Origin of the sequence: Streptomyces sp. NPDC002886 (assembly GCF_042888445.1) — a bacterium.
Lineage (GTDB): Bacteria > Actinomycetota > Actinomycetes > Streptomycetales > Streptomycetaceae > Streptomyces.
Genome location: NZ_JBIAPV010000006.1, coordinates 115,344 through 169,361, shown reverse-complemented (window position 1 = coordinate 169,361; position 54,018 = coordinate 115,344). Strand labels below are relative to the sequence as shown.

Annotated in this window: 60 protein-coding genes and 3 pseudogenes (1 of these 63 cut by a window edge); 30 read left to right on the top strand and 33 right to left on the bottom strand. The window is 68.8% G+C overall.

The genetic code is table 11. From position 1 onward, the window contains the following. Positions 1-292: 292 nt before the first annotated feature. Positions 293-766, bottom strand: a complete 474-nt coding sequence (locus ACFYYB_RS26795; protein WP_389438124.1) for a hemerythrin domain-containing protein — start codon at positions 764-766, stop codon at positions 293-295. A gap of 206 nt (positions 767-972) precedes the next feature. Continuing rightward, a complete protein-coding gene (locus tag ACFYYB_RS26790) occupies positions 973-1,323 on the bottom strand; it encodes a hypothetical protein (RefSeq protein WP_389438123.1) in 351 nt (116 codons plus the stop codon). A gap of 270 nt (positions 1,324-1,593) precedes the next feature. Between ACFYYB_RS26790 and ACFYYB_RS26785 the strand changes: the two genes are divergently transcribed. Both ACFYYB_RS26785 and ACFYYB_RS26780 read left to right on the top strand, forming a co-directional pair. Beyond that, positions 1,594-2,211, top strand: coding sequence for a hypothetical protein (locus tag ACFYYB_RS26785; RefSeq protein WP_389438122.1), 618 nt, complete (start codon positions 1,594-1,596; stop codon positions 2,209-2,211). Positions 2,212-2,970: 759 nt separating this feature from the next. Further along, complete coding sequence (locus ACFYYB_RS26780; RefSeq protein ID WP_389438121.1) at positions 2,971-3,792, top strand: DUF2382 domain-containing protein; 822 nt, start codon at positions 2,971-2,973, stop codon at positions 3,790-3,792. A 108-nt stretch (positions 3,793-3,900) separates the two neighbouring features. Here the strand turns inward: ACFYYB_RS26780 and ACFYYB_RS26775 are convergent, their stop codons facing one another. Together ACFYYB_RS26775 and ACFYYB_RS26770 are read right to left on the bottom strand one after the other, a co-directional pair. Beyond that, on the bottom strand, positions 3,901-4,356 hold the full coding sequence (locus tag ACFYYB_RS26775) for a ubiquitin-conjugating enzyme E2 (RefSeq protein ID WP_389438120.1): 456 nt from the start codon (positions 4,354-4,356) through the stop codon (positions 3,901-3,903). Between the two features lie 140 nt (positions 4,357-4,496). Next, positions 4,497-4,922 carry a DUF4190 domain-containing protein gene (locus ACFYYB_RS26770; RefSeq protein ID WP_389438119.1) on the bottom strand — a complete coding sequence of 142 codons (426 nt, stop codon included), beginning with the start codon at positions 4,920-4,922 and terminating at the stop codon, positions 4,497-4,499. Between the two features lie 448 nt (positions 4,923-5,370). On the opposite strand from ACFYYB_RS26770, the gene ACFYYB_RS26765 reads away from it, so the two are divergent. The 7 genes from ACFYYB_RS26765 to ACFYYB_RS26735 all read left to right on the top strand — a co-directional run bounded on the left by ACFYYB_RS26765 (position 5,371) and on the right by ACFYYB_RS26735 (position 9,971). After that, positions 5,371-5,913: an SDR family NAD(P)-dependent oxidoreductase gene (locus tag ACFYYB_RS26765; protein WP_389438118.1), complete on the top strand. Its 543-nt coding sequence runs from the start codon at positions 5,371-5,373 to the stop codon at positions 5,911-5,913. Positions 5,914-6,103: 190 nt separating this feature from the next. Then, positions 6,104-6,337: a DUF6479 family protein gene (locus ACFYYB_RS26760; RefSeq protein ID WP_389438117.1), complete on the top strand. Its 234-nt coding sequence runs from the start codon at positions 6,104-6,106 to the stop codon at positions 6,335-6,337. Positions 6,338-6,484: 147 nt separating this feature from the next. Continuing rightward, positions 6,485-6,646 carry a hydrophobic protein gene (locus tag ACFYYB_RS26755; RefSeq protein ID WP_266902550.1) on the top strand — a complete coding sequence of 54 codons (162 nt, stop codon included), beginning with the start codon at positions 6,485-6,487 and terminating at the stop codon, positions 6,644-6,646. Positions 6,647-7,004: 358 nt separating this feature from the next. Further along, positions 7,005-7,358 carry a PRC-barrel domain-containing protein gene (locus ACFYYB_RS26750; RefSeq protein ID WP_389438116.1) on the top strand — a complete coding sequence of 118 codons (354 nt, stop codon included), beginning with the start codon at positions 7,005-7,007 and terminating at the stop codon, positions 7,356-7,358. A gap of 185 nt (positions 7,359-7,543) precedes the next feature. Then, complete coding sequence (locus ACFYYB_RS26745; RefSeq protein WP_389438115.1) at positions 7,544-8,353, top strand: alpha/beta fold hydrolase; 810 nt, start codon at positions 7,544-7,546, stop codon at positions 8,351-8,353. Further along, the gene (locus tag ACFYYB_RS26740) at positions 8,353-9,615 is read left to right on the top strand and encodes a PP2C family protein-serine/threonine phosphatase (RefSeq protein ID WP_389438114.1); all 1,263 of its coding nucleotides are present in this window, start codon (positions 8,353-8,355) and stop codon (positions 9,613-9,615) included. The genes ACFYYB_RS26745 and ACFYYB_RS26740 overlap by 1 nt, the downstream gene beginning before the upstream one ends. Continuing rightward, positions 9,612-9,971, top strand: coding sequence for an STAS domain-containing protein (locus ACFYYB_RS26735; RefSeq protein WP_389438113.1), 360 nt, complete (start codon positions 9,612-9,614; stop codon positions 9,969-9,971). The genes ACFYYB_RS26740 and ACFYYB_RS26735 overlap by 4 nt, the downstream gene beginning before the upstream one ends. Before the next feature lie 127 nt (positions 9,972-10,098). Here ACFYYB_RS26735 and ACFYYB_RS26730 read toward each other — a convergent pair whose 3' ends face one another. Further along, positions 10,099-10,689, bottom strand: coding sequence for a TetR/AcrR family transcriptional regulator (locus tag ACFYYB_RS26730; RefSeq protein ID WP_389438111.1), 591 nt, complete (start codon positions 10,687-10,689; stop codon positions 10,099-10,101). Between the two features lie 61 nt (positions 10,690-10,750). Between ACFYYB_RS26730 and ACFYYB_RS26725 the strand changes: the two genes are divergently transcribed. The 3 genes from ACFYYB_RS26725 to istB all read left to right on the top strand — a co-directional run bounded on the left by ACFYYB_RS26725 (position 10,751) and on the right by istB (position 13,452). Beyond that, positions 10,751-10,882: an alpha/beta fold hydrolase gene (locus ACFYYB_RS26725; RefSeq protein ID WP_389438109.1), complete on the top strand. Its 132-nt coding sequence runs from the start codon at positions 10,751-10,753 to the stop codon at positions 10,880-10,882. 135 nt (positions 10,883-11,017) lie between these two features. Beyond that, positions 11,018-12,664 carry an IS21 family transposase gene (gene istA / locus ACFYYB_RS26720; RefSeq protein WP_389438456.1) on the top strand — a complete coding sequence of 549 codons (1,647 nt, stop codon included), beginning with the start codon at positions 11,018-11,020 and terminating at the stop codon, positions 12,662-12,664. Further along, on the top strand, positions 12,661-13,452 hold the full coding sequence (gene istB / locus ACFYYB_RS26715) for an IS21-like element helper ATPase IstB (protein ID WP_389438108.1): 792 nt from the start codon (positions 12,661-12,663) through the stop codon (positions 13,450-13,452). The genes istA and istB overlap by 4 nt, the downstream gene beginning before the upstream one ends. Before the next feature lie 16 nt (positions 13,453-13,468). Here the strand turns inward: istB and ACFYYB_RS26710 are convergent, their stop codons facing one another. Beyond that, complete coding sequence (locus tag ACFYYB_RS26710; RefSeq protein ID WP_389438106.1) at positions 13,469-14,035, bottom strand: hypothetical protein; 567 nt, start codon at positions 14,033-14,035, stop codon at positions 13,469-13,471. Between the two features lie 368 nt (positions 14,036-14,403). Here ACFYYB_RS26710 and ACFYYB_RS26705 point away from each other — a divergent pair. Further along, positions 14,404-15,147, top strand: a pseudogene (locus ACFYYB_RS26705) (alpha/beta fold hydrolase); the annotation flags it as partial. A 410-nt stretch (positions 15,148-15,557) separates the two neighbouring features. After that, complete coding sequence (locus ACFYYB_RS26700; protein WP_389438105.1) at positions 15,558-15,836, top strand: hypothetical protein; 279 nt, start codon at positions 15,558-15,560, stop codon at positions 15,834-15,836. A gap of 59 nt (positions 15,837-15,895) precedes the next feature. On the opposite strand, the gene ACFYYB_RS26695 is transcribed toward ACFYYB_RS26700, so the two are convergent. Beyond that, entirely contained in the window at positions 15,896-16,081 is a 186-nt protein-coding gene (locus tag ACFYYB_RS26695) for a hypothetical protein (protein ID WP_389438104.1), read from the bottom strand. 216 nt (positions 16,082-16,297) lie between these two features. On the opposite strand from ACFYYB_RS26695, the gene ACFYYB_RS26690 reads away from it, so the two are divergent. After that, a complete protein-coding gene (locus tag ACFYYB_RS26690) occupies positions 16,298-16,528 on the top strand; it encodes a DUF5133 domain-containing protein (protein WP_389438455.1) in 231 nt (76 codons plus the stop codon). Positions 16,529-16,890: 362 nt separating this feature from the next. On the opposite strand, the gene ACFYYB_RS26685 is transcribed toward ACFYYB_RS26690, so the two are convergent. The 6 genes from ACFYYB_RS26685 to ACFYYB_RS26660 form a co-directional block, all read right to left on the bottom strand. Continuing rightward, positions 16,891-17,112, bottom strand: a complete 222-nt coding sequence (locus ACFYYB_RS26685; RefSeq protein ID WP_389438102.1) for a hypothetical protein — start codon at positions 17,110-17,112, stop codon at positions 16,891-16,893. Positions 17,113-17,210: 98 nt separating this feature from the next. After that, the gene (locus tag ACFYYB_RS26680) at positions 17,211-18,167 is read right to left on the bottom strand and encodes a TIGR03557 family F420-dependent LLM class oxidoreductase (RefSeq protein ID WP_389438101.1); all 957 of its coding nucleotides are present in this window, start codon (positions 18,165-18,167) and stop codon (positions 17,211-17,213) included. Between the two features lie 60 nt (positions 18,168-18,227). After that, positions 18,228-18,851 (bottom strand): flavodoxin family protein, encoded by a 624-nt coding sequence (locus tag ACFYYB_RS26675; RefSeq protein WP_389438100.1) that lies wholly within the window; start codon positions 18,849-18,851, stop codon positions 18,228-18,230. Positions 18,852-19,043: 192 nt separating this feature from the next. After that, complete coding sequence (tkt, locus tag ACFYYB_RS26670) at positions 19,044-21,251, bottom strand: transketolase (protein WP_389438099.1); 2,208 nt, start codon at positions 21,249-21,251, stop codon at positions 19,044-19,046. A 109-nt stretch (positions 21,252-21,360) separates the two neighbouring features. After that, positions 21,361-23,004, bottom strand: coding sequence for a transaldolase (gene tal / locus ACFYYB_RS26665; RefSeq protein ID WP_389438098.1), 1,644 nt, complete (start codon positions 23,002-23,004; stop codon positions 21,361-21,363). Positions 23,005-23,368: 364 nt separating this feature from the next. Beyond that, positions 23,369-23,776 carry an STAS domain-containing protein gene (locus tag ACFYYB_RS26660; RefSeq protein ID WP_389438096.1) on the bottom strand — a complete coding sequence of 136 codons (408 nt, stop codon included), beginning with the start codon at positions 23,774-23,776 and terminating at the stop codon, positions 23,369-23,371. A gap of 351 nt (positions 23,777-24,127) precedes the next feature. Here ACFYYB_RS26660 and ACFYYB_RS26655 point away from each other — a divergent pair. The 3 genes and pseudogenes from ACFYYB_RS26655 (at position 24,128) to ACFYYB_RS26645 (ending at position 26,458) form a co-directional block, all read left to right on the top strand. Then, a pseudogene (locus ACFYYB_RS26655) lies at positions 24,128-25,320 on the top strand (PP2C family protein-serine/threonine phosphatase). A gap of 101 nt (positions 25,321-25,421) precedes the next feature. Next, complete coding sequence (locus ACFYYB_RS26650; protein ID WP_389438094.1) at positions 25,422-25,823, top strand: ATP-binding protein; 402 nt, start codon at positions 25,422-25,424, stop codon at positions 25,821-25,823. A gap of 287 nt (positions 25,824-26,110) precedes the next feature. Continuing rightward, the gene (locus tag ACFYYB_RS26645) at positions 26,111-26,458 is read left to right on the top strand and encodes an STAS domain-containing protein (RefSeq protein ID WP_389438093.1); all 348 of its coding nucleotides are present in this window, start codon (positions 26,111-26,113) and stop codon (positions 26,456-26,458) included. Positions 26,459-26,522: 64 nt separating this feature from the next. On the opposite strand, the gene ACFYYB_RS26640 is transcribed toward ACFYYB_RS26645, so the two are convergent. The 6 genes from ACFYYB_RS26640 to ACFYYB_RS26615 form a co-directional block, all read right to left on the bottom strand. After that, a complete protein-coding gene (locus ACFYYB_RS26640) occupies positions 26,523-27,089 on the bottom strand; it encodes a hypothetical protein (RefSeq protein WP_389438454.1) in 567 nt (188 codons plus the stop codon). Positions 27,090-27,242: 153 nt separating this feature from the next. Next, a complete protein-coding gene (locus ACFYYB_RS26635) occupies positions 27,243-27,440 on the bottom strand; it encodes a CDGSH iron-sulfur domain-containing protein (protein ID WP_389438453.1) in 198 nt (65 codons plus the stop codon). Between the two features lie 52 nt (positions 27,441-27,492). After that, the gene (locus tag ACFYYB_RS26630; RefSeq protein WP_389438452.1) at positions 27,493-28,137 is read right to left on the bottom strand and encodes a HemK2/MTQ2 family protein methyltransferase; all 645 of its coding nucleotides are present in this window, start codon (positions 28,135-28,137) and stop codon (positions 27,493-27,495) included. 329 nt (positions 28,138-28,466) lie between these two features. Continuing rightward, positions 28,467-29,528 (bottom strand): NAD-dependent epimerase/dehydratase family protein, encoded by a 1,062-nt coding sequence (locus ACFYYB_RS26625; RefSeq protein WP_389438091.1) that lies wholly within the window; start codon positions 29,526-29,528, stop codon positions 28,467-28,469. Positions 29,529-29,598: 70 nt separating this feature from the next. Next, positions 29,599-29,955 carry a DUF6296 family protein gene (locus tag ACFYYB_RS26620; protein WP_389438090.1) on the bottom strand — a complete coding sequence of 119 codons (357 nt, stop codon included), beginning with the start codon at positions 29,953-29,955 and terminating at the stop codon, positions 29,599-29,601. Positions 29,956-30,158: 203 nt separating this feature from the next. After that, positions 30,159-31,445, bottom strand: a complete 1,287-nt coding sequence (locus ACFYYB_RS26615; RefSeq protein WP_389438088.1) for a glutathione-independent formaldehyde dehydrogenase — start codon at positions 31,443-31,445, stop codon at positions 30,159-30,161. 806 nt (positions 31,446-32,251) lie between these two features. Between ACFYYB_RS26615 and ACFYYB_RS26610 the strand changes: the two genes are divergently transcribed. The 4 genes from ACFYYB_RS26610 to ACFYYB_RS26595 are packed head-to-tail and all read left to right on the top strand — an operon-like array spanning position 32,252 to position 36,847. Then, entirely contained in the window at positions 32,252-33,361 is a 1,110-nt protein-coding gene (locus ACFYYB_RS26610; RefSeq protein ID WP_389438087.1) for a polyprenyl synthetase family protein, read from the top strand. Continuing rightward, the gene (gene crtI, locus ACFYYB_RS26605) at positions 33,358-34,896 is read left to right on the top strand and encodes a phytoene desaturase family protein (RefSeq protein WP_389438085.1); all 1,539 of its coding nucleotides are present in this window, start codon (positions 33,358-33,360) and stop codon (positions 34,894-34,896) included. Before ACFYYB_RS26610 ends, crtI begins: the two co-directional genes overlap by 4 nt. Next, the gene (locus ACFYYB_RS26600) at positions 34,893-35,855 is read left to right on the top strand and encodes a phytoene/squalene synthase family protein (protein WP_389438083.1); all 963 of its coding nucleotides are present in this window, start codon (positions 34,893-34,895) and stop codon (positions 35,853-35,855) included. The genes crtI and ACFYYB_RS26600 overlap by 4 nt, the downstream gene beginning before the upstream one ends. Then, positions 35,852-36,847 carry a DUF5914 domain-containing protein gene (locus ACFYYB_RS26595; protein WP_389438081.1) on the top strand — a complete coding sequence of 332 codons (996 nt, stop codon included), beginning with the start codon at positions 35,852-35,854 and terminating at the stop codon, positions 36,845-36,847. The genes ACFYYB_RS26600 and ACFYYB_RS26595 overlap by 4 nt, the downstream gene beginning before the upstream one ends. A gap of 3 nt (positions 36,848-36,850) precedes the next feature. On the opposite strand, the gene ACFYYB_RS26590 is transcribed toward ACFYYB_RS26595, so the two are convergent. The 5 genes from ACFYYB_RS26590 to ACFYYB_RS26570 all read right to left on the bottom strand — a co-directional run bounded on the left by ACFYYB_RS26590 (position 36,851) and on the right by ACFYYB_RS26570 (position 41,444). Then, on the bottom strand, positions 36,851-38,389 hold the full coding sequence (locus tag ACFYYB_RS26590; protein ID WP_389438080.1) for an FAD-dependent oxidoreductase: 1,539 nt from the start codon (positions 38,387-38,389) through the stop codon (positions 36,851-36,853). After that, on the bottom strand, positions 38,386-39,096 hold the full coding sequence (locus ACFYYB_RS26585; protein ID WP_389438078.1) for a class I SAM-dependent methyltransferase: 711 nt from the start codon (positions 39,094-39,096) through the stop codon (positions 38,386-38,388). Before ACFYYB_RS26585 ends, ACFYYB_RS26590 begins: the two co-directional genes overlap by 4 nt. 9 nt (positions 39,097-39,105) lie before the next feature. Beyond that, positions 39,106-40,293, bottom strand: a complete 1,188-nt coding sequence (locus ACFYYB_RS26580; protein WP_389438451.1) for a lycopene cyclase family protein — start codon at positions 40,291-40,293, stop codon at positions 39,106-39,108. A gap of 166 nt (positions 40,294-40,459) precedes the next feature. Beyond that, a complete protein-coding gene (locus ACFYYB_RS26575; protein ID WP_389438076.1) occupies positions 40,460-40,921 on the bottom strand; it encodes a hypothetical protein in 462 nt (153 codons plus the stop codon). A gap of 157 nt (positions 40,922-41,078) precedes the next feature. After that, complete coding sequence (locus ACFYYB_RS26570) at positions 41,079-41,444, bottom strand: hypothetical protein (RefSeq protein ID WP_389438074.1); 366 nt, start codon at positions 41,442-41,444, stop codon at positions 41,079-41,081. Between the two features lie 371 nt (positions 41,445-41,815). On the opposite strand from ACFYYB_RS26570, the gene ACFYYB_RS26565 reads away from it, so the two are divergent. Continuing rightward, positions 41,816-41,995: a hypothetical protein gene (locus ACFYYB_RS26565; RefSeq protein WP_389438073.1), complete on the top strand. Its 180-nt coding sequence runs from the start codon at positions 41,816-41,818 to the stop codon at positions 41,993-41,995. 134 nt (positions 41,996-42,129) lie between these two features. Here ACFYYB_RS26565 and ACFYYB_RS26560 read toward each other — a convergent pair whose 3' ends face one another. Then, the gene (locus ACFYYB_RS26560) at positions 42,130-42,846 is read right to left on the bottom strand and encodes a peptidase dimerization domain-containing protein (RefSeq protein WP_389438071.1); all 717 of its coding nucleotides are present in this window, start codon (positions 42,844-42,846) and stop codon (positions 42,130-42,132) included. A gap of 13 nt (positions 42,847-42,859) precedes the next feature. Next, positions 42,860-43,327 (bottom strand): M20/M25/M40 family metallo-hydrolase, encoded by a 468-nt coding sequence (locus ACFYYB_RS26555; protein ID WP_389438069.1) that lies wholly within the window; start codon positions 43,325-43,327, stop codon positions 42,860-42,862. Positions 43,328-43,539: 212 nt separating this feature from the next. Between ACFYYB_RS26555 and ACFYYB_RS26550 the strand changes: the two genes are divergently transcribed. Next, positions 43,540-44,430: an SDR family oxidoreductase gene (locus ACFYYB_RS26550; protein WP_389438068.1), complete on the top strand. Its 891-nt coding sequence runs from the start codon at positions 43,540-43,542 to the stop codon at positions 44,428-44,430. A gap of 109 nt (positions 44,431-44,539) precedes the next feature. Here the strand turns inward: ACFYYB_RS26550 and ACFYYB_RS26545 are convergent, their stop codons facing one another. Further along, positions 44,540-44,809: a GlsB/YeaQ/YmgE family stress response membrane protein gene (locus ACFYYB_RS26545; RefSeq protein ID WP_389438066.1), complete on the bottom strand. Its 270-nt coding sequence runs from the start codon at positions 44,807-44,809 to the stop codon at positions 44,540-44,542. Between the two features lie 401 nt (positions 44,810-45,210). Between ACFYYB_RS26545 and ACFYYB_RS26540 the strand changes: the two genes are divergently transcribed. Further along, positions 45,211-45,525: a hypothetical protein gene (locus ACFYYB_RS26540; protein ID WP_389438064.1), complete on the top strand. Its 315-nt coding sequence runs from the start codon at positions 45,211-45,213 to the stop codon at positions 45,523-45,525. Between the two features lie 215 nt (positions 45,526-45,740). Here the strand turns inward: ACFYYB_RS26540 and ACFYYB_RS26535 are convergent, their stop codons facing one another. After that, positions 45,741-46,145, bottom strand: coding sequence for a DUF1622 domain-containing protein (locus tag ACFYYB_RS26535; RefSeq protein ID WP_389438450.1), 405 nt, complete (start codon positions 46,143-46,145; stop codon positions 45,741-45,743). A 203-nt stretch (positions 46,146-46,348) separates the two neighbouring features. On the opposite strand from ACFYYB_RS26535, the gene ACFYYB_RS26530 reads away from it, so the two are divergent. After that, positions 46,349-46,702 carry a PRC-barrel domain containing protein gene (locus tag ACFYYB_RS26530; protein ID WP_389438062.1) on the top strand — a complete coding sequence of 118 codons (354 nt, stop codon included), beginning with the start codon at positions 46,349-46,351 and terminating at the stop codon, positions 46,700-46,702. A 394-nt stretch (positions 46,703-47,096) separates the two neighbouring features. Here ACFYYB_RS26530 and ACFYYB_RS26525 read toward each other — a convergent pair whose 3' ends face one another. Both ACFYYB_RS26525 and ACFYYB_RS26520 read right to left on the bottom strand, forming a co-directional pair. Then, entirely contained in the window at positions 47,097-47,639 is a 543-nt protein-coding gene (locus ACFYYB_RS26525; protein ID WP_389438060.1) for a type 1 glutamine amidotransferase domain-containing protein, read from the bottom strand. 180 nt (positions 47,640-47,819) lie between these two features. Next, positions 47,820-48,266, bottom strand: a complete 447-nt coding sequence (locus ACFYYB_RS26520) for a hypothetical protein (protein WP_389438058.1) — start codon at positions 48,264-48,266, stop codon at positions 47,820-47,822. A 512-nt stretch (positions 48,267-48,778) separates the two neighbouring features. Here ACFYYB_RS26520 and ACFYYB_RS26515 point away from each other — a divergent pair. The 3 genes and pseudogenes from ACFYYB_RS26515 to ACFYYB_RS26505 all read left to right on the top strand — a co-directional run bounded on the left by ACFYYB_RS26515 (position 48,779) and on the right by ACFYYB_RS26505 (position 51,390). Beyond that, entirely contained in the window at positions 48,779-50,146 is a 1,368-nt protein-coding gene (locus tag ACFYYB_RS26515; protein ID WP_389438057.1) for an APC family permease, read from the top strand. A gap of 46 nt (positions 50,147-50,192) precedes the next feature. Then, a pseudogene (locus ACFYYB_RS26510) lies at positions 50,193-50,862 on the top strand (ornithine decarboxylase); the annotation flags it as partial. A 45-nt stretch (positions 50,863-50,907) separates the two neighbouring features. Then, positions 50,908-51,390, top strand: coding sequence for an MSMEG_6728 family protein (locus tag ACFYYB_RS26505; RefSeq protein WP_389438448.1), 483 nt, complete (start codon positions 50,908-50,910; stop codon positions 51,388-51,390). 12 nt (positions 51,391-51,402) lie between these two features. Here ACFYYB_RS26505 and ACFYYB_RS26500 read toward each other — a convergent pair whose 3' ends face one another. Both ACFYYB_RS26500 and ACFYYB_RS26495 read right to left on the bottom strand, forming a co-directional pair. Next, a complete protein-coding gene (locus ACFYYB_RS26500; RefSeq protein WP_389438056.1) occupies positions 51,403-51,729 on the bottom strand; it encodes a hypothetical protein in 327 nt (108 codons plus the stop codon). A 194-nt stretch (positions 51,730-51,923) separates the two neighbouring features. After that, entirely contained in the window at positions 51,924-53,087 is a 1,164-nt protein-coding gene (locus ACFYYB_RS26495; RefSeq protein ID WP_389438054.1) for an aromatic acid exporter family protein, read from the bottom strand. A 261-nt stretch (positions 53,088-53,348) separates the two neighbouring features. Here ACFYYB_RS26495 and ACFYYB_RS26490 point away from each other — a divergent pair, with 261 nt between their 5' ends. Further along, positions 53,349-53,798, top strand: coding sequence for an SRPBCC family protein (locus tag ACFYYB_RS26490; RefSeq protein ID WP_389438052.1), 450 nt, complete (start codon positions 53,349-53,351; stop codon positions 53,796-53,798). A gap of 161 nt (positions 53,799-53,959) precedes the next feature. Here the strand turns inward: ACFYYB_RS26490 and ACFYYB_RS26485 are convergent, their stop codons facing one another. After that, positions 53,960-54,018 carry the 3' portion of a phytoene desaturase family protein gene (locus tag ACFYYB_RS26485; protein WP_389438051.1) on the bottom strand. It continues 1,531 nt past the right edge of the window, so 59 of the gene's 1,590 nt are visible here — the last part of the coding sequence; the start codon falls outside the window, past its right edge; it ends in the stop codon at positions 53,960-53,962.

Sequence of the window (54,018 nt, the reverse complement as noted above, 5' to 3'; positions counted from 1 at the left end):
CCGCCGGCTGGAGGTCGTCGCCCAGCGGGTCGGCTACTGGGCCGCCCGCACCACCGCCAACGACCTCGACACGAAGCAGGCCGCCGCCCAACTCGGCCTCAACGAGGATGCCGCCCGCAAGCTGCTGGCACGCCTCGGCCGCTGGAGCCCTTACCGCTGACCACGCTGGTCCAGGCGAAGCGGGACGGCCCGTCCGGACCGACGTGCGAAGGAAGACCCGGACGAGTTCCACCAACCAGCCTCCCAGGGCAGCGGCCCCGTACGCGGCGGCCACGCTGCTCCGGGAAGCGGGTCAGCTCTTGGCGCTGGGGACGGCGAGTGGCTCGCCGGAGGCCTTGTTCTTCGCCTGCTCCATCTGCTCGCCGAGCTCGGTGAGGCGGTTGCGGCCCATGGCCTTGCGGACGTCAGGGAACCACTCCTTCTCCTCCTCTTCGACGTGGTGGCGGACGTTCTCGATCAGGACGGTCATCTTGGCGTCGAACCGCTCGTCGGCCGCATCCAGGCCCTTGAGCTCGGAAAGCATCCACAGCACGACGTGGTGCTCCTCGATGCTCTCCAGAACGTGGTCCTTGGTGTCGGGAGCGGCCTCCCGTGCGGCCGGGTAGAAGATCTTCTCCTCGATCCAGGTGTGCGTGGTGAGCTCGTCGATCACCTGGTCAGCAATCTTCCGCTTCTCCGCGTGCGCCTTGTCGCCGGCCTTCTCGAACTGCTTGAACAGCTTCTCGACCGTCTTGTGGTCTTCCTTGAGCAGCACGATCGCGTCCACCGGGTCCTCCTTGCGTTGGCCTGACAGGCAGCGCGAGCGCGGCACCCCTACCCCGTGTACCCGATGCCGGGCGGCGCAGCGCGCCCGACCGCAAGGTTGGTCCGGACGGGCGGGCCGCCTACGCCGTACGCCCGGCCCGTGGTGATGTGGCCGCCACGGGGCCATGTCACGGCTCGGGCGGGAGATCGTGTGCCTCTGACCGTGGGTTAGCGGCGTAGGAGGGTCCTGGCGCTGAGGAGGGCGTGGTCGGTGTGGGTGTCGACGGGCAGGGAGGGTTCGTTGGATTTGATCAGATAGCGGGTCGCAGAGTGGGGAGTGACCGCGACCAAGGGGATGGTGTTCTCCGTGCAGTGGCGGTGTGCGCGCAAGATGACGGAGACGGCGGCCGGAGTACCCGCGGCGGGGCCGAGGGTAATGACCAGCGCTGCAGGATGGTGTTCGTCGATGAGGAGGTCGATGGCCTGGGCGAGGGCTGCTCGCTCTTCGGTGGCGACGGGCTCGTGGACGGTGACGATCAGGATGTTGCCGTCCAGCAGGAGGCGGTTGTGTAGGTCCATGGTTCTCCCTGTCGCGGGGAGTCGGCAGAGTCCGGCCGGCTCGGCGACAAAACCCGTCGGAGGCCCGGCCGGTCACGATTCGCGATGCCCGATGTTGACCGGCGACGGGCTGTCACTTAGCGCTGGGCTGCTCATCGCCGTGAGTCGGGGGGCGGCCGAGCGTTCGTTGGGCCGTCGCGTTGGTGTCTGTCTGATCGTCAGCCTGTCGCGTCTTCGTTCTTCACCATGTGAGTGATGCTCCGCGGGTCCAGTAGGTCGACTTGAGGAGTGATGACAGTGCACGCGGTACTGAAGACGGTTCGACGGAAGCAGCTGATGGGAGTTCTCGCCGTGCCCGTGGCCCTCTCCTTCGCTCTGATCGCCGCACCCGCGATCGCCGCACCGGCCACGGGTGCAGGCGCGGTGCAGTCCAGCGACTGCTATGACACACAGGGCCAGACGCCCGAAGCCCGAACAGCCAAGGCGAAGTCTGCGAAGGCCCTCAAACGGCTACCGGCCAAGGGATGCAGCGAGCCGCGCGGTCCGCGTGGACCGCAAGGCCCCAAGGGGCCCAAGGGAGACCGGGGACCCGCAGGACCGGCCGGCCCCTGCATCGACGTAGACGTGGTGGCAGGACTTGCTCCCGGCAGCGAGTACACCGCAGCCCTGACGCGCGGCAAGGCCTTCGTGGGCTACCGGCCCTCGCTCACCGGGGCACCCATTTGGCGTGACCTCACCGGACCCGTCACCCCCGGCTTCCCGCGCAACGCCTGCAGCGTCGCCGTGAAGCTCGCCGGTGAGCGCGTCTACGTCAAGGTCCTCACCACCACCGGCGATCTGTACGAAACGTCCTGCACCGCTCCCGCCCTGGCCTGCACCGTCGGATGGGCCGCCGTCGTCAAGCCCTGACCAGCACGGACATTCCTGCTCAGTAGTCGCGGCCCGGCCGGGTAGGCACTGTCTGACGGCTACTGCGTGCTGCTGCTCCACCGAAGCGGCGGAGCTACCCCTAAGCGCGATCAGGACCCGGCCGGAGTGACTACGGTCCCTGGCCAGGTCCTGCTCGCGGGGACAACCCGTCGTCGTGGTTCTCCCCTCTGCACTCTCACACGCACAACATCAATTCGCACTCCGGAATCGGCTGGATGGGCGCCCCTGCGGAGGCCGGACCGCGGCACCGCCGCGCGGGGATGGTGATGGTCCGGGCCGAAGGGGCCACGTGGATCGGCTACTAGACCCGTTGCAGCCGACAGCCCTACGGGCTCGGAACCAGCGGTGGCGCACCGACTCGCTTACCAGGCAAGTCGGCCTAGCCAGAGAGCGGTACCACCCTTGCCTGCCGTGGCCTTTGGTCGGGGGCCTCGTCGCCCTGGGAGACCGAAAAGTATTCCCCGCGCCTGGAGGCTCGTGTCCTGCGCGTTGGACGTCGGCGCTCTCTTGGGCAACGTCTGCTCGACGCTCACCCGTTCGGCAGCTACGGAGAGCGCTGGGCCATCGGGCCGCTACACCTTGCTTCCACTACGTCTCGCCGCCCCGGCGGCAGGGCCTGCGGATCTGGCCAGTTGCGCCTAGGCAGCCGCGGGGGCGGGCTTGGGTGCAGGGCACGAGGAGTGCGGGACATCGAAGTCGCCGCGCATTCGTGCCCGCACCCCTCTGGAGGATGTACCGATGAGCGCTGGAAACGGCTTCCTGAGCACCGAGCAGCTGATCAACCTGACCGCTTTTGACGCGGATGGGGAGAAGATCGGCAGCGTCGGCCAGGTGTACCGGGACGATGCGACGGGCCGGCCGGAGTGGGTCACGGTCAAGACCGGGTGGTTCGGCATGAAGGAGTCGTTCGTTCCCCTCGACGGGGCCCGCAGCGACGGTGAAGCGCTCCACGTCCCGCACCTCAAGAACGTGGTCAAGGACGCGCCGCGCGTCGACGCCGACCAGCACTTGGACGTCGAAGAGGAGCGCAGGCTCTACCAGCACTACGGACTGGCCGGCTCACACGGAAGCGGCAACGGCAAGGCGCAGCGCACCGCGGTGGACGCGCCCGGAATCGCGACCGGAACGTACGTCGATGACCGGGACAAGGGGCGTGGCGGCAAGCCCGGTGAGGACGAACTGGTCCGCTCCGAGGAGCGGCTGCACGTCGGAACCGCCAACGAAGAGGTGGGTCGGGCCCGGCTGAAGAAGGTCGTCGTCACGGAGAACGTCACGACGACCGTTCCGGTCAGCCACGAGGAGGTCCGGGTCGTGCGCGAGCCCATCCGCGAAGGAGAGCGCGTACGGGGCGACATCGACGAAGCCGAGACTGAGGTCACCCTGCACGCCGAGCGGGCGGTGACGCGCAAGGAGACCGTGCCGGTGGAGCGGGTGCGCCTGGAGACCGAGAAGGTGACCGAGCAGAAGGAAGTCTCAGACACCGTGCGCAAGGAGCAGATCCGCTACGAAGAAGGCAAGGACGGCCGTCGGGACGAGGGCCGCAGAGGCCCCCGCCGCTGACCTTCATCCATGCGTATCCGGCCTCCGGCAGACTCTGCCGGAGGCCGGACACTCTCGTGATGGCGCCTGTTGGCGGGGAGGGAACGCGAGGCGTACTCGGCGCGGTCTTCAGGCACTCGCCACTTGGCGGGCTCGTCTGATGTAGGCGTCACGGTCGAGGATGTACACCTCGGCCGCCTCCGGACGCAGCGGGTCGTGGACGTCGGGTTCGTCCAAGAGCGCTAGGAGCGCGGTCAGGACCTGGTGCAGGGTGGCGTCCGGCCTCCATTTCTCTGCCAGCAGAGGGAAGGAGATGATGCCGGTGTTGCTGATGTTGGGGTGGAACACCGCCGTGCGGAAGACGAGGTTGGGCGGCTTGCCGGGGTAGTCGCCCGGCAGGGCGACGGAAACGGCCAGGCGGGCCCTGTAGTACAGCGAGTCAGGTGGTGGAACCAGCACCGCGGTGCCCGCGAATACGTCTCCATCCGTGTGCCCGCCACTGATCGGCCCGTCCGCGGGCAGCGTCTCGACCTGCCGCCAGTCCGCTGTCGCCCGTTTCACGGTGGCGTTCCGCGTGGTACTCATAGCGTCCCGGCCTCCTCGACCATTGCCGAGTGCGGTCGGCGCCCGATGCATGTCGTGTCGCCTGCCCCCGTTGTCCGCAGCCATGCGGCGGCAGGCCCTGGACCGCCATCCGGGCCCGGTACGCGGGTGTAGCGCTGGCGTCAGTTGTTGACGTCGTCGTTGAACCGGTTCGTACAGTCCTGCTTGTCCTGCTGCGTCTGAGCATTGTTCAGGCAGGAGCGCAGGTCCTTGCCCTCATCGGAATTCAGGATCGACACCCCGACCACTACCAGGATCCCCGCGATCACCACGGTGACAGCGCCCAGGACCAGGCCGCTGATCGCCATGCCGCGCCCGCCGGCACCGCCTCGGGCTTTGCGGAGGGCTGCTATCCCCAGCCCGATGGCCACCAAGGCCAGTGGGATGCCGACGAACCACAGCCACAAGAGCAGGAGCGACGCAAGACCCGTGACGAGTGCCGCCACGGCCAGGCCGTTGCGCTTCGTGGCCGGGGCCGGGGCCGGGGCCGGGGCCGAACCGGGGTAGGCGCCGACGGGGGTATCGGAAGAGTGGTACGCGTCGGTCATCAGATGGTCCCTTCACGAACGCCTCCAGGACAACTACCTTGTCTCGATGCGGCGTTCCGCGCTTCTGCCACGCTCCAACCGTCGCAAACCCGCTTCACCATTGGGGGGCCTCCCCAAGCGGGGCGACCGTGTCGCCGCCCTACCGCTTGTGATCGATCTCCACCGAGTCCACCGGAGAGATGAACCCGAGTTTCACCGCGCAGTCGAAGCCGATCCTGCGGAGCCAGGGTCCTGGGGGAGTTACCCTTCCGTCCGCTTCCTTGCGAGGAACGATCCGCTACTCGCTCGACCCTGCCCTCCAGCGTGCTGCTGTACGGAGCTGGGTCGACGAGGGCTGTAAGGAGACCCTGAGCCTGCTCGCTTTCACCGGGCGCTGGTTTGCACCAGATCTGGTGGCAGGTCAGCTGTGGTGACGTACGGGACGGTGTCCAGGTCGAGCTCGCCCGCGATGGCCGTCACGGCCAAGCCGGGGCGCAGGGCCTGCTTCCTCCCCGATCTGCTGGATACTCGCGGCTACTACCTGCAGATCGCATCCCTAGCGTCGATGGGTGCCTCGCCGCTGATGAACGCCGACTGCGCTTCGAAAGCCCGCGTCGAAGCCTTTGCCCACGCCCTGCATGCCGAACTCGCCCACCGGGACGTAACGGTGGGGATCGCGTACATCAACTGGACCGATACAGAAATGATCTGGGGCACCGACGCCCAAAACGTCATCACCGAGGTCCGTTCCCAATGCCCGCGCCGGCCCGCAAGGTGCATCCGGCGGCCCCTGGTCGCGGAGAGGCTGGCCACTGCCGCAGTACGACGCGAGGCATCGGTCTACGTGCCTGCCTGGCTTCGTGTCGTCCAGCCGGTTCGAGCTCTTTTCCCCGTTGTCGTCACCCGTGTCGCACGCACCGAACTTGCGAGGCTGGAGGGCCACCCAGCCACTGACAGCCACCGGTTTGCTCGGAGCAGGGGAGAGGCAGATGAGCGGCTGCGCGACGGCTGAGCTCGCCGTGACGGATCAGTGAAACTGATCGGCCGCTGTTCACCATGCACTTGATGGTCAACAGGTCCTTGCCCGCCCGCGCTGAGATCCCAAACGGTTCCTTCCAGGAGTCCGGCGGGCGTGCCGAGCGCCATGCCGCCATCCGGGTGAGGTGCCTCGTAGGTTCGTCGATCAGGGGTAGGGCTTGCGCATGATCGCCACTGAGTATCTCGCGGCTGAAGCCACAAGTTCACTCCTCCTGATCATCGTGGGAGTGGTGGTCGCCCTACTCCTGATCGGAGCTTTTTGGTACGGCAGCCGCCGCAGCGCACGGCGCAGAGCCCCTGCCCAACCGGCTCAGCAGAGTCCTGAGGCGCGGGCCCGTCAGGACTCCTGGCAGACGCCGGACGGTGATGACGTCGCAGACGGTCCTCCCCGCACGTGATGTGCCGCTTCACTGCTCCATTGAAAGGGGTGTTCTTCCGTCGACGGTGAGTCGGGCCTGGGGTGCGGCTGCATATGACAAGCCGGTCGATCTTGCGTGCATGGCTGGATCGGGATGGGGCAGGCGGTGTCTCGGAGGTTGATAAATATGGTTCCCCTGCTTCTTGTTCTTCTGCTGATCCTTATTCTCTTCGGTGCGGGTTTCGCGGTAAAGATTCTCTGGTGGGTCGCGATTGCGGTCCTCGTGCTCTGGCTCATCGGATTCGTTGCCCGACCCAAGAGCGGAAGCGGTCGATGGTACCGCTGGTAGACGCCGTCTAAGGCGGCAGTTTAGGCACGATGCGGCGGTGGCCGGGTCCCATTCAAGGGCCCGGCCACCGCCGTTTTCTATGGCCTCCCAGGATTTGCGTTACCGGGTTGAACCGGCTATTGCGGGTACGGGTGGTAGTGCCGGGGTGGTCGCCGTGACGCAACAGGGAGACCTGTTCGCCTCCATGATCGAAGGCCGTCCCGGTTCATTCGGATCGGGAGGTGTGAGCGAGGGAAAGCGGGGCAATCGAAGGTCAGGGCGGAGCGTGAGCGACGCCAGGAATAGAGGACGGAAAAGGAAGAGCGGGGAGAATGTATTTTCTCGGCGTCTTCCGTTGACCGGAGGAGTTGTTTTTCGCATGCCTGAGAACGTGTGGGGTTACCGTGAGGCGTCCGGCCGTCTGGCCGGTTCGGACCTGACGGGGTACAAGGTCGAGGCGAGCGACGGTTCCATCGGCAAGGTCGACAAGCACTCCGACGAGGTCGGCTCGTCCTACATCGTGGTCGACACCGGCCCGTGGATCTTCGGCAAGGAGGTCCTGCTGCCGGCGGGCACGATCAGCCGGGTCGACGCGAACGACGAGAAGATCTACGTCGACCGTACGAAGGAGCAGATCAAGAACGCTCCGGAGTTCGAGAAGGACAAGCATCTCGGCGATGCCGACTACCACCGCCAGGTCGGCGGCTACTACGACGGGCCGCACCGCCTCTAGGCGCACGGAACCGGCACCGCGGGGCGGGGGCGACAGCCATCAGCTGTCGCCCCCCCCCCGCGGTGGTCTGCCCACCGGCATTGATCCGGGCGTGCCAGCACCCCGCGGCCAGGGGGGTGATGCTCAATGTCGTCGGTGTGGGTATCGCGTGATGGGACGAGAGGCGGTCTGGGAGGATGCCCCGCATGGATGTCCGGAGCAGGAACCACGTGACGGTGACCGGGCGGGCCGGGGGACCGGTGGTCGTGCTGGCGCACGGGTTCGGGTGCGATCAGAACATGTGGCGGCTGGTGGTGCCGATTTTGGAGCGGGACTTCACCGTCGCCCTCTTCGATCACGTGGGCGCGGGCCGCTCGCAGCTGTCGGCGTGGAGCCGGGAACGCTACTCGTCCCTCGACGGGTACGTGGACGACGTACTGGAGGTGTGCCGGGAGCTGGGTTTCGGCCCGGTGACCTTTGTGGGGCATTCGGTGAGCGCGATGATGGGTGTGCTGGCCGCGGTGCGTGAGCCCGAGGCGTTCGCCGGCCTGGTCCTGCTCGCCCCCTCGCCCTGTTTCGTCGATGACCCGGCCGTGGGTTACCGGGGCGGGTTCAGCGCCGCCGACATTGAGGAGCTGCTGGAGTCGCTGGACGCCAACTACCTCGGCTGGTCCGGCGCTATGGCGCCGGTGATCATGGGCAATCCGGAGCGGCCGGAGCTCGGCGAGGAGCTGACGAACAGCTTCTGCCGCACCGACCCGGAGATCGCGCGGGTCTTCGCCCGGGTGACGTTCCTGTCCGACAACCGCGCCGACCTCGCGGGAGTGAGGGTGCCGACCCTGGTTGCCCAGTGCTCCCACGACGCGATCGCCCCGCCGGAGGTGGGCGCCTTCGTCCACGCGCAGATCCCGGGCAGCCGGCTGGTCACGCTGAACGCGACGGGTCACTGCCCCCAGCTCGCGGCCCCGGAGGAGACCGCGGCGGCGATCGCCGCGTTCGCGGGAGCCGCTGCGTGATGTCCACGGCCGACGAGACCGAGGGCAGCGAAGACCCGTTGCAGGGGGCAGCAGGCCAGGATGCCCGGTTCTCCGAGATGCTGGAGGACAACGCCGAGGACCTGTACGAGCACGCCCCCTGTGGCTATCTGTCCACGCTGCTGGACGGGCGGATCGCGAAGATCAACACCACCCTGATCCACTGGCTCGGCTACGAACGTGGCGATCTGGTGGGCCGCAAGTCCTTCTCCGATCTGCTGACCGTCGGAGGCCGGCTCTACCACGAGACACATTTCGCGCCACTACTGCGCATGCAGGGCGAGATCAGCGGCGTTGCCCTGGAGCTGAAGACCGCGAACGGCTCCCGCCTGCCGGTCATGGTCACCTCAACGGTCAAAAGGGGCAGTGACGGCGAACCGCTGCTGATCCGCACCACGGTCTTCGACGCCCGTGACCGCCGCGCCTATGAGGAAGAACTGCTGAGGGCCCGGCGGCAAGCCGACCTGGAACGCGACCGCCTCAAGGTCCTGAACGCCACCTTGCAGAAGACCCTGTTGCCCCCGGCACTCGCGGACGTGCCGGGCCTGGACGTGGCCGCGTACTACCACATTGCCTCCGCGGACGAGGTCGGCGGGGATTTCTACGACCTCTTCCCCCTGACCGCGGGTACCTGGGGCATGTTCCTTGGCGACGTGTGCGGCAAGGGCGCCAAAGCGGCGGCCGTCACTTCCCTGGCCCGGTACACGCTGCGTGCCGCCGCCGTGTACGACCCGGATCCGGCGGCCGTCCTGGGCAACCTCAACACGGTCTTGAACCACGAATTCAACGGCACCGACCCCCGCTTCTGCACCGTCGTCTTCGGCCTGCTCACCCCCGACAGCGACCGGGGCGGCTTCCACATCACCCTGGCGAGCGGCGGACACCCTCCCGCCCTGCTGATGCGCGCGGACGGAACCGCCACCTATCTGCCCACCCCCGGCGGGCAACTCATCGGCGTCCTGCCCGACGCCCACATCGTCACCACCACCGTGCACCTCACCCCGGGCGACACCCTGCTCCTGCACACCGACGGCCTCACCGAAGCCCACACGGCCGGCGGCGGCCGCGACCGCTACGGCGACGAAGCCCTTCTCGGCTTCGGCCGCACCCTGGCCCCCACGACCGCGGCCGACACCATCGACGCGGTCCGCTCCCTGCTCGGCACCTTGGGCACGGGGGTGGACGACGACACCGCCGTTCTGGCCATTCACGTGCCCCGACCCACCAGTGAAGAGCGGCAGTGACCCGGAACCTGAGCATCCGCACCCGCACCGGCACTGCCGGAACCGTCATCGAACTCGTCGGCGAACTGGACCACCACACAGCGCCTGACGTCAGCAATGCCCTACCGCAGATCGACCTGCGCCCGGGGCAGCAGCTCGTCATCGACCTCACGGCGATCACCTTCTGCGACTCCAGCGGCATCACCGTCCTGATCGCCGCCCGCAACCATGCCCTGGCCGCCGACGCGGCCGTCGCCCTGGCCGCGGTCCCCGAACGTGTCGCCAGGATCTTCCGCATCGTCGGCCTGGATCAGGTCTTCCCCACGTACCCCACCTCGCAGGCGGCCGAGCAGGCCTGGCAGCCCCCGGAGCACTGACCTCGGTACCCGATTCCCGGCGGGCCAGGATCCCTGGCGAGCGTGCTGCCTTCGGCTCCGTAGTGTCTCGGAGCCTGGGTGGACCTGCACGCCGCTCCGCCAAGATCGCTGCCCCCGCTGTTCGAGATCAGCCTTCGTCGGCCTGAGTGATGGCCGTGTGCAGCAGCTTGGCCATCGATCGGCCGGCGACTCGCAGTGGTTCCGGATGGCGGGCGGCCCGGCTGAGCATGAAAGCACCCTCTAGCATCATGACCATCGAGTAGGCGAGGGATCGGGCCGTCTCGGGTTCGGCGACCCAACGACCGAACCACTGTGTCGTCGTGCTGATCCACGCGTCGAAAATGTCGGCCGTGGCTACTCGCAGCACCTCATTGCTGCTTGCGACTTCCAAGGCCACCGTGCCGATCGGGCACGCGTCGGCGTAGTCGACCGCTGCAAGGTCGGCCGCTGCCGCTTCGAAGGCGTGGGCGACGGACTCCACAGGGTCCTGCACGCTGTCCAGTAGGGCCAGGACCATGCGGCTGTACTCGGGCCCGGAGGTGCGGATCATGTCCTCGGCCAGTTGCTGCTTGCCACCGGGGAAGAAGTGGTAGATGGAGCCGAACGGTGCGTCCGCCTCCGCCGCGATCCGCTTCAGACCGGTGGCCGAGTAGCCGTGGCGGCGGAACAGCACCGCGGCGGCACTCCGGATCCTTGTTCGTGTGTCAGACCTGTCCAATGCCTTCCACTCCTTTCCTCTCCGGAACTACAGTAGAACGATCTATCAAGTGGGGGTAGAGATGCCGAGTGTCGCACTGTCGTCCGGGCTCATCGACTACGAGGACACGGGTGGGGAGGGGCCCGTGCTGGTGTTCGGGCACGGCCTTCCGATGAACGCTTCGCAGTGGCGCAAGGTGGTCCTGGCTCTATAGAAGACAAGTGACTCCAGTCGGAAGGTGACTTCTGACTCCACTTGGGCTGGGTGGAGTTCGTGTTGATGGGTTTTGACTCCAGTGGAGGGCTGGTGGTGGGAGGATCGGGGTGCTAGCGAGCGTGAGGGGACTTCAGTGCCCGGCTCCAAGGTCGAGTTGTATGCCGCGATCTGTCGTGATGCGCGGGAGCTGGGTTTGTCGAGTCGCGCGCTGGCGTTGAAGTACTCGGTGGGCCGGCGCACGGTGGCTCTCGCGTTGGAGTCGGCATTGCCGACGGCTCGGAAGCGGATGCCGCCCCGGGGATCACGTCTTGATCCGTACAAGCTGGCCATTGACGGGATGCTGCGGGCTGACCTGGACGCTCCGCGCAAGCAGCGGCACACGCTCACCCGGATCTTCCACCGGCTGCTGGACGAGTACGGCGCGGAGGAAGTGTCGTATGCGATGGTCCGCGACTATGTCTACGACCGGCGCCGTGAGATCCGGGTCGAGGAGGGCCGCGGGCCCCCGGCCTCCTTCATCCCGCAAACCCACCGCCCGGGCGATGAGGCGGAGGTTGATTTCGGGGACGTTTGGATCAACCTCGGCGGCACCCTGACGAAGTGCTTCCTGTTCTCGCTGCGGCTCTCGTACTCGGGCCGCTCGGTCCATAAGATTTTCGCTTCCTGCGGGCAGGAGGCCTTTCTCGAAGGCCACGTCCTCGCGCTGAACACGCTCGGCGGCGTCCCCTACGGCAAGATCCGCTACGACAACTTGCGGGCGGCGGTCGCCCAGGTCCTGGGTCTGACCAGGCGCCGGGTGGAATCTGAGCGGTGGACCGCGTTCCGCTCGCACTATTCGATCACCAGTTTCTACTGCCACCCAGGTGTCGAGGGCGCCCATGAGAAGGGTGGGGTCGAGGGACAGATCGGCTGGTTCCGCAGGAACCACCTGGTCCCCGTTCCGCAGGTAGCCACTCTCGCGGAGCTCAATCTGCTGGTCGAACAGTGGGACCGCCAGGACAACGACCGCCGGATCCGGCTCCGCCCGAAAACCATCGGGGAGTACTTCCAGGCCGAGCACCCGTTGCTGCTGCCGCTGCCCGACGAGGTCTTCGAGACCGGCTTCGTCTCGTCGGTACGGGTGGACCGCTACGGGCAGGTCTCCGTGCGAACCAACCACTACTCGGTGCCGGTGCGGTTGATCGGTCAGATGGTACGGATCGTGCTGCACGCCTCCGAACTGGTGGTCTACGAGGGCCCCAAGGTGGTGGCCCGACATGAGCGGCTGATCGCCAAGGGCGGATCCCGCCTCGACCTGGACCACTACTTGGAGGCCCTGGTCCGCAAGCCCGGTGCCCTGCCCGGCGCCACCGCCTTGGAACAGGCCCGCTCGGCCGGGAAGTTCACGCCGGTCCATGACGCGTGGTGGCGGGCCGCCTGCAAAGCCCACGGCGACCCCGAGGGTACCCGGGCCCTGATCTCGGTGCTGCTGCTGCACCGGAACATGGCCCACGAGGACGTAGTCGCCGGGATCGCGGCCGCACTCAAGGCCGGCGCACTGACCGCGGACGCCGTCGCGCTGGAGGCCCGCAAAGCCGCCGACACCGAGACGGCCGCGCCCACTCCGCCTCAGGGGCGGACTACGCGTCCGGTGGCGGGCGGGGCGACGGTGACGTCGCTGACCGCGCGCCGGCTGGCCGCGCTGCCGCCCGACCCAAGGCCATTACCTTCGGTAACCGCCTACGACGAACTGCTGCGCCGCCGGCACGCCGGACCATCCACCCACCAGGGGGAATCATGACCTCAAAGCGCAACCGGGGACTGACCGAGGAAGCCGTGGACGCGGCCGTGGACCAGGCATGCCGGATGCTGCGGCTGCCGACGATCCGAGCCCAGTACCCGGAACTGGCCGCGGCCGCCGCTCAGGACCAGATGACTTACCGCGGGTTTCTGGCCGAGCTGCTGATGTCGGAATGCGACGACAGGGCCCGCCGGCGCTCCGAGCGGCGGATCAAGGCGGCCGGCTTCCCACGGGACAAGTCGCTTCGGGCCTTCGATTTCGATGCCAACCCGGCCATCGACCCGGCCGCGATCCATACCCTGGCCTCCTGCGACTGGGTCAAGAAGAGCATGCCGCTCTGCCTGATCGGCGATTCCGGGACCGGGAAATCACACCTGCTGATCGCGCTCGGCACTGAGGCCGCGATGCACGGCTACCGGGTCAAGTACGTCCTTGCGACGAAACTCGTCAACGAACTCGTCGAAGCCGCCGATGACAAACTCCTCGCCAAGACCATCGCCCGCTATGGCCGCGTCGATCTTCTCTGTATTGACGAGCTGGGCTACATGGAACTGGACCGGCGTGGTGCCGAACTCCTCTTCCAGGTTTTGACCGAGCGTGAGGAGAAGAGCTCTGTGGCGATCGCCTCCAACGAATCCTTTGGAGGCTGGACCAAGACCTTCACCGATCCCCGGCTCTGCGCGGCCATCGTGGACCGCCTCACGTTTGGCGGGAACATCATCGAGACCGGCACCGAGTCATACCGCCTCGCCCACACCAAGGCCCAGCAGCAGCTCAAGGCAGTCTGAACCAGGTCCGCCATCGTCAGCCGTTCGGGGCCTCGAACGTATTCACCGCAGTGCGGAAGGTTCCCTGACCGGGCTGAGCTGGGTTGATCAGCACTACGAAGTCCGGCAAGGCTCCCGGAACGGGCCGTCCTTCCTTGTCCTGGCTGCCAGCCTCAGCCTGCCAGTCGATCAAGTGGACGACTACGGCACAGTGGCCCTCGGGCACGGGGTGCTCAAGCACGCCATCCGAGACGTCGGCACCGACGTTTTCGATGCCACCTACGAGTGCGCGACCGCGGGAGACGAAAAGGTAAGGCCGAGAAGCGACCAGTTGATGGGCAATCTCCCGCCCGGTCAACATGGCCGGCGCGGCCGCAGTGCCCGCACGGAGCAGGACACTGAACGCGCCGTCTCCGCCGACGTTGAGCGGAACAAGAGAACCCGCCTGGATATGGCCGACGATGTCCTCGTCCTCCAGGAGCTCGTCCTCCCAGGTGTCGTAATCGACGACGGCCTCGAACCGCTGCGGATCCCACAAGACGAGCATTCCCGCGTCCGTGGCCACCGTCGCCGAAACCTCATGCAAGGGCTGCTGGGCAGTCACTCGCTCCTCCGGTCATCTCGCTTGCTGCATTCGAATCGGCTGATTGTCCCAGCAAGGGGCCGCGACCTACCTGGCGGGGCCGCGTCACGCCCGCAGCCGAGCCACTTCAGGCCGCCGCTACCTCCGGATACGGCGCCCGCCTGGGCCGCTTGTGACCGTCGGGCCGAGGCCGACTCAAACCGTCCATGGTCAATGGAATCCCGGTCTCCCGGAGCGGCTAGGAAGGCAGCAGACCCGGGATGCCTCAAATGTCCACTACGGAGTCGCTGGCTGTGGAGTCATATCTCGCATTCAAATCTTGCTCTGGGCACCCCTCAAGGGAGTCAGAACTGACCTACCACTGGAGTCGGTTGTCACTGACGCAGCCAGTGGTCCCGATGCTGGACGGATACCGTTGTGTCCTGCCCACGTTGCCCCTGGGCGGTCACCGTCAGCCGATGAACCCGGATGCTGATCTGTCTCAGCGCGGTGTCGCCCGGCTCCTGGGCGAGTTCATCGAGAAGCTCGGTCTGACCCAGGTGACGCTCGTGCTCAGTGACTGGGGCGGTGGCCAGTTCCTGGTGCTGGACGGGGAGGATCGACACATCGCGCGCATGGTGCTGGTGGCCTGCGAGGCCTTCGACAACTTTCCCCCCGGGCCGGCCAAGGCCATGGCGCAGGTGTGCAGGATTCCCGGCGGCGTCTGGTTCTTGACGCGACTCATGCGGATCCCGGCCTTCCGGCACAGCCGGGGTGGCTACGGCGGGATGAGCCTGCGGGGGATCCCCGACGAGGTCATGGACGACTGGTTCGCTCCGGCCACCCGCAGCCGGGCCATCCGCAGGGACTTCGCCAAATTCGCCACCGGAGCACCCGGACGCAAGACCCTGCTCGCATGGAGCGAAGGGCTGCGCGACTTCGAGCGCCCGGTACTGGTCGTCTGGGCGACCGAGGACCGGTTGATGCCGCGAGAGCACGGCCCGCGGCTGGCCGAGCTGTACCCGCAGGGCCGGCTGGTCGAGATCGCCGAATCGTCCACCCTCATCCCCGAGGACCAGCCCGAACGACTTGCGCGAGCACTCACCGACTTCCTGATCCAAACCGGAGCAGAGCCGGCCCGAAGCGCCTCCTGAGCGCGAGGGCGACAGACGGGCCCGGCCCGTGCCCAGTCCTCCCGCCCTGGTCGCCGCTGCCGGGGCGCTTGGTAGCGGAGCGCTTGACAGACCGCCTACCGGACAGAGTTCGCACCGGCACGACCCGTCGGTGTGTTCGGCAGTCACCTACGAGTTGGATGTACCTCACGGGCCGCGGTGCAGTACGCGTACGCGTTGCGCCTGCCCTCTGCGGAGGGCGATGCCCACCCCGTGCTCTGAATCTGGAAGAGCACGGGGTGGGCGCGTTGCCGGTTGCCGAGGGGTACCAGTCTGCTGGAGGGCGCCGGCCTTCAGCACGTCGTCCGCCGACAGCGGCTCTGACTCAGGTTGAGCGAGAAAGCTCCGGGATTCACTCCGTGGGCGCGAAACATTGGGGTAGACGCTCCTCCATGGCATCCAAGCGCGAATTCCTCACGTCCTTGCGGGTCGCACGCCAACTGCGCCGGGTCCGCTCGCTCTACACCGCTGGTGCCGTCCTGTGGGCTGCTGCGGCCGCATGGGCCGGCTGGCTGGACTTCGGAAGTCAACAGATGTGGGTCTGCGTCCTCCTCCTCACCATCTTCACCGGCCTGCTGACCACTGCCTCGGTATGGATTCGCCAGCTTCCGCCTATCCACCAGCACGGCGGCCACGAATCACCCCGCAGGGCCGTAACTGCTGCTCAGTAAGCGCACGAATAGCGACGTACAGTCGGCGGTGACGCTTTCGGGAGCCGTGTCCGCACCGCTCAGGAGTCGCGGTGGTGGAGCCCCCATTTGGCCGGGCCGCCACCACGCCGCTTGATCAAGCCCGCGCCGTGGAGCGCAGCCTCGTCGGCATCGAAGTCGGCGCCGACGATGCGTCCAAGGACGTCATTGGGGCCGTAGGCGTGGCCGGGGATGATGCCGTCGAAGGCACGCGCCGCCCGCCCCATTCGGCAGGTAGGTAAACGACCGCACGTAGGTCGGCCCGTTGACTCATACCCCCACCTTGCCCGGCTTGGGGGATCTTGGGCAGGCTGATGGCAGGCAGGATCGCCCACGAGCATGCTCCTGCCCCAGAGCTCCCCGCTCCGCGACATCGTCACGGATTCAATGGAGAACGCCAGGGTAGCTGAGAGCCATCGATCCACTGGTGAAAGGTAATGCCCGTGCTGATGGCTCACCCTGCAGTGCTCCCCGGCCTCGTTCCCCGCTACTGGGCGCTGTCCGTCCTTGACGCGTCAGAGGACGGCTCGCCTGTTCGGAAGGAGATCGAGGATGTCGAGCGGGCCTTGTGCGTGGTCACGGGGACCGGTGACGTGCACGCCGCTCTGATCGCCGCCCGTCACAACCTGCCGGGGGCGGGCGTTCTTGACGACTCCGTCCTTGTTTCCGGCTGACCGCATAGGACAATGACTCGTCGCGTCCGCTGTGGACGCGACGGCTCCAGCAGCTGCATGTACCTAGTCTGGGCCTCCCGCTGCGGAGTGCGCACAAGAGCGCTGCAGTCCATGAACGTACACGTCGCTGAGGTCCAGCCCAAGCCCGCTCCGCTAAGGGCCAGGGGGGCGGTCGGAGCCCATCGAGGTCGGCTCCCTAATAGAGGGGCTACGGCCGTCGAGCGCATGGCGCAAGGCCGCACTAAGTCGAACACGCCCACTCGTACCCTCCCGCAGCCAACTGCGGTGACCCTGCAGCGGCGATGTGCGGTCTCCAACCAGGTGAGCTTGGGGGCGTCGGCCAGACCCGCCGATGCCTCGCCTCAGTGCAGGTTGCGTTTGCGCCACGCCAGGACCGTGAGCGTGGTGATGGTGAGCAGCAGAAGGCCGTTGCGAACGGCCGGCCGCGTCAGGGTGGCGGTCACCGGGGGGACGCCATTGGAGGCTTCCGATCTTCTGCCGATGACCGTTTCGATCAGTTGATCGACGAGCAATGCCGCCTTGCGGTGTGAGGGTTGGACTGCCTCAGGGGCGTTGTGGGACACGTTCTCTTCCTCTGTTCGGCTCCGGAGTCGAGTCGTGGGTCGGAGGTGCCCTGCGGGTGGTACGTACCGAGGACGGGGCAACGCGGGGCTGGCTGGCCTCAGCCGTTGAGGGCCGGGAGGACGGTCTTGCGGTAGTTGGCGAAGAAGGCGTCCTGCTCGGGGCCGATCTGGCCGATGAAGACCTCGTCGAAGCCTGCGTCGATGTACTCGCGGATTGCGCTGACGTGCTCGGCGGGGTCGTCTCCGCAGGGAGTCTTCTCGGCTACCTGATCGCGCGTGACGAGTTCACTGGCTTGTTCGAAGTGCGCGGGGGTCGGCAGGATCTGGCCGAGTTCGCCGGGCAGGGCCTCGCTGGGCCACAGACGGTGGACGGTGTCGATGGCTTGGTTCCGGTCGGAGTTCCAGCACACCTTGAGCCCGCCGATGACGGGCTTGCCCTCGCCTCCAGCCCGCCGGAAGGCGTCGATCAACTCCCTTTCGGGCCCCATGAGAACGAAGCCGTCCGCGATGCGGCCGGCCAGTTCCGCGGCGTTCGGTCCGAAACCGGAGACGTATACGGGAGGCGGAGTTCGTGGAACTGTGTAGAGGCGGGCGTTGTCGACGGTGTAGTAGCGGCCCTGGTAGTTGACGAGATCGCCTGTGAACAGCTTCCGCATGACCTCTACGGATTCCTCGAGCATGTCCGAGCGTTCCGCGTGGCGGGGCCAGGAGTCGCCCAGGACGTGCTCGTTGAGAGCCTCACCGGTGCCCACTCCGAGGGTGAAGCGGTCGTTGAGGAGAACGCTGGAGGTCGCGGCGGCTTGTGCTGTGATGGCCGGGTGGAGGCGAGTGGTCGGGCAGGTGACCAGGGTGGTGACGGGCAGATCGACGGTCTGCGACAGGGCGCCGATCATCGACCACACGAACGGGCTGCTGCCCTGGGCATCGTTCCACGGATGGAAGTGGTCGGAGATGGCCAGCCGGGTGAACCCGGCATCCGCTGCCCGCCTTGCTTGGTCCAGCAGTTGCTCTGGGGTGAACTCTTCACAGGAGAGGAAGTAGCCGAACTCTGTCATGGTGGGCTCCGTTCATCGGGGTGCTGGAGTCTGAGCCGACGTGGCGGGCCCGGCGTGGCTTCAGCTCGGCGGGTAGGGGTTGGCCTTGAGCTGTCGGGCGAGGTGAGCGGTATTGGCGGCCAGGGTCTTGGTGGTGGCGGCCGTCTTCTCGGGGGTCTTGTCGAGGTCCTGGTAGTCGGTCTTCTGCATGGCTTCGCCGACCCAGTAGGTGACGGCGTTGGGGGCGAGGGAGAAGCCGGCGTCGTTCAGCCCCTGGTAGAGGTCGGCGCTGACCTTGTGGGCGCCGTCCTCGTTGCCCACGACGCAGACTGCGGCGACCTTGCCGTAGGTGAGCATGCGGCCCTCGTCGTCGGTCTCGGAGATCTCTGCGTTGAGCCGCTCCATGACCTTCTGGGCGATGCTGGCGGGGTGGCCGAGCCAGATAGGTGTGGACAGGACGAGGATGTCGCAGCCCAAGATCGTGTCGCGGATCTCGGGCCACGCGTCGCCGTCGCCCAGGTCGGTGCTGATTCCCGTCTTCACGTCATGGTCGGCGATCCGGATGGTCTTGCCGGTGACACCGTGCTCGGCGAGGGCGGCCATCGTCTGCTCGGCGAGCAGCTGGGAGCTGGAGGGCGCCGGGGAGGGGGAGAGGGTGCAGACGAGGGCGACAGCGCGAAGGGGGGTGTTCTTGTTGGGGTCCATGTTGCGCGGCTACCCGCCGATCTGCCATTGATGTTCCGGTTGGCCCAGTTCATCCAGCAGAGGCTGTGGGTCAGTCCGGGCGGGAGTGTCATACGGCCTGGCCGACCACAAGGAGGTCGTCGAAGACAACCTCGCCATGCTGCTCCGGCTAGGCATCACCACTCTCCTCACCACCTGTGGCTCGCATCAAAGTCAGGGGCGATCGCCGGTGCCGCCTTCCGAGGGTGCTGCGGTGTGTTGATGCCCGCCTGGGCGGGGGGTCTTGGTGGTGTCGTGGATGCTGTCGCGGGCGGCTGCGGCGACGGTCTCGGGGGTGATGCCGAATTCGGTGTAGAGGCGTTGGTAGTCAGCGGATGCGCCGTAGCGTTCGAGGCTGATGATGCGTCCGGCGTCGCCGACGACGTCGCGCCAGCCCTGGCCGATGCCTGCTTCCACGCTGACGCGGGCCCGTACGGCCGGTGGCAGGACCTCGTCCTGGTAGTCCTGGGGCTGGGCGGCGAACCATTCGCGGCAGGGCATCGACACCACCCGTACCGCCAGGCCTTCGGCGGTCAGCACATCGCGGGCGTCCAGGGCAATGTGGACTTCGGAGCCGGTGGCTACCAGGATCACCTCGGGCACTGTGCCGTCGGCTGTGTCCGCGAGGGTGTAGCCGCCGCGGGCCGCTTCCAGGGCCGGAGCGTACTGGCCGTTGCTGTGGTCCAGGACGGGCAGGTTCTGACGGGAGAGGATCAGGCCGGAGGGCCGGTCGGTGTGTTCCAGGATGGTCTGCCAGCAGGCGGTGGTCTCGTTCGCGTCGGCGGGGCGCACCACGTCCAGGCCGGGGATGGCGCGGAGCGCGGCGAGGTGTTCGACGGGTTGGTGGGTGGGGCCGTCCTCGCCCAGGCCGATGGAGTCGTGGGTCCAGATGTAGGTGACGGGCAGCTGCATCAGGGCGGCGAGGCGTACGGCCGGGCGCATGTAGTCGGAGAAGGTCAGGAAGGTGCCGCCGTAGGGACGGGTGAGGCTCTGCAGGGCGATGCCGTTGAGGATCGCGCCCATGGCGTGCTCGCGGATCCCGAAGTGCAGGGTGCGCCCGTAGGGCCCGCCCTTCCAGTCCTTGGTCTGCCGGTCGGCCGGCACGAAGGACGGTTCGCCCTCCATGGTGGTGTTGTTGCTCCCCGCGAGGTCGGCCGATCCACCCCACAACTCCGGCAGCACCGGGGCCAGCGCGGTGAGAACCTCACCGGACGCGGCGCGCGTCGCCATCCCCTTGGCGTCGGCGGGGAAGGTGGGCAGGACGTCGCTCCAGCAGTCCGGCAGCCGCTGGGCCTGAAGCCGGTCCAGCAGCGCAGCGCGGTCGGGATGCGCGGTTCGCCAAGTGGTGTATGCCTCGTCCCAGTCGGCGTGCGCCGTGCGGCCGTGCTCCGCCGCCTGTCGGGTACGGGCCAGGACCTCGTCCTCGACGGTGAAGTGCTGCTCGGGGTCGAAGCCGAGCAGTTCCTTGGTGGCGGCGATCTCGTCTTCGCCGAGTGCTGAGCCGTGGGCCTTGCCGGTGTTCTGCTTGGTGGGGGCCGGCCAGCCGATCAGGGTCCGCAGCATGATCAGCGACGGGCGTCCGGTCTCGGCCCGGGCGGCGCGGGTCGCGGCGAGCAGGGCGTCGACGTCCTCGACGTAGGAGCCGGTGATGGTCCAGTCGACGGTCTGTACGTGCCATCCGTAGGCGGCGAAGCGTGCGGGCACGTCCTCGCTGAAGGAGACGTCGGTGTCGTCCTCGATCGAGATGTGGTTCGAGTCGTAGAAGACCGTCAGGTCGCCCAGTTCCTGGTGCCCGGCCAGGGAGGCGGCCTCGGCGGTGACGCCTTCCATCAGGTCGCCGTCGGAGGCGATGACGTAGATGTGATGGTCGAAGGGGCTGGTGCCCGGCGCAGCGTCCGGGTCGAAGAGTCCGCGTTCGCGGCGCACGGCCATCGCCATACCGACCGCGCTGGCCAGCCCCTGTCCCAGCGGCCCGGTGGTGATCTCCACGCCGCGGGTGTGGCGGTGCTCGGGGTGGCCGGGAGTCGCCGACCCCCACGTCCGGTACGCCTCCAGGTCCGACAGCTCCAGGCCGTAGCCGGCCAGGTAGAGCTGGATGTAGAGGGTGAGGCTGGAATGCCCGCAGGACAGGACGAACCGATCCCGTCCCAGCCACTGGTCGTCGGCCGGGTCATGCTTCATGACGTTCTGGAACAGCAGGTACGCCAGCGGGGCCAGGCTCATCGCCGTCCCCGGATGGCCATTGCCTACCTTCTGTACCGCGTCGGCGGCCAGCAGCCGCACGGTGTCGACCGCCCGCACGTCGACCTTGTCCCACCCGGCGTGCTCGGCTACCGGGCTCGCCACGGACCTGTCGCCCCCTACGGACTGCTCGCTCATCATGCTGTCCCTTCGTCGAACGGACGGACCGGCCTCTGGGGACGCCCCTTCCCGCCGGTGGATGTGCCCTCGCGGCCGTGCCGTCCGGCACCCGCGGATGCCGTCGTGACCGTCATCGTGCGGCCGTCGGCCCAGATCCCAGCGTTCGGGCCGCCGCGGTGGCGCGCACCTGCTCCAGCGTGGTGCTCTGCCGCTCGGCGCGGTCCAGCAGCGCGTCGAGGTCGTGGGCGCGGAGCCGGCTGTCGGTCTGGGCCAGGTCGCGCAGGGTGCGCCAGCAGGCTGCCTTGCCCTGGACGCCCGCCAGCATCGCCTCTGCCTCCAGGACGTCACTGAGCGGAGAGCGGGAGAACAGGTGACCGTTGGTCTTCAGGCGGCCCGCCTTCTCCGCCAACCAGCCCAGGGCAGCCTTGTACTGGGTGGTCGACACGCCCAGGTCCGTCATCACCATGGCAAGAGCGTCACGGTCCTCCTCGACCTGGTCGGCGAGATCGGCGAGTGTGCGGCCATCCTCCTGGTCCTTTCGGGCGTCTGCGGCGCGACGGAACAGTTCCAGGCCGCCTGTGGCGGCGGCGTAGTGGTCGCCCAGGTAGATCGCCAGGAGCTCGGCGCTCTCGGATTCGCCGTCCTGTGTTCCGGGCGTCGTGTGCATTTCGCGGGCGACCGACTCGCCGAGCTCGCTCCAGCTGTCCTCGAACTTGGTCAGCCCCTCGCGTTCGAGGGTGTCGGTGACGTCGGTGAAGTCGATGCCGACCCGTTCCAGCGCGGCGAAGTGAGCCCTGGCGGCCGCAAAGTCGTCCACGGTAGGAGCGTGCGCGAGAAGGGTGCCGTGGTCGGCGAACGCGGCCAGCGTACTGCCGGGCATCGTGTTGACCGTGCCCGCGATGACGAGCTCACTGACGTACATCGTGTCGGGGTAGGAGGGGTCCTTCACTCCGGTGGAGGCCCATAGCGGGCGCTGCGTGCGGGCCCCCGCCGCCGCGAGGCGCTGCCAGCGCGGGTCTACGAGCATCTGCTCGTAGGTCTGGAAGGCGAGGCGCGCGTTGGAGACCGCCGTCTTGCCCTTGAGCGCCAGCGCCTCGGGTGTGCCGATGGCGTTGAGGCGGCGGCTGACCTCGGTGTCGACGCGGGAGACGAAGAATGAGGCCACCGAGTGGATGTCCGCCAGCTCGCGCCCAGCTGCCTGAGCCTGCTCCAGGCCCCGAAGGTAGGCGTGCATCACCTCGCGGTAGCGGTCCAGAGAGAAGATCAGGGTGACGTTCACGCTGATGCCCTCCGCGGTGACCGCGGTGATCGCTTCCAGCCCCGCCCGGGTGGCGGGGATCTTGATGAACAGGTTCGGCTGGTTGACCGTCTCCCAAAGCTTGCGCGCCATCGCGACCGTAGCGTCGACATCCTGCGCCAGCCGCGGGTCGACTTCGATGGATACCCGTCCGTCGATTCCTGCGGTCCGCTCGTACACGGGGCCCAGGACGTCACAGGCATGGCGTACATCATCGGTGGTCAGGGCGAAGACCGCGTCGTCGACGCTGCCTCCGGCCTCGCCCAGGCTCCGCAGCTGCTCGTTGTAGCGGTCCCCCTTGGACAGAGCCGAGGCGAAGATCGTGGGATTCGTGGTGACCCCCACGACGTGTTTGTCCGCGATCAGCTTCTTGAGCTCTCCGCCCGCGAGAAGTTCCCTGGACAGATCGTCGAGCCAGACCGACACCCCTGCTTCGGACAGGGCGGCGAGCGGACTTGATTCAGCGGAGACGGACATACGGACCTCCAAAGCGGTACTGTGCCGCGCACGCTGGGGTCGGTTTCGTCCGGAGGACGGTCTGCCGGTGGCGGCACTCGCACGGTGGCTCTATCCCCGCCTGCCCGGATCGTCCCGTAGCAAGCGCAGTACCCGAAACGACCGGCTTGATGGCCGAGGACCTCGGAACGATGCGGCCGCCTCGGAGCCGTGTGGGCAAATCCTGGGAGGCCCGTACGTCTCGAGTGGAAGTTTGGTGTGCCGCAGCAGGCCGGAGCCTTGGTTGCCCTACCCCGGACGGGGGGACTGCGGCACGCCCGGCTTATGCCCCATCCCGCTTCGCACATGCCGCCCACCATCTGTCTATCGCAGCCTTTGACCGCTCTCATGGGCGGGGCAACCACCCGGCGCCGAAATCGGCAAGGTCCCGGGAGGACTGGGCGCGCTGGCCGATCAGTCGGCGAAAGCCCGCCAGGGCGTAGCGTTCGCCGAGGGCGGGGCTGGGGCCGGGGATTCCGGCGACTTGGGCCAGTGTTCGCTGGGGCTGGGGCTGGGGCTGCTGCCAGCCGGTTACCAGGACCCGCAGGTGCAGGTTTTCTGCGTAGCGGTGGAGCTCGAGGATGTGGAGCAGGCCGTCGCGGTCCATCGACGTCACGCCGTGCAGATCGACCAGGAAGTCCCGCGCGGTGGAGGTGACGTCGTCCAGAGCAGTGCGCATCAGGGCGCCGGCGTCGTCAGCAAGGTCACCTCTGACATTGACCGGGACGCTGCTGCGGGTGTGCTCGACATCCACGGTGATTACAAGGTTCTCCTGCCGGCGGTACTCGGGCTCCTATCCTGTCGGGTGCTTCTCTGATCCTGGCTGGGCCTCGCCGGGGTTTCGCGGGCGGTGCCGACCCCCGCCCTGCCACGGATACCAGGCTGCACAAGCAGGTCTGGGGGCTGGAGCCGTTAGGGCCTCTCCTTCGTCCACCGGCGGACCCGTGTACGGGGAGAGCAGTACGGAGGCATCCATCGCGAGGTCGGCTCGTTGTGCATCCGATGGGCCGCGCGGACGCGAAGAGGTGGAGACGAGATTTCGTGCGGGGTATGTGATGAGTCGCCCTCCTCACGCGGGGAGGGTTCGAACCCTGTGGAGGCTGATGTGGCTCGTGAGCGGATCGGACTGGCTGAGGTCCTGACGGCCGCGGAGTCTGCAGCACCCGTGAACTCGCTCGATGTCGTCGCCCGCAACCTGCGCGATCGGTTCGAGGCTCGCTACGTCTCGTTCCTTTTCGTCGACATCGTGGGCCGGCGTCTGCTGCGCGTCCACGACAGCGTGACCACGGATCACGAGGACCGGGCCGCGCAAATCCCGCTCGCGGGCAGCAGCGTCTACGACGAGGTGCTGCGCGGCCAGAAGCTTGTGCTGGCAGCTGATGGCGGGCAGGGGCAGCGGGTCCTGGCGCCGGTGACCAACCGCGGCGACACCATCGGCGTTCTCGAGCTGTTCTTGGCCGAGGCCACCCCGGAGGTGCTGGTCCAGGTGGAGGAGGCTGCGCACGCGCTGGCCTACATCCTGGTGACAGACCGGCGCTTCACCGACCTCTACCACTGGGGCAACCGCACCATTCAGGTGAGCCTGGCGGCCGAGATCCAGCGGCAGCTGCTGCCCACCGCCGCCGCCTGCGAGGCCCCCCAGTTCACGCTCGCCGGGGCTGTCGTCCCGGCTTCCTCGATCGCTGGGGACACCTACGACTACAGCCTCGACAACGACACCCTGCACGTGTCGATCACCGATGCCATGGGCCACGACGTCGACGCCGCCCTCATGGCCACCCTCCTGGTCAACGCCTCCCGCGGCGCCCGCCGCGCCGGCGAGACCCTGAGAGCAGGCCCGGCAGCTCCACCAGGCACTCCTCGATCACGGACGGCAGACCATGGCCACCGGCCAGCTCCTGCGTATCGCCCTCGACGGCAGCCGCGCTCAACTCGTCAACGCCGGACGCCCCTGGCCCCTTCTCCTGCGTGACGGTGCCGTCACCGAACTGCGCCTGGCCGTGAACCTGCCCTTCGGCTGCGCCTCAATGACGACCCCCTACGCGGTTCAGGACCTGGACCTGCGGCCTGGTGACCGGCTCCTGCTCCACACCGACGGTATGCAGGAGCGCGACGCCGAAACCGTCGACCTTCCTGCCCTCCTGCGCAAAACCATGGCTGAGCATCCACGGGAGGTCGTGCCCCCTGGTCGGCGCGGTCAGCGACGCCTACGACGGGCAGCCCCCGAAGGACGATGCGACCGTCCTGTGCCTGGACTGGCATGGCCCCCACGGCGGGGGCCCCAGAACGAAGGCCTGACCCGGATGGGTGAACAAGAGCATCTCGGGCGGGCCAGAAGGGTGAGGCGTCACAGTGGGGGCAGGCGCTCACTACGCCCCTCTTTCAGGGATGGAGACTCCGTGGTTCCGCCCATGCTCGTCCTGGACCGGCCCGTGCCCCGTACTGGCCGGCCCACGACAACAGCCCGGGGCGCCACCGACGCCTTCCTCGACCACGCCACCAAGGTCCGGCCCCCGGACCGCCCCGAGTACTCGGACGCGGTCCAGCTGGTGGTCACCGAGCTGGTCACCAACGCGATCCGCCACACGGACGGGCCCGCCGCCCTCCATCTCGAGCTTCACGAGGACCACGTCAAGATCCGCGTCACCGACACCAGCCCGAACCCGGCTATGCCCCGTACGCCCCGGACCGACGGGACCGGCGGCTACGGCTGGCACCTCATCGACCGCCTCACCACCCACACCCACACTGAACCCACCCCCGACGGCGGCAAGACCATCTGCGCACACGCCCCCTGGTAGGCCCGAGCACCACAGCCCGGTCGTGGCCGTGCACCCGGTGGGAGCACTTGGCCGGGGGCTGTCTGGCCATCACGGCCTGGGCGTGACACGCTCAAGCGACATCCAGCCTGGTCTGGTGGGAGACCCCGCACCGCCGAGAGGCAACCCGAACGGTGGCCGGTGGAAGGTGCGGGTGGTCTCGCCCGGCTTTGCACGGCTTAAGGCGGCCGTGCGCTTGACGGCCTTCTCCGCCCGAATCCGGGAGCCGACCGTAATGGGCTCCGATCCGATTGGCGGATCAGACAACCATGCACCCCACCCTGAACATCGACACCGTCGCGTCTACCGGACCCCGAACCGTCCTGAGAATCACCGGGGCTCTGGACATGGACACCGTCCCGGACGTCAGCGCGGCCACCGACCCTCTCGCCCTGAACGAGCGGACCCTGGCCCTGGACCTGTCAAACGTCACCTTCATGGATTCCAGCGGCCTCAACACCCTCCTCAACCTCCGCAACCGCATCCAAGCCGAACACGGTGCACTGGAGCTGCAAGGGGCCCCTGAGCAGGTGTTGCGACTCCTGGAGATAACCGGCGCCCGAGATCTCTTCACCCTCATTCACGCCCGCCCCGACGAGGCACGTGAGAGCGCCTGAGCTCCGTGCCTCGGAGGTTGCGTAAAGTGGTTTAGGCGGTCCGAGGGCGCCGAAAGTGTCCCCTTCACGTCCGCGGCTCGCGCGATTCCGGGTCTGGCCGGGCCTCGTCGCCCTCATACCCATCGGCACCGACTTCGCGGCTGTGTGGGAGCGAGCTATCCGGCTGTGCGCTGTGGTCGGGGTGCCCGGCAGTGCGGCGGATTTCCTTCATCTCCGCCTCGTAGAGATGGTCCCTGCCGTCGGCCAGATCTGCTGTCACCTGGTGCTCCAGGCTCCTGAACGGCTCGTAGTACGTGCGGTTGTACGCCTCGATGATCTGGAAGGTCCAGTGGCCGGGGATGACGTTGCGCCCCAGGATCTCCCTCTCCACGCGCCGAGCCCATTCCTCATGCCCTGCCTCGCGGAGTAGCCGGACGGCGCGGTCGAGCTCTAGATCAGCGGTGCCGGTCAGCTGGTGGAAGCCGTAGAGCTGGCCGCGGGCCCGCTCTACCGTCTCCAATGCCTTCGACAGCGAACCCAGAGCCTCCACCGTCGCATGATTCGTATCGGGTGGCCGTCGATGATCGTGGTCGGGTCCGTCAGAGGTCCGGGGAGCAGAGCCAATCGGGTGTGACCCACGGAGCGGAGCCATCGGGTGCGGGGGCTGCCGGTGTGACCCTTCGCCGCGTGCAGGCCTTTCGATGCCCATTACGGACTCCCATCCAGCCGGTCCTGTGGGCCGCGCTGTCCTCTCGCTTCGTTGGCTGCCCGCGGGGGTCGTTCGGTCATTTCGGGCTCCCAGGCGTCACGGGTTCCGGTCTTCGGTTGGTGGGTTGGTGCGTTCACGGCGGCGGTGGCTGGTGTCGCACCAGGGGTAGGTACGGCTGCGCCGGCAAGTGCACACGGCGACCATAAAGCGGTCGGACCGCATGACCTTCCCGTCGTCCACCATGATCTCGACCGGGCCTTCGACCAGGACGGGCCCATGATGTTCGACTATCACCCGCCGGGCGGAAGCCTCGCCGTCGGGACGGTCGCGGTCTTCGGGAGCTGCGTCAGGGGCGCTGGGCACGGATGATCACCAGTTCCTCCCATTCCTCGGCAACAGCTGCCAGGCCATGCTGCTCCAGCCAGGCACGCCGGGAGCGCAGGACAGGGCCCCAGGGCACGAGGGCCGTCGCGGTAGCCTCCGCGGTCATCCCGGCAGCGGTGAGACGTTCCAGGGTCTGCGCGGTGCCGCACATGGCCGAGTGGACCATCAGCAGAATGCCTCCGGGCCGCAGCAGGCCTGGGGCCCGGTCGCAGATCCGATCGATGACCGTCCGGCCGTCGGGTCCGGCGTCCCAGGCACGCTCCGGACCGTGTGACGGGAGCCGGGTTGCGGGAGCCGGCACGTAGGGGGGGTTTGAGACGACCACGTCGAAGTCCCGGCCCGTGGCGTGCTCGGCGAAGTCCCCGTGCACCACCCGCAAGGGCAGCCGGTGTGTCCACGCGTTCAGCCGGGCCGTGACCACTGCTCCCCAGGAGACATCAATCGCCGTCACGCGGGCGCCCCTGTTCGAGGCATGCAGGGCCACCGCACCGGTGCCCGTGCCGATCTCCAGGAGATCGGTGCCGGGCCCGATCTCCTCAAGCGCGAGGGCCTCGGCGAGGAAGCTGGTGTCCGCCTGCGGCTGATACACCCCCGGCAGGGCCACCATGCCCGCGGGCAGCACGTCCAATGACAGAGCAGTACGCGGCACCTGTACCTCCGGATGTCCACCGCAGCCCTCGAAGGGGGCCGCTGGATTTCGATCACATATGCGCCTGCCCGGGCCTGCCCACCCCAGACGGGCAGCGGCCGATCTTCGGAGGAACAGACGGAAGCCCTGATCAGCGGCTGGGCCGCAACGGACCCCTCCGTGGGCCTACAGCGAGTACTGGGGATACGCGCATCGGAGCGCCCGAGGTCGTAGAGGATGGCCTCGGCCTGTCCCGCCAGGTGCCCTGGGAGAGGGGGCGGGAGTGCCCTGAGCGGGCGTGGTTCGGCTCATGCACCCGGGGCGAGTGGAGCGGTGGCCATTCCGCTGCCGGACCTCAGTCCTGCGAGAAACTCCTGGAGAGCCTCTACGGATGTGCGAGCGGGCTCCCAGCCGAGTTCCTTGCGTGCGCGGGAGGAGTCCATCAGCGGAAGGCGCAAGACGGCGTCGAAGAGGTCCGGCGAGGCAGGCACCAGCCGTAGCCTCCACGCGGCGGCGAGAGCGGCGCGGACGGGGGCGGCCGGCGTGGAGAAGCTCCGCGCTTCGAAGATCTCGGCCAGGACGGGACCATCGACCACGGGGCCGGCCGCCAGGTTGAAGGCGCCTCGGACGGGGCGGGTTACGGCGGCGAGGTAGGCCGCAGCGGCATCGTCGGTGTGCAGGGCCTGGAAGCGCAGACCGGGCAGGTCAGGTACTGCGGGGATGAGGTTCTTGCGCACCAGGCGACCGGGCAGTAGCCGGCCGGCGAAGATCCGTCGCTGCTCGGAGGCGGATTCCCGCTTGAACAGGAAGCCGGGGCGCATACGCACCACCCGGACATCGGGGTGGGCGTGCTCGTAGGTGTCCAGGACCCGTTCGAGGTAGGCCTTCTCGCGGGTGTAGGCGGCCTGCGGCCAGCCGTGCGTGGGCCACGATTCGTCGACCGTCCGGTCCTTGGGGCCGGGCGAGTACGCGCCGACGGAAGAAGCGTGAACGAGGCAGGGGACGCCCGCGGCGGCGACGGCGTCGAAGACGCGCATGCTGCCGAGGATGTTGGTGCGCCAGGTCTCGGCGGGATGGTGGGTGGGCTGGAACTTCCAGGCGAGGTGGATCACGGCGTCCGCGCCGTCGAACGCCCGCACCAGGTCCGCTTCGACCTGCTCGACGTCGGCTGCCTGCCAGGTGGTCTTCGGAGGACGCCATGACGGCACCCGCCGTGCGAGGCCGAGCACCGAATTCACGGCCGGGTCCTGGGACAGGCGCTGGATCACGCTGGTACCGACGTTGCCTGTGGCGCCGGTGACCACGACGCGCAAGCCGCCCGCACCGCTCTGGCTGGACTGTGCGGAGCGGACCGTGCTCGGGGCTGTCATCTGATGACTCCTCTTCGGCGGCTTTCACAGCGGGGGTGCGTGCGCGTGAGCGGCGTGCTGTCCCGGGGCATCAGGACAGTGGGCGCGCGAGCACGCCAGAGACCGCCTCCTGGCCGCCACCGGTCGCCAGGATGCGGACTTCTGCCTGGTCACTGATCTCCGCTTGGACGATGCCCGTGGCGTCCTCGTAGACGGGGTGGCCTCCCGGCCCGGCTCTGCTGATACGGGAGACCTCTACGAGGTCTGCGCCGGCTTCTCCGCCCGGGAAGGCCAGTTCGTACCGGTCGCGAGGCTCTTCCGGCTCGGCCGGACCCAGTGCCGGCCGCGGCAACTTCGCGGGATCGCTCGAGCGGGAACGGCTTCCCGGCGGATTGGCTTCGCCAACGCGCTCGGGGTCGCTCGGTGGCGCCGTCGAACCCGTGCCCACCCGGGAGGGAGCTCCAGGCGGCCGACCGTGATCATCTGCGAGTGCGCCCCCGTGCGGCAGCAGTGGAGCCGCCAACGGACCGCTGGAGGTGGGTGTTCCTTGTTCTTGGGCTGTCTTGCTCATTGCCTGTCCTGTTCATGCACGGGATGTTCCCCGGTGGGATTGAGGAAGATCAGCGGGTGGGACGGGGTACTTGCCCCTGCTCAGTGCCCGAGGGCTTCTTCCAGTTGCTGCTTGTTCATGTGGGAGCGGCCCTCAACCCCCTTCGCCCGGGCTTCGCGGCGCAAGTCCGCCGTGGTGTGGTGCGCGAAGCCATCCGTCTCCCCGTTGCCGGCGTCGGTGTCGGGGTGGAGGACGACCTTGGTCCAGCCGTCGTCACGATTGTCGAAGTGCTCGTAGGCGGAAGCGGCTTCGTCGAGGCCGAGTTCGTGGGAGACGAGGAAGCCGGGTGCGGCCTTCCCGCTGGAGATCAGGTCGCGCAGGGCCCGGTTGTAGCGCTTGACGGGTGCCTGGCCGGTGCCGATGCGCTGGCCCTTGAACCACAGCATCCCGAAATCCAGTGGCACCTTCCGCTGGGCTTCGAGCTCGCCCTGGGCCTCGGCGCCGCCCGGGTCCTCGGGCAGGAACACCCCGACGACGCCGATGCCACCGGTGAACCGAACTGTGTCGATGAGTCCGTTCATGGTCAGGGCGGCGTCCTCCTGGCCCTGGGGGTCGTGTGCCTGGTAGCCGACGCATTCGTAGCCGTTGTCCGCGCCCAGGCCGAGGGTGGCTTCCTTGACGACCGCAGCCGGGTCCTGGTCCGCGGTGTTGATTGCGATGGCGCCGATCTGCTCGGCGAGACGGAGACGATCGGGCTGGTGGTCGGCGACCCATACGCGGCCGGCGCCCTTCAGGATCGCCGAGTAGGCGGCCATCAGGCCGACCGGGCCGGCTCCGTAGACGATGGTCTGGTCGCCGGGCTTGACCCCCGCCATTTCGGTGGCGTGATAGCCAGTAGGGAATATGTCGGCCAGCATCACGTAGTCGAGCTGCCGCTCCGCGGCGTCCTCGCGCAGGCGCAGCGCGTTGAAGTCGCCGTAAGGGACCCGCAGCAGCTCTGCCTGGCCGCCCTGATACGGACCCATCTCGGCGAAGCCGTATGCGGGCCCGGCCATTTCCGGCTTGGGCTGCATGGTGAGGCAGTAGTTGGTGAGGCCCTGCTCGCACTGCTTGCAGAAACCGCAGGCGATGTTGAACGACAGCACGACCCAGTCGCCGACCCTGACCTTGCTGACGGCCCCGCCCACCTCGACGACCTGGCCGAGGTTCTCGTGGCCGAGGGTCCGGCCCGTCTCGAAGGAGCTCCGTCCCTCGTACATGTGCAGGTCCGAACCGCAGATGTTGGTGGTCGTGATCTTCACCAGTACGTCGCAGGGGTGCTCGATCTTGGCGTCCGGGACGTCCTTGACGGTCACCGTCCGGGGTCCTTCGTACACTGCCGCTTTCATGATCTTCCCTACCGGCGGCCGGCGGCCGTGCTCCACGGCTGGGCGGCGCCTTGCTGGGCGGCGGCGCGGAGGTGGATCTATCACGTGGTGACATCCGCCTCCGCGGAGTCTTACGTCTCTCCCGTCCATCTACCCTCACCCCGGCCCGTCACCGGTCTTGCCGGTGGCCCCCGCGGGCGGGCCAGCCAGCTGAGTATTCAGCTCTTGGCGCTCGGCACAGCGCGAGGCTCCAATGGGGGCCTTCTTCTTCGCCTTCACCATCTCTTCGCCGAGTTCGGTGAGGCGGTTGCGGCCCATCGCCTTGCAGACGCCGGGGAACCACCTCTCCTCCTCCCCGACGTGGTGGCGGACGTTCTCGATGAGTGCGGCCAGAAGGCTCGGGAAGCGGGCGTCGATGTCGTGGGTGCGCAGTGAGACGCAGCGCTCTCGGCCTGCGGCGCGGGTATGCCCGGCCGACCCAGCCCGGGATCTTGAAGTGGTAGGGAGCCAGTAGGCCTGGAGGTCCAGAGTTCGACGCCCCCGCAGCCCGTTTGCCTGTCGGCGACGTGCCGGTCTCCTGCACCCATCGGGTGGATCACCGGCCAGGGCTGTCTGAGCCATCGGCTCGACGGGGGAGTCATGTGCTGTGCAAGGCCAGGGGAACGTGTCCTGCTGCATCCGTTCGACCGTCTCGCGCGGAAAAGGTCGTCGCACCACTTCACGACACGGAGGACCGCATGCCCGCGAAGTCGGTTGCTCGATATCCCGTCCCGCCCAGCCAGTGCCAGATCGTCCGTCCGCCAACGGCGACAGACGTCGATGCGGACGTGAACCACTTCGTCACGAGCGAGCTGTCCACGCGTTGCGCCGAATCCGTGGCCCACAGTCGGTCTCTCGACGGTGTCTTCGCCGCGGACCTCGCGGAGCGCCTCACCGCATTCACCCTCGACGGAGGTTCGCGGATCCGACCGCGATTCCTCTGGTGGGCCATGCGGGCCTGCGGCGGTACCGATCCCGAAGTGTCCGCAGCTCTGCGCCTGGCCGCAGCACTCGAACTGATTCAGAGCTGCGCCTTGGTGCACGACGACGTGATGGACCGGTCGACCGTTCGTCGCAGCAGGCCCTCCTTCCACGCGCAGATCGAACTTCAATACTTCGCGATCGCGCCTCGGCCAGGCTCCGGCCCGTCGTCATTCGCCCAGTCCGCGGCGGTACTCGCCGGAGACCTCGCACTGTCCTGGGCGGACGACCTGGTGGCCGGAGCCGACCTCGACCCGGTCACGCGGACGGACGTCCTGCGCATCTGGCGGAACATGCGTACGGAGATGATCGCCGGCCAGTACCTGGACTTGCACGGCCAGGCAACCTCGTCGCGCTCCGCTGCCCGGGCCATCCGTACCGTCTGCCTGAAGACGGCCCGGTACACCGTGGAACAGCCCGTGGCCCTGGGCGCGGCGTTGGCCCGCGCAGACGAGGCCACCACCCGCGCTCTCACGGCTGCCGGTAGGTGCGCAGGAATCGCCTTTCAACTGCGGGATGACCTCGCCGGAGCGTTCGGCGACTCGGAGGTGACCGGCAAGCCGGTGGGAGACGACATCCGCGCGGGCAAGGCGACCTACCTGCTGGCCTTGGCCCACTCGCGGGCCCGCGCGGCAGGCGACACCTACGTCATCGACCTCCTGAGCGAGGCCGGGGGAGGCTCTGATGTCTCCATGCCGGTCCTGTCCTCGATCCGGGAAGCCCTGCTCTCTACCGGAGCCGCGGCACAGGTCGAGCGGCGCATCGCACGTCTGGTGAGCGCCTCCGAGCGCCACCTCGCAGCGGCCGGCCTGCACGGGCCGGCCGCTCAACGTCTCTCAGAGCTGCTGGCCCAGGTTGCCGCCCCCGCGCGGGGTTCTGCCGCGGTGTCCACCGGCTGCCTCGGAGGTACCCGATGAGAACCGTCACCGGCCAAACCGACCACGTCGTGGTCGTCGGAGCAGGACTCGCCGGCCTCTCGGCCACGCTGCACCTCCTCGGCGCCGGCCGTCGGGTCACCCTGGTCGAACGCGACCCGCTCCCCGGCGGCCGCGCCGGCCTCATCGAGCGCGGTGGCCACCGTTTCGACACCGGGCCCACCGTCCTCACCATGCCGCACCTGCTGGAGGAAGCGTTCGCGGCGGTCGGCCAGAAAATGTCGGACCGGGTGACCCTGCACCCGCTCCACCCCGCCTACCACGCACGCTTCGCAGACGGCACCAGCCTTGACGTCCACACCGGTGCCCAGGCCATGGAAGCCGAGATCGAACGCTTCGCCGGAGGCCGGGAAGCAGCCGGCTACCGGCGGTTGCGCCAATGGCTGCAGGACCTCTACCGGGCCCAGATGGGCCGCTTCATCGAAGCCAACTTCGACTCGCCCCTCTCCCTCCTGAACAGGGATCTGGTCCGACTCGCCGCCCTGGGCGGATTCGGCCGCCTCCAGCCGAAGATCGGCAGCTTCCTCACCGACGAACGACTGCAGCGCGTCTTCTCCTTCCAGGCCCTCTACGCCGGCATCCCGCCCGCCCGCGCACTCGCCGCCTACGCCGTCATCGCCTACATGGACACCGTCGGCGGCGTGTACTTCCCCGAAGGCGGCATGCACGCCGTGCCCGAGGCCATGGCCGCGGCCGCGACGGAGGCGGGAGCCACCCTCCTCAACGGCCAGACCGTCACCCGGCTGGAACGCACCGGCGACCGCATCACCGCCGTGATCACCGACCACCAGCGCATCCCCTGCGACGCGCTGGTCCTGACCCCCGACCTGCCCGTCGCCTACGAACTGCTGGGTGCTCGCCCACGCCGTCCGCTCGCGCTGCGCCACTCCCCGTCGGCCGTCGTCCTGCACGTCGGCACCGACCGCACCTGGCCCGAACTGGCCCACCACACGATCTCCTTCGGTGCCGCCTGGAAGCGGACGTTCCACGAACTCACCCGCAGCGGAAGGCTGATGAGCGACCCCTCGCTCCTCATCACCCGGCCCACCACCACCGACCCGAATCTGGCCCCGCCCGGAAAGCACACCCACTACGTACTCGCCCCCTGCCCCAACACCACCGTCGGACCCTCCTCCGACAGCTGGAGGGACCTGGGCCCCCGCTATCGGGACGCTCTTGTGCGAGAGCTGGAGCGGCGCGGCCTGACCGGATTCGAAGACTCCATCGACACCGAAGTCCTCCTCACCCCCGCCGACTGGGCCGCACAAGGCCACGCCGCCGGCACCCCCTTCTCCGTCGCGCACACCTTCCCCCAGACGGGCCCCTTCCGCCCGCGCAACCTCGTCAGCGGAACAGCCAACGCCGTGCTCGCCGGCTGCGGTACCACCCCAGGCGTCGGCGTTCCCACTGTCCTGATCTCCGGCCGCCTGGCGGCCGCCCGGATCACGGGCCTGCCCGGCCCCCAGCAACGCACCACAGCGCCCCGACCCCCAGCGACGAACGGCGGCCGCACATGACTCGACGCGAACTCGACGCCGCCGCCATCACCGATCCCGCCCTGCGCGCGGCCTACGCGCGCTGTCGCCGGCTCAACGCGCGGCACGGCAAGACGTACTTCCTCGCGACACGGCTCCTGCCCGCATCCCGGCGACCCGCCGTACATGCCCTCTACGGGTTCGCCCGCCTCGCCGACGACATCGTCGACCACCTCGCTCCCACCACCCCAGGTGCCCGCGCACAGCGTCTGGGGACCCTTTCCCGGGACCTGCGCACGGCGATGGACGGTGGCCCGGGGCATGATCCCGTGGTCATCGCCGCCGCCCACACCGCACACCGCTACCACATCCCCTACCGTCACTTCGACGACTTCCTCCAGTCCATGCGCAGCGACCTCACCGTCACCGACTACGGCAGCGTGGCCGCGCTCCGTGCCTACATGCACGGCTCCGCCGCCGTCATCGGACTCCAGATGCTCCCCGTGCTCGGCCACCTCACCTCGCGTGAGGAGGCCGCTCCACATGCCGCAGCCCTCGGCGAGGCCTTCCAGCTCACCAACTTCATCCGTGACGTCGGCGAGGACCTCGACCGTGACCGTGTCTATCTGCCGGCCGACCTCCTCGCCGCCGATGGCGTGGACCGGGACCTCCTGCTGTGGAGCAGGCGCACCGGGCGCCACGACCCCCGCATCACCCGGGCCCTGCGCTCCGCCACCGCCCTCACCCGCCGCTTCTACGCGGAGGCAGAACCGGGCGTGGACATGCTCGAACCGGTGTCGCGTCCCTGCGTCCGCACCGCGTTCGTGCTCTACGGAGAAATTCTCGACGCCGTGGCCCGTGACGGGTTTGCCAGCCTCCACCGCCGCTCGACGGTGCGACTCACCCGGCGGGCGGCCGTCGCGGCAGCCGGGCTGGCCAGGATCACGGCCGCCCGCCTTGCCGCCCGTACCACCCCAGCTGTCGAGGAGCCCTCCCGGTGAGCCAGCGAGCCCCCCGCCCCCGCATCCCGATCCGCCTCCGCCGCACCCCGACGCTCTGGCACCAGCAGGAACCCACCTGGCGCGCCGCCTCACCGCAACTCATCCGAACCGCCCTCGAACGGGCCCAGGCCCGGCCCAGCGGAAACTGGTACGTCCTGGGACCCAGCAGCGCCGTCCGCCAGGACGCCGGCTTCGGTTCTACGGTCCAGGGGACGGAGATCGTGACCTGGCGCGGCACGAACGGCACGCTCCACGCTGGACCGGGCGCCTGCCCCCACCTCGGTGCCGCACTGGCCCAGGCACCGGTCCGCTGCGGCACCCTGGTCTGCCCTTGGCACGGACTCGCCCTCAACGGCTCACCCTTCGCCGGCTGGAACCCCTACCCCGCCCACGACGACGGCATCCTGGTCTGGGCCCGGCTGGACGAACACGGCCGCGAGGAACCCCTCGACGAACCGGCCGTGCCGACCCGGCCCGCCCCCGACGCCTCCGTGGCCACCGTCTACACCGCGACGGGGGTTTGCGAACCCCAGGACATCATCGCCAACAGGCTCGACCCCTGGCACGGTGCCTGGTTCCACCCTTACTCCTTCGTCGACCTCCGCGTCCTCGACGACGGCGCCGAAAGCGACGTGCTCACCGTCCGCGTCTCCTTCAAAGTCGCCGGACGCGTCGTGGTGCCCGTAACCGCCCAGTTCACCGCCCCGGGCCCCCGGACCATCGTCATGCGCATCACCGAGGGCGAAGGCACCGGATCCCTCGTCGAAACGCACGCCACCCCACTGGGTACCGGCCGGGACGGCCGTCCCCGCACCCGGGTCACCGAAGCCGTCATCGCCACCTCCGACCGCACCGGCTTCGCCCTCGCCCGCACCGCAGCCCCCTTGCTGCGCCCGATGGTGCGGCGGACGGCGGCCCGCCTGTGGCAGGACGACCTCGTCTACGCCGAGCGACGCTGGGAACTGCGCAGCTCCGGCCGCTTCCCAGGCTAGGGATCAGCGCCGCCCCAGTCCCGCCAGCCCCCGCATGGCGGCGCTCCGGCCGCGCTGCGGCACCGTCCACAGCGTCTCGCCCCGTACGTCCCACCGCTCCAGCAACGCGTTCGCGGCGAGGAACCCACTGGTGGCCGCACGCTCCATCAGCGCGACAGGCAGCCCCGTACGCACCAGGTCGCCGGCCACCACGACACGGGGGTCACCCGTCCTCACTCCCGGACGGTTCTGGTAGCCGCCGACGGTGAACAAGGGGCAGTCCGCGCGCCAGACATGGCGGGCGTCGACGATCCGTGCCCTCGTCGTCTCCGGATACACCTCGTGGAGCCGCTCCACGAGACGCTCCTCAACGGAGGTTCGCTGCTCAGCCGGATCGACCGCGTAGGCATGCGTCTCCACCACCGACCCACCGGTCCGCAACGCCCACCGGTGGGCCTCGCCCTCCCATCGGTCCAGGACGCTCACGTTGTCGAGCCCGTCGAAGCCACTGGTCCCGAGGAAGCCCTGCCGGTCGCCGGCCACCGGCCTGTCCAGCCACAGCCGCGACACCAAGAACGGCGGAGCCGTCGCCAGCTCGGCGACCCCCTTCCGCCACGTAGGACTCACGAGCTCGGCGGAAGCCGCGGCCAGTGCGCGAAGCCCGCCCGTGTCCAAGGCCAAGACCACCCCGTCGTAACGCTCGGCGCCCGCCCCCGCGACGACCGTCATCGCGTCCGTGTCCGCGGGGCGCACCTCATCGACCCCGCTGCCGGTACGGACGTCCACGCCGAGCCCGCTCAGGTATCGAGCCAGTGGGTCCCACAGAGCTTGCGGGAAGGGCTCGCGTGGCACGTCGAAGAGGAGTCCCTCGCTGGAACCGAGGAAGTAAATGTGGAACATCAGCACCAGTTCGGCCGCCGACAGCGTCGCCGGGTCGGCGAAGAAGCTGCGCGAGAACACCTCGAAGGCCAGATGATGCGCCGCCTCGGGGAAGCGAATGGCGGCCAGGAACTCCTTGGCGCTCACCCCGTCGAGCGTCTCGTACACCTCGGGGACGGAAACGTCCAAGAGAGGCAGAGCAGCCCTCGCATTCATCCGTCCCAGATCACGCCAACCGAACGACGGGCTCTGCGCGACGAATCCGAGGGCGCTGAGCGGTGGGGTACGCGGCACGCGCGCAAAGCCGTCTTGTCCGCCGTCGCGGTGACGCAAGGGGTAATCGGCCAGCGCCGTCAGGCCGTTGAGGCCGGGATCGGTACGACCCAGCAACGCCCGAAGGTTGTAATACTGACGGAAGAACGCGTGAAATCCCCGGCTCATGGTCACCTCGGAGCCGTCCACCAGCCGCGTCTGCCATCCCGCCAGCCGACCGCCGAGCTGCGCCTCACGTTCGTACACGGTCACGCGCACCCCGCGCTCGGCGAGGATCGTGCCCGCGGCGAGCCCGGCGATGCCCCCGCCCACCACGGCCACTCGGGGCCCGTCTCCTTCGATGCGCTGCCGACCGCCGTGCGCGTCGACGCGCCGTGCCCGCCGGTCCCGGCCGGGCAGGGCCCCGCTCATGCGGCTACCCGCCCGACGAACGTGTGGGTGATGCCCGTCTGCCAGCCCGGCAAGGGCAGGATCCGCACGTCCAGAAATCCGGCGGCGCGCATCCGCTCGGCGAACTCGGACGCGGTGTCGAAGCCGAGCACGCTGCGCCACAGGTGCTCGTACAGACCCGCATCCCGGCCGACCCTGCCCAACGGCATGATCACGGTTCGGCAGACCGCCGTCCATAGAGCCCGGTGTACCGGCCTCCCGCTCAGCGCGTACTCGTGGACGGCGATCCGCCCGCCCGGCGCCATGGCCGCGTGCACGGCGGCCAAGGTCAGATCGGGATCCGTCACATTGCGAAAGAGATAGGCGGCGAACACGGCGTCGAAGGGCCCGTCCACACCGGCCGCACCGAGGCGGTCCGCCGAACCGTGGACGAAACGGACTCCGGAGGGCCACTTCTTGTGTGCGGCCCGCGCGAGCATGCCCGCCGAGGCGTCCACCGCGGTGATCTCGGCACGCTCGGCAGCCGACAACAAAGCGGCCGTCGAGGCCCCCGTACCGCACCCCAGGTCCAGAACACGCGCCCCGTGCCCCGCGTCGCGAAGGCCCAGTCGGCGAGCCGATCGGCGCAGGTGGCCGTGGTAGCCGGGACTCGCCGCGACCAGCAGGTCGTAGTGTGCGGCAGCGTGGTCGAAGGCGTTCGACAAGGCATCGTCGCGTAGCACGGGCATGACAGCCTTTCAGGGGCGTTCCGGCGCGGATGCCGGAACGGAGCGAGGAAGCAGCGGCAGTTCCAGGAGTGAGCGCAGCATCGGGACGACGGGTGTGCGCAGGCCCATGCCGAAGTCCTCCCACGGGGAGGTCGCGCCGTCCAGGAAGCGCAAGACCCGTTCGGGCGGCAGGGACGCGAAGAGGTGCGCGAAGAAGTCGGCACCCTTGACCCGGCCGGTGTCCAGCGCACGCAGCAGCACCGCGTCCATGGCACGAGCCCGAAACCGGTGGGGTGGAGGCACCCGGCCGGGGGAGCGGCCCGCCCGTACGGCTTCGGCGATGAGGTGGCTCTGGCGCTGAATGGCGGCGAAGGTGTAGCCGGTGGAAGGACGGGTGGCCCCGCCGGCAGCTCCGATGGGGAAGACCCGGTGCCCGTGGCGACGGGGGAAGTGTCCGTCGGTCATGGGGATCACCCCCTGCTCGCGCTCCCGTACGGTGTAGTCAGGGAGTGAGAGGACCGATCCGCAGTAGTGCCGCAGGGCGTTCTCGTAAGCCTCTTCGTGCAAGGGCCGGGGCGAGAATTCCGTGTACTCGACGAGCGCTTCGTACGGGCTCATCGGCAGCACATATCCGAAGGCCAGCCCGCGGGGCGGCTGGGGTAGGCGGAAGTCCATCAAGATCGCCGCGCCAGGATCGAAGGCCGGGCTCGCGGTGCGTACGAACCACCCCCGGAAGTGCTGGAGTAGCGTGGTCCGGGCGGCCGGAAGAGTACTGAGCGGCCGGGAGTCGAAAACCAACCCCGACCGGAGCAGCGACGACGCGCCGGAGGAATCGCGGCTCCGGACGACCGCGTGGTTGCCAGCGTCGGTCGCCGATTCCACCGTCATCCCGCGCACGTCTACTCCGAGGGTGCGCAGGCGTGTCGACAGGGTGTCCTCGAACGTGCGTGATCTGAGCATCTTGTACCTGAGCGACCCCAGTGACCGGTCGATCTCGGCGCCGTCCCGGGAGTACACCCGCAGCCGGTTCCAGCTCCCCGCCAGCAGACCGTCGTAGGGCCCCTCCCCGGCTTCCCAATAGCACCACGTCCGGTCGGGAGACCGCGTCGGACCGGGCGGAGCCGTGGCCATGAGCACGCGTGGCACGGGTCCCCGGTCGGCCTGTGGATCCACGAGAGCGGAAGCCAAGGACAGCCCTGCCGCCCCGGCCCCGATCACCGTCACATCGGCGTCCCAGCTCACTCCTCGGCCTCCCGCCGTGCGTCCCACCCAATCCCTCTTCTTGGCGTGAGCCCCCGTCGGATGCAGCGGAGCAGCCCGCTGACCCGCCGACTGAGGAGCACGGTCCCCAGGAGCTCAATACTTTGGCCGCATCGAATCGTGCTCACCGGTCCAGGTGTGCGCAGTGGCGGGACCCCTTCTGCGTCAACGCGACGGTTCCCCACAGACCAGCTCCTTGACGGAGCATCGTGAAGACGTCCGGTGCGTCGGGCCGATGCCGCCCGGGAAGGAACACCAGAACGACTCGGCCAGTAGTGATCGCCATCTCCGTCCACGTCGCCGGTACGTGTCCTGGACGGGGCTGGTAGAACACTTCTCCGTGATAGCGGATCGTCACCGATTCATCGTTGGCGCATGCCGACCAGGCTGGAAGAGGCCGCAGTAGGTCCTCGACCACGGGGTTGTAAGGAGCCATACCCATCGTGGCGAGCAGCTCGTGGGTTCCATGGTTGCCGCGCCGGTGCGTCAGCTGGCCGTCGTGCGTGAACACCAGGAGCGCGAGGTCGCCCGCCGGCGTACCGCGAATCCCGACGGCCCTGAACGCCCACAACGGCTGTTGCTGCATACGCCTCCCTTCCGACTTGTTGTGGAGCGGGCCTTGCTCCTTGACGGCGGACTGGCTGGCCTCCCACGGACCTCGCACCTCCCAACGCACATGAACGCCGCGCACCTTGCGGCTGCGGTCGAGGCTGTTACGAGGGGCGCAGCCGTCCGCTCGACGGCTACCCGGCGGCCATGTCGGGGCCGGGCAGCAGGGTTTCGTCGAGGCGATATCCGAGCGCTTGCAAACCGCGGACGATGGCGACCGCCTGTGCGCGGCGTTCGGCGACCTTGAGCGGTTCGACGGCGGGGCCGGGATCAACCGCAGGGTCGGGTGGGGGAGGAGAGGCGACCAGTACCGCGTCCCAGGCTTCGCGGGCCACGAGCTCAGCGATCCTGTCGCTGACGGGCCCGTCGGCTCGCTGAGCGTCCTCGCCGACTCCGTGCTCCCGAGACGAATCCGCGCGACTGAGGTACGCGTCGATCGCTTCGCGTGCCGCGTGTACGTCGGTCGGTTCAACCCGGTCGGATTCGGACTCCTTGGTCATGGGTGCACCGTATGCGCAGGAACCCCGCCCCCGGGACGACGCCACGCCCGGCCACCTCCGCTGCGTAGGGGCACCCAGCGGCGGACCAAGGACCGGCTCCCGTGGCCGGTGGACATCAGGCCGGGGCCTACTGGCCGTTGACTAGGTCGCCCTCGACGAGTGGCTGGAGCGGTGGTCGCCGTTGATGAGGCCGCTGGGCGGATGATGCGCCGCAACATGTCCGGACACTCGCACCGTGGGCGAGACGGCTCTCGACTTCCTGCAGCCGTAGTAGTCGTAGGGGTCGGCGCGGAGCATACGCCGTCAAGTGGTGGGAAGCAGCCTGACAGGCGGCCGGTCGTCTCTGGGCCCGGCTGTACCAGGAGGCACCCATGAATTCGACACCGGCAATCCGCCCTCTTGGCGAGGCCGCCGAGGCGAACGAGGACGTACTGGACCGCTGGGGCGACTTCGAACACGTGCAAAACCGGATGCGCGAGCTGATGGAAGCCCACGGCAGCGAAGGGCGCGGCACCCAGAGGCAGGAGCCCCCTGCGAGAGGGCGCAGCTGAAGCGGGTCCAGGACGCGCATCGCGCACACCCGGCCAAGGGCCTCAGGCAGTCGGCACCGGGGTGCCAGCGGACTGGCACTGGTGGGCGAGGCACGTTCTGCACCTTCCGGTATGGCCGGATGGCTTGGAGCAGGTCAAAGTTCCGTCGCCGCTTTCCCGTGCTGGCGGGCCCAGGCCCTGGCCGCGAGTCCGGCGTCGGTCAGGACGTCAGCCGCAGTGCAGGACAGGGCTTCGGCCGCGGCCAGCATCACCGCGCGGCCCCGTTCCGATGCTGCGGCCCGTGCGAACGCGGGAGTGTGGTCGGAAAACTCGCTACTCAGGATCGCGACGAACGGGTGGATGGCGGGGGCCCGCTCGCTGACGTTGCCGATGTCGGACGACCCCAGGAATACTCCGCCGTCCGGCTGGGCGAGCCGGATGCCGGACCGCGCGAGATGGTGGGCGAAGCGGTCCGAGAGGACGTCGTTGTCACGGAAATGTGCGTACCCCTTGCCTGCGCGGGTGAGGTCCACCGTTGTGCCGGTCGCGGTCGCTACGCCTTCGGCCCAGCCGCCGATGTCCGCGACCAAGGTGTCGAGGGCGATGCTCGTGGGCGCCCGTAGTCCGAACAGGCCCTCGGCGTAGTCCGGCACGACGTTGGTCGCGGTGCCCCCGTCGGTCACGATCCCCTGGACGTGGGAGCCCGGCGGAAGTCGCCGGCTCACCACCGCCGCTGTGTTGAAGAGCTGGATGAGCGCGGCCAAGGCGTCGATTCCGCGCGTGGGGTCGCCAGTCGGGTGTGCCGCTCGTCCGTGGAAGCCGACGCGTACCTGGGTCTGCGCGGTCAGCGGCGCCCATGACCAGTCGTGCACGCCGGGGTGGACATCAGCGCCGCGTCCACGCCGTCAAATACGCCGGCCTTGACCAGAGCGACCTTGCCCCGCCCGTCTCCTCCGCAGGCGTCCCGACCGCGAGCACCGTGCCCTCGAAGTCGTCCTGCACGCTGCTCAACGCCAATGCGGCCCCAAGCCCGGCCGCGGCGATCAGGTTGTGTCCGCATGCATGACCCAGGCCGGGCAGCGCATCGTATTCCAGGAGCAGCGCCACACAGCGGCCGCTTCCCCTCCCGGTGCGGGACACGAACACCGTGTCGAGCCCGGCTGTGCTCGTCTCGGCGGCGAACCCCGCCCGCCGGAGACCGGCGGTCAGCAGCCCGGCCGCGCGATGTTCCTTGTAGGAGAGCTCGGGGTTCTCGTGCAGGGCGAGGGCCACCGCCCACAGCTCGTCGGCCCGGCGGCCGCACTCCAGCCGCAGTCGCGCGTACAGGTCCTCGGGCTCGGACAGATCACCCACGGCGTCTCCTTCCCCGGATCCTCGTGGAGGCTTCTGTCCCGTGGGCGCCAGATCACGCGCGCTCCGTTCGCGCGCCACGGCTTCGGGGTCGGCGGGTTCCGGCCCGGGAGAGCATCCTGGAAGGACAAGAACGGTCGGTGGGACGGCTCGGCCCCGCGCGGGCGCCGGGCAAGGCGCGGTCACGTGCCGCGGAGCGGCGAGTGGAGGCACGGATGAGGTTGCGGACGCGGGACCGGCCGCTCGAAGGTCGCACCGTGGTGGTCACGGGGGCCGCGCGGGGACTGGGAGCGGCCCTGGCCCGGGCCTTCGACGCCCGTGGCGCGCGAGTGGCCCTGCTCGGCCTGGAGGCAGAGGGTCTGCGGGAGGTGGCCGCGTGCTTGAACCACGAGTCTGCGTGCTGGGAGGTCGACGTGACGGACGACGCGACCATGGCCGAAACGGCCCGACAGGTCAGGGCCCGGTTTGGTCCGGTGTCCCTGGTGGTGGCTAATGCCGGAGTGGCCGAAGGCGGCCCGTTCACCGATTCCGACTCTCAGGTATGGCGCCGCGTCATCGAGGTCAACCTCGTCGGCAGCGCGGCCACCGCCCGCTGTTTCCTCCCGGATCTCCTCGACACCCACGGCTACTACCTGCAGGTCGCCTCCCTGGCGGCGATGGGGACGTCGCCCCTCATGAGCGCCTACTGCGCCTCGAAGGCCGGAGTCGAATCCTTCGCCCACGCCCTGCGCGCCGAACTGGCCCATCGCGGTGTCGCGGTGGGGATCGCGTACATCAACTGGACGGACACGGACATGATCGGAGGCACCGATGCCCGTACCGTCGTCAGTGAGCTACGGGCCCACATGCCGGCGCCGGCCCGCAAGGTGTACCCGGCGGACCATGTCGCGGACCGGCTGGCCACCGCTGCCGAGCGGCGCAAGGCATCCGTGTACGTGCCCGGCTGGCTCCGTGCCGTTCAACCGGTCCGGGCCCTTCTTCCCCCGGTCGTCACGCATATCGCCCGCACCGAACTGGCGCGACTGGACGCCACGCAGCCCCTCGAAGCCACCGGCCTGCTGGGGGCCGGAGGCCGCGCCGATGAACGGTACCGCCACGCGCCCTGATGGTCCCCTAGCGCCAACCGCCCCGCACGACATCTGCCCGGCCCTCGTGAGGGCCGGGCAGAGCGTGCTGCGATCCGGCGGCGGGTGGGGCTCGTCCGGGTCAGGCGTGTCAGTGGCCGCGTCGGTTGCCGGTGACGAGGCGGTACAGAACCAGGAGGATGACGGATCCGGCAATGGCGGCGATCCAGGTGGACAGGTGGAAGAAGCCATCGATCGAGTCGACGCCGAAGATGACCTTGCCGAGCCAGCCACCGAGCAGCCCGCCGGCGATACCGATGAGCATCGTGATGACGATGCCGCCGGGGTCCTTGCCCGGCGTGATCGCCTTCGCGATAAAGCCGGCAAGCAGTCCGATGAGGATCCAAGCGATGATGCCCACGGGTGTTTCTCCTGTACTTACGGCACGAAGCCGGTGTCTCGTCTGTATCGAGGGGGCTTCTTGACGCGTTTCCCATTTTGAAACGCCATGTGTGGCCAAACGGGACTTTCGGCCCGAAGCATTTCGTTTCGGTCGCCACGCGGGTGCGGAGGCGGGCGTACTTCGGAAGGGATCACGAGGGACAGTTTGGGCTAAGGGCGCTGGGGCGCGGCGGGATGTGGCGCGGGTGGGCCGGGGGGTTGGTCGTTTCCTGTCGGCCTGGTGGATCTTCTTTTCGCCCGGCGGGTGCTGAGGTGATGGCGGGGTAGACGCTCGAAGACCCGGAATGCCCCCTGTGCAGACAGCCGAGGCTCCGGCCGCCGAGAGCGACATCAAGACCTACACCCTCAGGAGACGCAGCCGTGAAACAGCAGACCGCCGAGAAGGCCTCCCTGATCGCCGACCAGATCCGCGAGAAGGCGGGACAGGCCGCCCAGTTGGTGCGGGACAACACACCCGATCCCGTCCTGGAAAAGACCTCCCAGGCCGCGGCGCAGGTGTGGGACAGCGCGACCCGTGCCGGACAGTACGCGGCGGACAAGGCCCCCCACTCGCTGCTGGAGAAGGCCGAGACGGCCGCCACGGTCGCGCGCGTCAACCGCACCCCGCTTCTCGTCGCAGGCACCGTGGTGCTCGCGCTTGTGCTGGTTCGTCGCCGTCGGGCGCGCCGCCAGTAGGGCATCCAAGCTTGCCTACGGCGGGCACCGGACGCATCGGTCGTCATGATGGCGCGGGTTCCACCGTTCGGTGGGAACCCGCGCCATCCGTATGCCCGGGCTTTATGTGGCTCAGAGCTGTTGCGGTGGCGGCCGTGGCGAGGAGAGGGTTTCGTGGCGGGGACGAGCGGGTGCACCTTGCCCACCTGGGGCAGAACCCGGGGCGACGTGTCCGCTCAGGCATTCACGGGGTACGGAGACGGAGCGTCCTTCTTTTGGTCGTGCTCGATCTCGGCTCGCTCCTGTGCGATTTCGCGGGTGAGGAAGAAGTTGAGGACGGTGCGGATGGCGGCGATGGCGGCCAGCTGACCGATCTCCGTGAAGCTCGGGGCGACTGCCGTGCGCAGGACGTCACCGGCGAGTTGGAACTCGAGTCCGAGGACGAGGAACCGTCCGAGGCTGAGGCGGATCTTGTTGAACTCGCCGATGAGGGAGCGCTTGCGTAGACCGGTCACGGCAAAGCGCGCGAACGCCCAGACCGCGCCCGTGAAAATGATCAAAGCGCCGGCCGCCTCGATGACGTGGACCAGCCACCCGATCAGTTCCCGCACCCCGAGCTCGGACACCAGTTCCTTCGTCATGTTCATGCAGCGCCTCTACCCCGCCCCGCGCTCCGACACCGTGAGCGGTGCCTAGGGCGGATCGTGAGGCTGTTGCCCGTCGCCGCTCGGTGAGCAGTCTGCGGCTGTCTGGGTGACACCCGGGGCGACCGGTATGGCCTCGGGGTGTTGAGGGCGTTGGAGCGGGCAGATGCGCGAGGCCCCCTAGTTGAAGGAGCTTTACGGTGAGCAACCTCTGGGACTACAACCTGGCCGCACACCCCGGTGCCGGTCTGAAGCTGGTCGGTTTCGACGTCGAGGCGGCCGATGGGAAGATCGGGAGCGTGGACGAGGAGACGACGGAGGTCGGCTCGGCCCACATCGTCGTCGACACCGGCTTCTGGATCTTCGGCACGCACGTCGTCCTGCCGGCGGGCACTATCGAGCGGATCGACCAGGAGGAGCGGAAGGTCTACGTTGCTCTGACGAAGGATCAGATCAAGGACTCTCCCGAATACGACAAGCACAAGCACCGCGGCGACGCTGGCTACCGCACCGAGCTCGGCGAGTACTACCGGGGCCAGAACATCGCCATCTGAGCCGGTCCATGGTCATCCGGAATTGGCCCCCGAGGCACCCCACATGGGGTGGCGGCCTTGGGGGCTTTACCGTGCTTCTCGTGGATCAGGCGCTGGATGGGGTCGGGCTGGGTGACCGTGACCAACTCGTTCACGGTGGGGTCAGCCCGACGTGCTGGATCCACTGGCCGATTACCCCACGGTCCAGGGATACGCCGACCTCGGCAAGGAACACGACATGAGGGCCGGGGGAGTTCGGGTGTGCAACGTCGCCATGCCCGTCATCGGCCGAGCCTCTGTCATTTGCCACCTGGCACCGGGTTCGCCGTCGGATCCTGAGTGCCACGCACAGCTCCTGAGGTGACGAGCCCGTCCGGGGTGACAACACCTCGGACGGGCGCACGTCGGGTGGCTGTCAGTGTCGTACGCGTTCGAACTCCTTCACGAGGGTGGCGCAGAAGGCGTCGAGGTCATCGGGCTTGCGGCTGGTGACGAGCGTCGCCGGGGTCGCGCGGCACACGTGTACCTCCTCGTCGACCCAGGTGCCGCCCGCGTTGCGGATGTCGGTCGCGAGGCTCGGCCAAGAGGTGAGGGTGCGGCCGCGCAGGACATCGGCTTCCACCAGGGTCCACGGCGCGTGGCAGATGGCCGCGACCGGCTTGCCAGCTTCGAAGAAGCTCCGGACGAAACCGACGGCTCGCTCGTTGGTGCGCAGCGCGTCCGGATTGGCGACGCCGCCGGGCAGGACGAGTGCCTCGAAGGCGTCCGAGGTATCGCCCGCCAGCAAGTGGTCGACGGGGTAGGTGCCGGCCCTGTCGAGGTGGTTGAAGGCCTGGATCCGCCCCGGCTCCGTCGATACGAGCTGCGGGTTCCAGCCAGCCGCCTCGACGGCCTTCCAGGGCGCGGTGAGCTCGATTTCCTCGACGCCTTCGGGAGCGGTCAGAAACGCGATGCGCATAGGTTTTCACTTTCTTCGTCGGAAATTCCTTCGTCGGAACTTCGTCACTTCAGAACTTCGTCACGACGGCGGTCGCTCCCGATCGCCCGCGTGGCGGACCGGCGCGTTCCGTCTCCCTTCGCGCCTTCCCCGGCTGCGCGTCCCAAACCCGGAGCCGCGCATCCACAGCGGACGCGGTCGTCACTCGCTCCCCGTCCCGGTTCCGGGTGTGCGACGTCGGGCTGCCGTCGCGGCGAGCGCGCTTCCCGCGACGGCGATCACCGTTACGGCAAGCGCGATGCTGATGCCGCCCGCGGTGTCCCAGTAGACGTCTTCCAAGCTGATGATCACTGCCGCCTCGTCGAGGACGAGTGCCAGGCCGACGCCGTAGGCGAGGCCCATCCAGGCGCGGATCCGAGCCGTGCGTTGGACCAAGCCGGTTGCGCCGACCGCGGCGAGGAGCAGGATCCCCCACACGTAGTGGTGGATGTGTATTCCGCCGGACTGGACGTCACCCACGCCCGCCATGTCGACGTGGATGAGCCAGGTCAGCAGCCTCATGCCGCCGAAGGTGAGGGTGAATGCCCACCAGGCGAGGACGAAGCCGCGACGACTGGGGGAGATGCCGGGGAGCAGTCGCAACCACACCGACCGTCGGTGCTGGGGCCCGGACGTTGTACGGACGTCCCTCTCGTCGGATGTCACCGTCCCGGCCCCGCTGTTGTCGGTTTCCGTACTGGCTCGGCGACGGTATGGGGGGCGACCTGCGCGAGGAGAAATGGCCCGAGCTGTCAGCTGTCGGATCGTGAAGAGTCCGGCGCGTGTCATCCGCTCCACGCGGGCCACCCCATTTCTCGAAGTTCCGGGCGCACCGCCGGTGCCTGCCGGAAAGGATCGGCCGGCGTGGGGCACCCCCTCGCCGTTGCTTGTGCATGCAGACCGGCTGCCCTTGGCCAGGAACGGAACACCGTCCCGGTGCAGGAACGGGCCGTTCGGCGAAGAACAGGGGACCTTCGGCCCCGGAGCGGGCCCCTCTGTCCCAGGGCCCCGTTTGAACACGTTCTCTGAGGTCAGTAGGGCCATGTCCCCCTCCCCAGACGGCGGGCTGCTCCAGTCCGCATCAGTGTCCGGTTCGCCATCCGCCAGAACAGACGAGGCCCATGCGCTCCCACCCCACCGCTGATGCCGAGACCGGCGTCGGCGAACCGCTCCGCAAGGTCCTCACCACGCGCCTGTTGTACTTCTTCATCCTGGGAGACGTCCTCGGCGCCGGTGTGTACGTCCTGATCGGGGAAGTGGCCGCCAAGTCGGGCGGTGCGGTCTGGGTGCCCCTCACCGTGGCGCTCCTGCTGGCGCTTCTGACCGCCGCTTCGTACGCGGAGCTCGCCACGAAGTACCCACGGGCCGGCGGCGCCTCGTACTACGCCACCCGCGCCTACGGCCCCGCCGTCGGCTTCTTCACGGGGTTCTGCATGCTGGCAGCGGGCCTCGTGTCGGTCGCCGCACTCGCCCGTGGCTTCGCGGGCGACTACCTGACCGCGTTCGTCTCGCTGCCGGTCGTGCTCGTCGCCCTCGTCTTCCTGGTCCTCCTGGGCCTGCTGAACGCACGCGGCATTCGCGAGTCGACCCGCGTCAATACCCTCGCCACCCTGGTCGAGACGGGCGGTCTGCTGCTCGTGGTGGGGCTCGGTGTGTGGATCGTCGCGCGGGGCGACGGCGACGTCGGCAGGCTCACGCAGCTCGGCACGGACTCCGCCTCACCGGCGGCTGCGGTTCTGGCGGGAGCGGTCCTCGCTTACTACTCCTTCGTCGGGTTCGAGACCTCGGTCAACGTGGCCGAGGAGACGCTGGATCCGGCACGCTCCTACCCCCGCGCCCTCTTCGGCGCGCTCGCCACCGCTGGAACCGTGTACGCCGCCGTCGGCGCGGCGGCCTCCGCGGCCGTACCCACCGCCACCCTGGCGGCCTCCGACGGCCCGCTGCTCGAAGTCGTCCGCGCGGCCGGCGCCGTCCCACCACGTCTGTTCGCGTTCATCGCCCTGGTCGCCGTCGCCAACGGGGCGCTGCTTACCGGGATCATGAGCTCACGCCTGGCTTTCGGGATGGCCCGCGAGGGGCTCCTGCCCGCGTTCCTCACCCGCGTTCTCCCGGCACGCCGCACCCCGTGGGCGGCGATCGCCGCCACCACCGTGGTGTCCGCGCTGCTCGCCGCGACCGGCGAGATCGACGTCCTGGCGGGGACGCTCGTCCTGCTCCTACTGGTCGTGTTCCTGACCGTGAACACCGCCGTACTCGTCCTGCGCCGACGCGACCCATCGACCCCGGACACCGCTCGCTTCCGCGCACCCACGGTCGTACCCGTGCTCGGTGCACTCTCGTGTGTGGTCCTGGCCACCCAGGTGGAGGGCGAGGTGTGGGTCCGCGGCGCCATCCTGATGGCAGTGGGCGCGGCCCTCGGAGCCCTCGTCCTGTGGCAGCGCCGACGTCAGCCGGCGAAGGAGGTGTCCCTCCAGGGCGTGGGCCGCTGATCCCGGATATCCGTTTTGGTTGACCCTCCCGGGGAAGGCGCGTGGCATGGACCAATCGAGGGCACCCGTACTCGACGCACTGTCCGCCTACCACGAGAGCGGTTAGACCCCGTTTACGCCGCGGGGCACAAGCAGGGGAGGGGCGCCGACCCGTGCGTACGGGCCGTCCTCAGGGGACGCGGTCTTCGGATCCGACGTGCTGGCCACCAGCGGCCTGGACGACCGTACGTCCTCACACGGGATCATTGAAGACGCGCAGGCCCTGATGGCTGACGCCGTCGGGGCGGATCATGCGTTCTTCTCCACCTGCGGAAGCTCGCTCTCGGTGAAGTCGGCCATGCTGTCCGTTGCCGGGCCGCACGAGAAGCTGCTGGTGAGGCGCGATGCCCACAAATCCGTCGTCTCAGGCCTGATCCTCTCGGAGATCACTTCCATGTGGGTGGACCGCAGTGGGACGCCGAGCGCCACCTCGCCCACCCGCCGACTTCGAAGCAGCCTTCACCGAGGATCCCGACGCACGCGGCGCGTTGGTGACCACCCCGACTCCCTATGGCACGTGCTCGGACCTGGCTGCGATCGCAGAGGTCTGCCATCGGCGCGGCCGGCCGTTGATCGTCGATGAAGCGTGGGGCGCCCACCTCTCTCCCACCTGGGCCATGGACGCGGGTGTCGACGTGTGCGTCACCTCCGTCCACAAGCTGAGGGCTGGAGCAGAGCTTCGTCTTCCACCGAAACCTGGCTCAGGCGATGAGGAGAACCCCGTGCAGACGTTCCTTCCGTTCGCGTCCTTCCACGCCTCGGCAGCCGTGCTCGACGGACGCCGGCTGGGGAAGCAGCGGGTCGAGGCCGTGCAGGTGCTGCGGGGGCTGATCGTCCCGGGCTACGGGTGGCGCAGGCATCCCGCCGTACGGATGTGGGCGGGCTACGAGGAGGCGCTCGTGCGCTACGGGTTGGACGTGTGCGCGGTCTGGACGGCCGAGGGGCACCGGGACACATGCGCCGTCACCCTGGTCCAGGACTTCCGCGGATGGCTGCCGGGCGGCGCGCCGAGGACGCAGGACGAGCTCGCCGCGGACGGTGATCTGCCGCCGTGGCTCGGCGCACCCGCGTTCCACCTCAGCCACCGGTCGGCGCTCGTGCGCAAGGACCCCGACTTCTACGGAGAGCACTTCCCCGGTGTACCGGACGACCTGCCGTACGTCTGGCCGTCATCCGACCGCGACGAGGGCGCTCGGGACGGCTGAGCGGGAGGCGGCCTACTGCGGACCTGCTTCGCCGTCCAGCGCCGCGAGTCCGTCCCGCCAGCGTGTCCGGCGTTCCGTGCCGGTCTGCTCCCACCACGGGGTGCCGCGTTCGCCGAGGGCGACTTTGGCGGTGTGAACACGGCCGCGGGCTTCGCGTTCTGCCTCCTCGTCGCGCGACCGCAGGGCGGCGCCGACCGCACGCCGGGCCGCCATCAAGTGCCTGCGCAGACGCGCGGCGTCATCGGCGGGGAGGTCCGGGTCGGTGGCCCGCCATCGCCTGCCGTCGATGACGACGTAACGTCCGTCCGCGGTGTGTTCTGGCCGGGAGTTTCGCGCCATCACGTGCTTCGGCCGTCGCGGGAGTACGCGCGCTCCGTGCGGAGTCGGGTGGGGGAGGGGTGTCGTCGCTCTCGCGCCTGCGGTGTCGGCATGCGATCGGATCCTGACGCTGGAAGGAGAGGCGTCACCATCTTGGGTGCGGGAGCCGCAGGGCGCATGTCCGTGGGGAGGTCGCCTCGACCGGCGGACCGCGTTCAGGCGTTGCTGAGGTCATGGCGGCCCGCGCGGAGATCGGCCAGGAGGCGGGCGGCGTCCGTGAGGAGCGTTCCCTGGAGGGTCGGGGCCGCTGATCGGCCGTCCGGATGGGTACGGGAGTTCCTCTGCACCTCATCCAGCCGGGACGAAGCCTCCTCGATGGCGCGGTCGATACGGCTGTCATCCGACCTGGATCTCTTCCCGATCTCGTCCATCGCGCCGGCCGCGGTTCTGAGGACGGCGGCGAATCCGGTGCGGAAGGTCGGTGGGAGGTTCTCGATCTCCTGGCTGTCCACGGCGTGGTCCAGGGTGCGGGTGATGGAGCGCAGGTGGTCCAGTGAGCGCTGGGCGATGGTGACCGATGCGCGGGTTCGGGGAAGGGCGCCGGCGGCTCCTTCGAAGCTGTGCCGGGGGTTGAGGAGGCCGTTCTCCTCCTCCGTCTCGATGTCGCGGTGGAGGTCCTCGCAGTCGCGGGAGAGGCGGCGCCAGTCCTTGCGCCACTGCCGTACCCGGTCGGCGTCGGGAGTCGTCGCCTCGAAGGTGTCGGCGAGGCCGGTCATCCGTTCGCTCAGCTCGGCGTAGAGATCGGTGGCGGCCGTCTGCCGGCGGCGGGCGTGGCGTGCGGGAGCGAGCACGAGGTGGGCGGTGAGCCCGCAGACCGCGCCCAGCGCCACCGACGCGGCCAGGTGGCCGATGTAGTCGATCCGCCCCTGACCGGAGGAGAAGGCGAAGAACCCCACGATGGCGACCTGCGTGCCCTGCTGCCCCAGCCGCCGAACGCGGCCGAGCCACAGCGCGGCCAGGGTGAGGAGACCGAAGGTCCAGCCGTGGATGCCCGCGGTCGCGGCCAGCGCGGCGGCGAGGGCGGCGCCCACTGCCATGGCCAGGGCGTACTGGGCACAATCGCGCAGGGAGCGGTACACGGTCGCCTGCAAGGCCACCATCGCCGTGTACGGCGCGAACGTCGCCACAGCGGGCGGCAGGACATGCCGGGCTGCCGTCCAGGCCACCATGGCCGCCACGACCGTCTTCGCCCCCAGGAGCAGGGCGTCCCGCTCACTGCCAGGCGTCCGCACACCGCGCCACGCGCGTGCGACGGCCTGCGCGGCGGCCGACTTCGCCCGTCCCGGAATTGTTCCCGGCGCGCTGAGCCACTTCGGCACGACGCCTCACCTCCCTTGGGGGCGTCTGCCCGTACCGCGCCTGCCGACGCGGGACCTCCATGTGACGTGATCGAGGTCTGATGGACGGCGCCGATCAGGATGGCGTCCGGTACGTCGTGGTCCGCATCGGAGTCGGCGAGGAGGTCGGCGCCCCGGGTCATGGAGCGGGCAAGAGTGGGCAGGCGCGACGTTGCGGGGAGCGTTTCCCGCAGCCAAGCCGGCTTTGTGGGCCGGATGCCGAAAGACAGAAGGGGTCGACTCGTGTCGAAGGTAGAAGAGTCTGTTGAGGTGGATGTCCCCGTACGGACCGCCTACAACCAGTGGACGCAGTTCGACTCGTTCCCTCACTTCATGGATGGTGTGGAGCGGATCGAGCAGCGGACGGACACCATGACGCACTGGGTGACGAAGGTCGCCGGTGTGGAGCGGGAGTTCGAGGCGGAGATCACCGAGCAGATCCCCGATGAGCGGGTCGCTTGGACGACGCTGGGTGGCGAGGTCAAGCAGGCCGGTGTCGTCACCTTCCACCGCCTGGACGACACCCGGTGCAAGGTGATGCTCCAGCTCGACTACGACCCCGAGGGCTTCGCCGAGAACGTCGGCGACAAGCTCGGCTTCGTCAAGCGACGGGTGACCGGCGATCTCAAGCGGTTCAAGACCTACATCGAGGACCGAGGCCGCGAAACCGGGTCCTGGCGCGGCGAAGTCTGACCTCGCCGATGCCGCTCATGCCACCGGGCCCCAGGACTGTCACGTCCTGGGGCCCGGTGGCATGTAGGCACGGGCCCGCCCCCGGTAGGTGTGCAGAATGCCTCGACGTGGCTGAGGCGTCGTCTCCTGCAGTGCCAGGCCGGCAAGCTGCCCGACGGCGGTCAGATGCGCTGGGCGCGGTGAAGCAGGGCGTGCACCCCGCGGTGTCGGAGTGCGGCCT

Bases quoted from the DNA above. Each gene is read 5' to 3' on its own strand.
- ACFYYB_RS26790 (WP_389438123.1), bottom strand. From the start codon at position 1,323: ATGGACCTACACAACCGCCTCCTGCTGGACGGCAACATCCTGATCGTC.
- ACFYYB_RS26785 (WP_389438122.1), top strand. From the start codon at position 1,594: ATGACAGTGCACGCGGTACTGAAGACGGTTCGACGGAAGCAGCTGATG.
- ACFYYB_RS26780 (WP_389438121.1), top strand. From the start codon at position 2,971: ATGAGCGCTGGAAACGGCTTCCTGAGCACCGAGCAGCTGATCAACCTG.
- ACFYYB_RS26775 (WP_389438120.1), bottom strand. From the start codon at position 4,356: ATGAGTACCACGCGGAACGCCACCGTGAAACGGGCGACAGCGGACTGG.
- ACFYYB_RS26770 (WP_389438119.1), bottom strand. From the start codon at position 4,922: ATGACCGACGCGTACCACTCTTCCGATACCCCCGTCGGCGCCTACCCC.
- ACFYYB_RS26765 (WP_389438118.1), top strand. From the start codon at position 5,371: ATGGCCGTCACGGCCAAGCCGGGGCGCAGGGCCTGCTTCCTCCCCGAT.
- ACFYYB_RS26760 (WP_389438117.1), top strand. From the start codon at position 6,104: ATGATCGCCACTGAGTATCTCGCGGCTGAAGCCACAAGTTCACTCCTC.
- ACFYYB_RS26755 (WP_266902550.1), top strand. From the start codon at position 6,485: ATGGTTCCCCTGCTTCTTGTTCTTCTGCTGATCCTTATTCTCTTCGGT.
- ACFYYB_RS26750 (WP_389438116.1), top strand. From the start codon at position 7,005: ATGCCTGAGAACGTGTGGGGTTACCGTGAGGCGTCCGGCCGTCTGGCC.
- ACFYYB_RS26745 (WP_389438115.1), top strand. From the start codon at position 7,544: ATGGATGTCCGGAGCAGGAACCACGTGACGGTGACCGGGCGGGCCGGG.
- ACFYYB_RS26740 (WP_389438114.1), top strand. From the start codon at position 8,353: ATGTCCACGGCCGACGAGACCGAGGGCAGCGAAGACCCGTTGCAGGGG.
- ACFYYB_RS26725 (WP_389438109.1), top strand. From the start codon at position 10,751: ATGCCGAGTGTCGCACTGTCGTCCGGGCTCATCGACTACGAGGACACG.
- istB (WP_389438108.1), top strand. From the start codon at position 12,661: ATGACCTCAAAGCGCAACCGGGGACTGACCGAGGAAGCCGTGGACGCG.
- ACFYYB_RS26700 (WP_389438105.1), top strand. From the start codon at position 15,558: ATGGCATCCAAGCGCGAATTCCTCACGTCCTTGCGGGTCGCACGCCAA.
- ACFYYB_RS26695 (WP_389438104.1), bottom strand. From the start codon at position 16,081: ATGGGGCGGGCGGCGCGTGCCTTCGACGGCATCATCCCCGGCCACGCC.
- ACFYYB_RS26680 (WP_389438101.1), bottom strand. From the start codon at position 18,167: ATGACAGAGTTCGGCTACTTCCTCTCCTGTGAAGAGTTCACCCCAGAG.
- ACFYYB_RS26675 (WP_389438100.1), bottom strand. From the start codon at position 18,851: ATGGACCCCAACAAGAACACCCCCCTTCGCGCTGTCGCCCTCGTCTGC.
- tkt (WP_389438099.1), bottom strand. From the start codon at position 21,251: ATGATGAGCGAGCAGTCCGTAGGGGGCGACAGGTCCGTGGCGAGCCCG.
- tal (WP_389438098.1), bottom strand. From the start codon at position 23,004: ATGTCCGTCTCCGCTGAATCAAGTCCGCTCGCCGCCCTGTCCGAAGCA.
- ACFYYB_RS26645 (WP_389438093.1), top strand. From the start codon at position 26,111: ATGCACCCCACCCTGAACATCGACACCGTCGCGTCTACCGGACCCCGA.
- ACFYYB_RS26640 (WP_389438454.1), bottom strand. From the start codon at position 27,089: ATGGCTCCGCTCCGTGGGTCACACCCGATTGGCTCTGCTCCCCGGACC.
- ACFYYB_RS26630 (WP_389438452.1), bottom strand. From the start codon at position 28,137: ATGGTGGCCCTGCCGGGGGTGTATCAGCCGCAGGCGGACACCAGCTTC.
- ACFYYB_RS26625 (WP_389438091.1), bottom strand. From the start codon at position 29,528: ATGACAGCCCCGAGCACGGTCCGCTCCGCACAGTCCAGCCAGAGCGGT.
- ACFYYB_RS26615 (WP_389438088.1), bottom strand. From the start codon at position 31,445: ATGAAAGCGGCAGTGTACGAAGGACCCCGGACGGTGACCGTCAAGGAC.
- crtI (WP_389438085.1), top strand. From the start codon at position 33,358: ATGAGAACCGTCACCGGCCAAACCGACCACGTCGTGGTCGTCGGAGCA.
- ACFYYB_RS26600 (WP_389438083.1), top strand. From the start codon at position 34,893: ATGACTCGACGCGAACTCGACGCCGCCGCCATCACCGATCCCGCCCTG.
- ACFYYB_RS26590 (WP_389438080.1), bottom strand. From the start codon at position 38,389: ATGAGCGGGGCCCTGCCCGGCCGGGACCGGCGGGCACGGCGCGTCGAC.
- ACFYYB_RS26585 (WP_389438078.1), bottom strand. From the start codon at position 39,096: ATGCCCGTGCTACGCGACGATGCCTTGTCGAACGCCTTCGACCACGCT.
- ACFYYB_RS26575 (WP_389438076.1), bottom strand. From the start codon at position 40,921: ATGCAGCAACAGCCGTTGTGGGCGTTCAGGGCCGTCGGGATTCGCGGT.
- ACFYYB_RS26570 (WP_389438074.1), bottom strand. From the start codon at position 41,444: ATGACCAAGGAGTCCGAATCCGACCGGGTTGAACCGACCGACGTACAC.
- ACFYYB_RS26565 (WP_389438073.1), top strand. From the start codon at position 41,816: ATGAATTCGACACCGGCAATCCGCCCTCTTGGCGAGGCCGCCGAGGCG.
- ACFYYB_RS26550 (WP_389438068.1), top strand. From the start codon at position 43,540: ATGAGGTTGCGGACGCGGGACCGGCCGCTCGAAGGTCGCACCGTGGTG.
- ACFYYB_RS26535 (WP_389438450.1), bottom strand. From the start codon at position 46,145: ATGACGAAGGAACTGGTGTCCGAGCTCGGGGTGCGGGAACTGATCGGG.
- ACFYYB_RS26525 (WP_389438060.1), bottom strand. From the start codon at position 47,639: ATGCGCATCGCGTTTCTGACCGCTCCCGAAGGCGTCGAGGAAATCGAG.
- ACFYYB_RS26515 (WP_389438057.1), top strand. From the start codon at position 48,779: ATGCGCTCCCACCCCACCGCTGATGCCGAGACCGGCGTCGGCGAACCG.
- ACFYYB_RS26500 (WP_389438056.1), bottom strand. From the start codon at position 51,729: ATGGCGCGAAACTCCCGGCCAGAACACACCGCGGACGGACGTTACGTC.